The 57671-nt window shown below is 70.3% G+C and carries 51 protein-coding genes and 1 tRNA gene (2 of these 52 only partly in view); 7 read left to right on the top strand and 45 right to left on the bottom strand.

What is annotated here, in order from left to right; genetic code table 11:
* Both moaA and HQN59_RS10675 read left to right on the top strand, forming a co-directional pair.
* Positions 1–257, top strand: partial view of a GTP 3',8-cyclase MoaA gene (moaA, locus tag HQN59_RS10680; RefSeq protein ID WP_176068973.1) — the end only. Its footprint begins 859 nt before the window's first position; the window shows 257 of its 1116 coding nt (coding positions 860–1116); its start codon lies beyond the left edge, outside the window; the stop codon is at positions 255–257.
* Positions 258–265: 8 nt separating this feature from the next.
* A complete protein-coding gene (locus HQN59_RS10675) occupies positions 266–781 on the top strand; it encodes a GNAT family N-acetyltransferase (RefSeq protein ID WP_176068971.1) in 516 nt (171 codons plus the stop codon).
* A 42-nt stretch (positions 782–823) separates the two neighbouring features.
* Here the strand turns inward: HQN59_RS10675 and ppsA are convergent, their stop codons facing one another.
* Positions 824–3232 (bottom strand): phosphoenolpyruvate synthase, encoded by a 2409-nt coding sequence (ppsA, locus tag HQN59_RS10670; protein WP_176068969.1) that lies wholly within the window; start codon positions 3230–3232, stop codon positions 824–826.
* Positions 3233–3571: 339 nt separating this feature from the next.
* Between ppsA and ppsR the strand changes: the two genes are divergently transcribed.
* Positions 3572–4393, top strand: a complete 822-nt coding sequence (gene ppsR / locus HQN59_RS10665) for a posphoenolpyruvate synthetase regulatory kinase/phosphorylase PpsR (protein ID WP_176068967.1) — start codon at positions 3572–3574, stop codon at positions 4391–4393.
* A 60-nt stretch (positions 4394–4453) separates the two neighbouring features.
* Here the strand turns inward: ppsR and HQN59_RS10660 are convergent, their stop codons facing one another.
* From HQN59_RS10660 to rpsB, 16 genes are all read right to left on the bottom strand, one after another.
* Positions 4454–5233 (bottom strand): TrmH family RNA methyltransferase, encoded by a 780-nt coding sequence (locus HQN59_RS10660; RefSeq protein ID WP_176068965.1) that lies wholly within the window; start codon positions 5231–5233, stop codon positions 4454–4456.
* Positions 5230–5844, bottom strand: a complete 615-nt coding sequence (rnhB, locus tag HQN59_RS10655; RefSeq protein WP_176068964.1) for a ribonuclease HII — start codon at positions 5842–5844, stop codon at positions 5230–5232. Before rnhB ends, HQN59_RS10660 begins: the two co-directional genes overlap by 4 nt.
* Entirely contained in the window at positions 5807–6934 is a 1128-nt protein-coding gene (gene lpxB, locus HQN59_RS10650) for a lipid-A-disaccharide synthase (protein ID WP_176069223.1), read from the bottom strand. The genes rnhB and lpxB overlap by 38 nt, the downstream gene beginning before the upstream one ends.
* Before the next feature lie 160 nt (positions 6935–7094).
* Positions 7095–7883, bottom strand: a complete 789-nt coding sequence (lpxA, locus tag HQN59_RS10645) for an acyl-ACP--UDP-N-acetylglucosamine O-acyltransferase (protein ID WP_176068961.1) — start codon at positions 7881–7883, stop codon at positions 7095–7097.
* A 33-nt stretch (positions 7884–7916) separates the two neighbouring features.
* A complete protein-coding gene (gene fabZ, locus HQN59_RS10640; protein ID WP_176068959.1) occupies positions 7917–8360 on the bottom strand; it encodes a 3-hydroxyacyl-ACP dehydratase FabZ in 444 nt (147 codons plus the stop codon).
* Positions 8357–9397, bottom strand: coding sequence for a UDP-3-O-(3-hydroxymyristoyl)glucosamine N-acyltransferase (gene lpxD, locus HQN59_RS10635; protein ID WP_176068958.1), 1041 nt, complete (start codon positions 9395–9397; stop codon positions 8357–8359). Before lpxD ends, fabZ begins: the two co-directional genes overlap by 4 nt.
* A gap of 3 nt (positions 9398–9400) precedes the next feature.
* Positions 9401–9913, bottom strand: a complete 513-nt coding sequence (locus HQN59_RS10630) for an OmpH/Skp family outer membrane protein (RefSeq protein WP_176068956.1) — start codon at positions 9911–9913, stop codon at positions 9401–9403.
* A complete protein-coding gene (gene bamA, locus HQN59_RS10625; RefSeq protein ID WP_176068954.1) occupies positions 9913–12222 on the bottom strand; it encodes an outer membrane protein assembly factor BamA in 2310 nt (769 codons plus the stop codon). The genes HQN59_RS10630 and bamA overlap by 1 nt, the downstream gene beginning before the upstream one ends.
* An 8-nt stretch (positions 12223–12230) precedes the next feature.
* Complete coding sequence (gene rseP / locus HQN59_RS10620; RefSeq protein WP_176068952.1) at positions 12231–13601, bottom strand: RIP metalloprotease RseP; 1371 nt, start codon at positions 13599–13601, stop codon at positions 12231–12233.
* Entirely contained in the window at positions 13598–14782 is a 1185-nt protein-coding gene (ispC, locus tag HQN59_RS10615) for a 1-deoxy-D-xylulose-5-phosphate reductoisomerase (RefSeq protein WP_176068950.1), read from the bottom strand. The genes rseP and ispC overlap by 4 nt, the downstream gene beginning before the upstream one ends.
* A gap of 13 nt (positions 14783–14795) precedes the next feature.
* Complete coding sequence (locus HQN59_RS10610) at positions 14796–15629, bottom strand: phosphatidate cytidylyltransferase (protein WP_176068948.1); 834 nt, start codon at positions 15627–15629, stop codon at positions 14796–14798.
* Positions 15623–16366: a polyprenyl diphosphate synthase gene (gene uppS, locus HQN59_RS10605; RefSeq protein WP_342451173.1), complete on the bottom strand. Its 744-nt coding sequence runs from the start codon at positions 16364–16366 to the stop codon at positions 15623–15625. Before uppS ends, HQN59_RS10610 begins: the two co-directional genes overlap by 7 nt.
* Positions 16367–16411: 45 nt before the next feature.
* Positions 16412–16972, bottom strand: coding sequence for a ribosome recycling factor (gene frr, locus HQN59_RS10600; protein WP_176068946.1), 561 nt, complete (start codon positions 16970–16972; stop codon positions 16412–16414).
* A 79-nt stretch (positions 16973–17051) separates the two neighbouring features.
* Positions 17052–17762, bottom strand: coding sequence for a UMP kinase (gene pyrH / locus HQN59_RS10595; protein WP_176068944.1), 711 nt, complete (start codon positions 17760–17762; stop codon positions 17052–17054).
* Positions 17763–17823: 61 nt separating this feature from the next.
* Positions 17824–18741, bottom strand: a complete 918-nt coding sequence (gene tsf / locus HQN59_RS10590; RefSeq protein WP_176068942.1) for a translation elongation factor Ts — start codon at positions 18739–18741, stop codon at positions 17824–17826.
* 121 nt (positions 18742–18862) lie between these two features.
* The gene (gene rpsB, locus HQN59_RS10585; protein WP_176068940.1) at positions 18863–19606 is read right to left on the bottom strand and encodes a 30S ribosomal protein S2; all 744 of its coding nucleotides are present in this window, start codon (positions 19604–19606) and stop codon (positions 18863–18865) included.
* 343 nt (positions 19607–19949) lie between these two features.
* Between rpsB and HQN59_RS10580 the strand changes: the two genes are divergently transcribed.
* A complete protein-coding gene (locus tag HQN59_RS10580) occupies positions 19950–21482 on the top strand; it encodes an NAD(P)H-hydrate dehydratase (protein WP_342451172.1) in 1533 nt (510 codons plus the stop codon).
* A 38-nt stretch (positions 21483–21520) separates the two neighbouring features.
* Here the strand turns inward: HQN59_RS10580 and HQN59_RS10575 are convergent, their stop codons facing one another.
* Together HQN59_RS10575 and rnr are read right to left on the bottom strand one after the other, a co-directional pair.
* Positions 21521–22432, bottom strand: a complete 912-nt coding sequence (locus HQN59_RS10575; RefSeq protein WP_176068938.1) for an SDR family NAD(P)-dependent oxidoreductase — start codon at positions 22430–22432, stop codon at positions 21521–21523.
* A 174-nt stretch (positions 22433–22606) separates the two neighbouring features.
* The gene (gene rnr, locus HQN59_RS10570) at positions 22607–24850 is read right to left on the bottom strand and encodes a ribonuclease R (RefSeq protein WP_176068936.1); all 2244 of its coding nucleotides are present in this window, start codon (positions 24848–24850) and stop codon (positions 22607–22609) included.
* Between the two features lie 72 nt (positions 24851–24922).
* Here rnr and HQN59_RS10565 point away from each other — a divergent pair.
* Positions 24923–25007: transfer RNA gene (locus tag HQN59_RS10565), tRNA-Leu, on the top strand.
* A 204-nt stretch (positions 25008–25211) separates the two neighbouring features.
* Here HQN59_RS10565 and HQN59_RS10560 read toward each other — a convergent pair.
* The 19 genes from HQN59_RS10560 to HQN59_RS10470 all read right to left on the bottom strand — a co-directional run bounded on the left by HQN59_RS10560 (position 25212) and on the right by HQN59_RS10470 (position 46614).
* A complete protein-coding gene (locus HQN59_RS10560; protein ID WP_176068934.1) occupies positions 25212–25733 on the bottom strand; it encodes a phosphoribosyltransferase in 522 nt (173 codons plus the stop codon).
* Between the two features lie 39 nt (positions 25734–25772).
* Complete coding sequence (locus tag HQN59_RS10555; RefSeq protein WP_176068932.1) at positions 25773–27137, bottom strand: adenylosuccinate synthase; 1365 nt, start codon at positions 27135–27137, stop codon at positions 25773–25775.
* Positions 27138–27186: 49 nt separating this feature from the next.
* The gene (locus tag HQN59_RS10550; protein ID WP_176068930.1) at positions 27187–28347 is read right to left on the bottom strand and encodes an ATP phosphoribosyltransferase regulatory subunit; all 1161 of its coding nucleotides are present in this window, start codon (positions 28345–28347) and stop codon (positions 27187–27189) included.
* Between the two features lie 182 nt (positions 28348–28529).
* Positions 28530–29414: a protease modulator HflC gene (hflC, locus tag HQN59_RS10545; protein ID WP_176068928.1), complete on the bottom strand. Its 885-nt coding sequence runs from the start codon at positions 29412–29414 to the stop codon at positions 28530–28532.
* An 18-nt stretch (positions 29415–29432) separates the two neighbouring features.
* Complete coding sequence (gene hflK, locus HQN59_RS10540) at positions 29433–30788, bottom strand: FtsH protease activity modulator HflK (RefSeq protein WP_176068925.1); 1356 nt, start codon at positions 30786–30788, stop codon at positions 29433–29435.
* Positions 30785–32047, bottom strand: coding sequence for a GTPase HflX (gene hflX, locus HQN59_RS10535; protein ID WP_217704023.1), 1263 nt, complete (start codon positions 32045–32047; stop codon positions 30785–30787). The genes hflK and hflX overlap by 4 nt, the downstream gene beginning before the upstream one ends.
* 61 nt (positions 32048–32108) lie before the next feature.
* Positions 32109–32351: an RNA chaperone Hfq gene (hfq, locus tag HQN59_RS10530; RefSeq protein WP_176068923.1), complete on the bottom strand. Its 243-nt coding sequence runs from the start codon at positions 32349–32351 to the stop codon at positions 32109–32111.
* 72 nt (positions 32352–32423) lie between these two features.
* On the bottom strand, positions 32424–33779 hold the full coding sequence (gene der, locus HQN59_RS10525) for a ribosome biogenesis GTPase Der (RefSeq protein WP_176068922.1): 1356 nt from the start codon (positions 33777–33779) through the stop codon (positions 32424–32426).
* Positions 33780–33795: 16 nt separating this feature from the next.
* Positions 33796–34965 carry an outer membrane protein assembly factor BamB gene (gene bamB, locus HQN59_RS10520; RefSeq protein ID WP_342451171.1) on the bottom strand — a complete coding sequence of 390 codons (1170 nt, stop codon included), beginning with the start codon at positions 34963–34965 and terminating at the stop codon, positions 33796–33798.
* A complete protein-coding gene (locus tag HQN59_RS10515) occupies positions 34962–35633 on the bottom strand; it encodes a YfgM family protein (protein WP_176068920.1) in 672 nt (223 codons plus the stop codon). The genes bamB and HQN59_RS10515 overlap by 4 nt, the downstream gene beginning before the upstream one ends.
* Before the next feature lie 28 nt (positions 35634–35661).
* Positions 35662–36975, bottom strand: a complete 1314-nt coding sequence (hisS, locus tag HQN59_RS10510) for a histidine--tRNA ligase (protein WP_176068918.1) — start codon at positions 36973–36975, stop codon at positions 35662–35664.
* Positions 36976–37028: 53 nt separating this feature from the next.
* Positions 37029–38324, bottom strand: coding sequence for a flavodoxin-dependent (E)-4-hydroxy-3-methylbut-2-enyl-diphosphate synthase (gene ispG / locus HQN59_RS10505; protein ID WP_246294859.1), 1296 nt, complete (start codon positions 38322–38324; stop codon positions 37029–37031).
* 5 nt (positions 38325–38329) lie between these two features.
* Positions 38330–39175 carry a helix-turn-helix domain-containing protein gene (locus HQN59_RS10500; protein WP_176068916.1) on the bottom strand — a complete coding sequence of 282 codons (846 nt, stop codon included), beginning with the start codon at positions 39173–39175 and terminating at the stop codon, positions 38330–38332.
* Positions 39168–39998 (bottom strand): type IV pilus biogenesis/stability protein PilW, encoded by an 831-nt coding sequence (pilW, locus tag HQN59_RS10495; RefSeq protein WP_176069217.1) that lies wholly within the window; start codon positions 39996–39998, stop codon positions 39168–39170. The genes HQN59_RS10500 and pilW overlap by 8 nt, the downstream gene beginning before the upstream one ends.
* Positions 39999–40000: 2 nt before the next feature.
* Complete coding sequence (gene rlmN / locus HQN59_RS10490) at positions 40001–41173, bottom strand: dual-specificity RNA methyltransferase RlmN (RefSeq protein WP_176068914.1); 1173 nt, start codon at positions 41171–41173, stop codon at positions 40001–40003.
* 10 nt (positions 41174–41183) lie between these two features.
* The gene (gene ndk / locus HQN59_RS10485) at positions 41184–41609 is read right to left on the bottom strand and encodes a nucleoside-diphosphate kinase (RefSeq protein WP_176069216.1); all 426 of its coding nucleotides are present in this window, start codon (positions 41607–41609) and stop codon (positions 41184–41186) included.
* Positions 41610–41930: 321 nt separating this feature from the next.
* Positions 41931–44279: a pseudouridine synthase gene (locus tag HQN59_RS10480; protein ID WP_176068912.1), complete on the bottom strand. Its 2349-nt coding sequence runs from the start codon at positions 44277–44279 to the stop codon at positions 41931–41933.
* Positions 44276–45358 carry an SMC-Scp complex subunit ScpB gene (scpB, locus tag HQN59_RS26105; RefSeq protein ID WP_246294832.1) on the bottom strand — a complete coding sequence of 361 codons (1083 nt, stop codon included), beginning with the start codon at positions 45356–45358 and terminating at the stop codon, positions 44276–44278. Before scpB ends, HQN59_RS10480 begins: the two co-directional genes overlap by 4 nt.
* Before the next feature lie 251 nt (positions 45359–45609).
* Positions 45610–46614, bottom strand: a complete 1005-nt coding sequence (locus HQN59_RS10470; protein ID WP_176068910.1) for an RluA family pseudouridine synthase — start codon at positions 46612–46614, stop codon at positions 45610–45612.
* A gap of 51 nt (positions 46615–46665) precedes the next feature.
* Between HQN59_RS10470 and HQN59_RS10465 the strand changes: the two genes are divergently transcribed.
* Positions 46666–47478: an outer membrane protein assembly factor BamD gene (locus HQN59_RS10465; protein WP_176068908.1), complete on the top strand. Its 813-nt coding sequence runs from the start codon at positions 46666–46668 to the stop codon at positions 47476–47478.
* Between the two features lie 73 nt (positions 47479–47551).
* On the opposite strand, the gene yoaA is transcribed toward HQN59_RS10465, so the two are convergent.
* The gene (gene yoaA / locus HQN59_RS10460; protein ID WP_246294858.1) at positions 47552–49555 is read right to left on the bottom strand and encodes a DNA repair helicase YoaA; all 2004 of its coding nucleotides are present in this window, start codon (positions 49553–49555) and stop codon (positions 47552–47554) included.
* A 43-nt stretch (positions 49556–49598) separates the two neighbouring features.
* Positions 49599–49802, bottom strand: coding sequence for a DUF465 domain-containing protein (locus HQN59_RS10455; RefSeq protein WP_176068906.1), 204 nt, complete (start codon positions 49800–49802; stop codon positions 49599–49601).
* Between the two features lie 67 nt (positions 49803–49869).
* Here HQN59_RS10455 and HQN59_RS10450 point away from each other — a divergent pair, with 67 nt between their 5' ends.
* Positions 49870–50631 (top strand): PP2C family protein-serine/threonine phosphatase, encoded by a 762-nt coding sequence (locus tag HQN59_RS10450; protein WP_176068904.1) that lies wholly within the window; start codon positions 49870–49872, stop codon positions 50629–50631.
* Positions 50632–50642: 11 nt separating this feature from the next.
* On the opposite strand, the gene HQN59_RS10445 is transcribed toward HQN59_RS10450, so the two are convergent.
* The 5 genes from HQN59_RS10445 to HQN59_RS10425 all read right to left on the bottom strand — a co-directional run.
* Positions 50643–51320: a hypothetical protein gene (locus tag HQN59_RS10445; protein ID WP_176068902.1), complete on the bottom strand. Its 678-nt coding sequence runs from the start codon at positions 51318–51320 to the stop codon at positions 50643–50645.
* A complete protein-coding gene (zapE, locus tag HQN59_RS10440) occupies positions 51317–52414 on the bottom strand; it encodes a cell division protein ZapE (protein WP_176068900.1) in 1098 nt (365 codons plus the stop codon). The genes HQN59_RS10445 and zapE overlap by 4 nt, the downstream gene beginning before the upstream one ends.
* A 72-nt stretch (positions 52415–52486) precedes the next feature.
* Positions 52487–53914: a dihydrolipoyl dehydrogenase gene (lpdA, locus tag HQN59_RS10435; RefSeq protein ID WP_176068898.1), complete on the bottom strand. Its 1428-nt coding sequence runs from the start codon at positions 53912–53914 to the stop codon at positions 52487–52489.
* An 11-nt stretch (positions 53915–53925) separates the two neighbouring features.
* Positions 53926–55206: a 2-oxoglutarate dehydrogenase complex dihydrolipoyllysine-residue succinyltransferase gene (gene odhB / locus HQN59_RS10430; RefSeq protein ID WP_176068896.1), complete on the bottom strand. Its 1281-nt coding sequence runs from the start codon at positions 55204–55206 to the stop codon at positions 53926–53928.
* 27 nt (positions 55207–55233) lie between these two features.
* Positions 55234–57671: the 3' portion of a 2-oxoglutarate dehydrogenase E1 component gene (locus HQN59_RS10425; protein WP_176069214.1), read on the bottom strand. The gene runs 421 nt beyond the window's last position; only the last 2438 of its 2859 coding nucleotides appear in the window; its start codon lies beyond the right edge, outside the window; its stop codon occupies positions 55234–55236.

Raw genomic sequence — 57671 nt, 5'->3', positions numbered from 1 at the left:
TGACCCAGGCGTTCTGCCACAGCTGCAATCGGGCGCGCCTCTCGACCGAAGGGAAGCTGTTCCTGTGCCTCTTCGCGAGCCGCGGTCACGACCTGCGTGCGCTGCTGCGCGGCGGCGCGAGCGACGCCGAGATCGCCGGCGCCGTCGGTCTCATCTGGGCCGGGCGCAACGACCGCTACTCGGCACTGCGCGGCGAGCGGCCGGCCGTCGCCGACCGCGGCGAGCGCCGCGTCGAGATGCACTACATCGGCGGCTGACCCGTTCCATGGCGGCCGTCATTCGCCGGCTCGGTGCGGCGGACCTGCCGGCCTACAAGGCGCTGCGCGACGAGATGCTCGAGCGCTATCCGCAGGCGTTCACGTCCGACGCCGCGACCGAGCGCGTGAAGAGCCCCGATGCGTACCTGCAGCGGCTCGGCCTCGACCGCAGCGACGGCGGCCACTCCGTGATCGGCGCCTGGGCCGGCGAGCGCCTGCTCGGCGCGATCGGCTGCGAGCGCGACCCGCGCGCCAGCGTTCGGCACATCGGCCACGTGATCGGGATGATGGTGCGCGCCGACGTGCAGCGGCGGGGCGTCGGTCGCGCGCTGCTCGATGCGCTGATCGGCGGTGCGCGCCAGAGCCCGGGCATCGAGATGCTGACGCTCACGGTGACGGCGGGCAATCAGGCCGCAATCGGTCTCTACGAGCGCGTCGGCTTCCGCCGGGTCGGTACGCTCCCGCGCGCGATCAGGGTTGGCGGCCGCTACCACGACAAGCACCAGTACGTGCTGATGCTGTAGCGGCAGCCGGGGTGCGGCGGCGCGAATGCCGCCGCATCGAGGTCAACGCTCGGCGAGCCGCTTCCAGGTCTCGACCACCGAGTCGGGGTTGAGGGAAATCGAGACGATGCCCTCGCACGCCAGCCAGTCGGCGAAGTCGGGGTGGTCGCTGGGGCCCTGGCCGCAGATGCCGATGTACTTCCCGACGCCGCGGCATGCCGCGATCGCGCGCGAGATCAGCGCCTTGACGGCGGGATCGCGCTCGTCGAAATCGCGCGCGAGCAGCTCGAGACCGGAGTCGCGATCGAGGCCGAGCGTGAGCTGGGTCAGGTCGTTCGAGCCGATCGACATGCCGTCGAAGTGCTCGAGGAACTGCTCGGCGAGGATGGCGTTGCTCGGCACCTCGCACATCATGATCACGCGCAGCCCGTCGCGACCGCCGGCGGCGCCGCGCTTCAAGCCACGCTCGGCGAGCATGCCCACGACCGCCTTGGCCTGACCGATGGTGCGCACGAACGGCACCATCACCTCGACATTGGTCAGACCCATGTCCGTGCGCACGCGACGCAGCGCGTCGCACTCCATCGCGAACGCCTCGCCGAAGGGCTCGCTCACGTAGCGCGACGCCCCGCGGAAGCCCAGCATGGGGTTCTCTTCCTCGGGCTCGTAGCGCGAGCCGCCGATGAGCTTGCGGTACTCGTTGCTCTTGAAGTCCGACAGGCGAACGATCACCGGCTTGGGCCAGAACGCCGCCGCGATGGTGGCGATGCCTTCGGCGAGCTTGTCGACGTAGAACGCGCGCGGCGCCGCGTGGCCGCGGGCCACCGACTCGACCGCCTTCTTGAGGTCGCCGTCGACGTTCGGGTAGTCGAGGATCGCGCGCGGGTGCACGCCGATGTTGTTGTTGATGATGAACTCGAGCCGCGCCAGGCCGACGCCGCTGTTGGGCATCTGCGCGAAGTCGAACGCGAGCTGCGGGTTGCCCACGTTCATCATGATCTTCACCGGGCAGTACGGCAGCTCGCCGCGCTGCACCTCGCTGACCTCCGTCTCGAGCAGGCCGTCGTAGACGCGGCCGGTGTCGCCTTCCGAGCACGCGACCGTGACGAGCGCACCGTCCTTGAGCGTGTCGGTCGCGTCGCCGCAGCCGACCACCGCCGGGATGCCGAGCTCGCGCGCGATGATCGCGGCGTGGCAGGTCCGCCCGCCGCGGTTGGTGACGATCGCGCTCGCCCGCTTCATGACCGGTTCCCAGTTCGGGTCGGTCATGTCGGTGACGAGCACGTCGCCCGCCTGCACGCTGTCCATGTCGGCGATGCTGTGGACGATGCGGACCGGCCCGGTGCCGACCTTCTGGCCGATCGCGCGACCTTCGGTGAGCACGGTGCCGCTCTGCTTGAGCTTGTAGCGCTGCTCCGACTTCGCGCTCTCGCGGCTCTTCACCGTCTCGGGCCGCGCCTGCAGGATGTAGAGCCTGCCGTCGACGCCGTCCTTGCCCCACTCGATGTCCATCGGGCGGCCGTAGTGCGCCTCGATGGTGAGCGCATAGCCGGCAAGCTCGCTGACCTCGGCGTCGGTCAGCGAGTAGCGGTTGCGCTGCTCCTGCGCGGTGTCGACGGTGCGCACGAGGCGCCCGCTGGTGCGCCGCTCCTCGGCGCTCGCGAACTCCATGCGGATCAGCTTCGAGCCCAGGCTGCGCCGGATGATCGGGAACTTGCCGTTGCGGAGCGCCGGCTTGTGCACGTAGAACTCGTCGGGGTTCACGGCGCCCTGCACCACCGTCTCGCCGAGGCCGTAGCTCGACGTGATGAACACCACGTCCGGAAAGCCGCTCTCGGTGTCGATGGTGAACATCACGCCGGCCGAGCCGACGTCCGAGCGCACCATGCGCTGCACGCCGGCCGAGAGCGCGACGTCGCTGTTGGCGTAACCCTTGTGGACGCGGTAGCTGATCGCGCGGTCGTTGTAGAGGCTCGCGAACACCTCGCGCATCTTCGCGAGCACGTCCTCGATGCCGACGACGTTGAGGAAGGTCTCCTGCTGTCCGGCGAACGAGGCGTCGGGCATGTCCTCGGCAGTCGCCGACGAACGCACCGCGAACGAGGCCTCGGCGTCGTCGGCGGCGAGCTTGCCGAACTCGGCGCGGATCGCGGCCTCGAGCTCGGGCGGGAACGGCGTCGACTCGATCCAGCCACGGATCTCGGCGCCGGCTTCGGCGAGCGCGCGAACGTCGTCGGTGTCGAGCGTCTTCAGGCGCTCGGCGATGCGGCCGGCGAGGCCCTGGTGCGCGAGGAAGGTGCGGAACGCGTGGGCCGTGGTCGCGAAGCCGCCGGGGACCCGGACCCCGGACGCCGCGAGCTGGCTGATCATTTCGCCGAGGGAGGCATTCTTGCCGCCGACCGACTCGACGTCGGTCATCCTCAGCTGGTCGAGCGGTACGACCAGGGCGGTCGCCAGGTGGGTCGATGACATGGGAAAGCTCCGTGATGACAAGAATCGGTGCTTCCCGGGCGGCGCGCGGCTCGTGCGGCCGGGGCGCGCGGCGGCGCGACGGCTGCGACCCGGGCCGACTCCTCGCGCTCACGGCCGACGCCCGGCGGCACGAGGGCGGCCGAGGCAGTGGCGGGCAGCTGAGGAGCGGGGTTCACGGGGAGCGGTCGCGCGGCGGAAGTCTTTGCGAGGCGGTCGATTCTAGAGGCGCCCGCTGCGCCGCACCGGCCGCGAGGTCGCCGCGGTGCCGCTCCGGTAGAGTGCGGCGCATCGCCGCCGCGCGCGCGTCGGCGCCTCGATCGCCACCCCGGTACCGTCGCCATGCCCAACCGCACCGTCTTCTTCGTCTCGGACGGCACCGGGATCACGGCCGAGACCTTCGGCAACTCGATCCTGTCGCAGTTCGCCGCCAAGCCACGCCACGTGCGCCGGCCATTCATCGACACCGTCGACAAGGCGCACCAGGTGGTGCGCGAGATCGACCACGCAGCGGCGATCGAGGGCAAGAAGCCGATCGTCTTCGCGACCCTCGTCGACGCCGAGATCCTGGGGATCGTGAAGGAGCAGTCGAAGGGCCTCGTGCTCGACATGTTCAACACCTTCATCGAGCCGCTCGAGGCCGAGTTCGGCATGACGTCGAACCACCGCATCGGGCGCTTCTCGGACATCTCGAAGAGCCAGGAATACAACGACCGCATCGAGGCAATCAACTTCTCGCTCGAGCACGACGACGGGCAGTCGGCCAAGAACCTGGCGCAGGCCGACGTGATCCTCGTCGGCGTGAGCCGCAGCGGCAAGACGCCGACCTCGCTCTACCTGGCCATGCAGCACGGCATCAAGGCGGCCAACTACCCGCTGGTGCCCGAGGACTTCGAGCGCGGCCAGCTGCCGTCGACGCTCGCGCCGTTCAAGACCAAGTGCTTCGGCCTGACGATCGACCCCGAGCGCCTCGCGCAGATCCGCAACGAGCGGCGCCCGAACAGCGTCTACGCCTCGCTCGACAATTGCCGCCACGAAGTGCGCGAAGGCGAGTCGATGATGAGGCGACACGGCATCGCCTGGCTGTCGTCGACGCACAAGTCGATCGAGGAGATCGCGACCACGATCCTGCGCGACCTGCGGCCGGACCGGCTGATGTACTGACCACGTCGTGCTGCCGGTCGCCGCGTGGGTGGGGCGGTCCGCCGGCTCCCGCGCGTGCCGCTACGACGCCGAGCGCCGCCGCGTCGACTCGTACATGCAGAGCGCCGCCGCGACCGCCACGTTCAGCGACTCCTGACCGCCCGGCTGCGGGATGCGCACCGCGCGCGAGCGCGCCAGCAGTTCGGGCGCGACGCCCTGCCCTTCGTGGCCGACGATCCAGGCGCACGGCGACGGCAGCTCGGCGGTGTCGATCGCGGCGTCGGCGTGCGAGCTGGTCGCGATCGCCGGCACCTCGAGAGCGTCGAGCGCCGCGAGCGACTCGCCCGCCGCCACCTCGACCAATGCGAGGCCGACGTGCGCACCCATCGCCGCGCGCACCACCTTCGGCGACCAGAGCGCCGCGCTACCGGCGAGCGCGACCACCTGGTGGAAGCCGAATGCGGCGGCGCTGCGCAGGATGCTGCCGACATTGCCTGGGTCCTGCACGCGATCGAGCACGATCGATGCGCGGCCGGGCTGCAGGCTGCCGCGTCCCGGCCAGTCGATCACGAATGCGAGCGGCGGCGCCGACTCGAGCGCGCTCACCTCCGCCAGCAGCGCCGCGGGAACGACAGCCACCGCCGCGGCGCGCGACGCCAGCTCGCGCAGCACCGGCTCGTCCCACGCCTCGCTGCTGACCAGCGCGTGGCGTGGCGTGCCGGCGGCGGCGAACGCCTGGCACAGGTGCTCGCCCTCGATCAGCACCTCGCCGTGCTTGCGGTAGCCGTTGGGGTCGCGGTTGAGCTTGCGCAGCCGCACCAGCAGCGGGTTGTCGCGCGACGTGATCGCGCCGACCTTCACAGGACGCCGCGAACCGGAGCGAAGCTGCGCCGATGGTGCCGGCAGGCGCCGTGCTGGCGCAGCGCGGCCAAGTGCTCCGGTGTGGAGTAGCCCTTGTGGCCGTCGAAGCCGTACATCGGGTGCTCGTCGTGCAGCTGCATGCACAGCCGATCGCGATATACCTTGGCGATGATCGACGCCGCGGCAATCGCACGCACGCGGGCGTCGCCGCCGACCACCGCCCGCACCGGCATCGGCACCGTCGGCAGCTGGTTGCCGTCGACCAGCACCACCTGCGGCCGCTGGGCGAGCCCGGCGACCGCGCGCGTCATCGCGAGCAGCGCCGCACGCAGGATGTTGATCGTGTCGATCTCGTCGACGCTCGCCTCGGCGACGAAGCAGCAGAGCGCCTTGCGGCGGATTTCCTCGTCGAGGCGCTCGCGCTCGAGCGCCGTGAGCTGCTTGGAATCGTTGAGACCGCGGATCGGCCGGGCCTCGTCGAGGATGACGGCCGCGGCGACCACCGGACCGGCGAGCGGCCCGCGACCGACCTCGTCGACCCCGGCCATCAGGCCGTCGATGCCGACGAGCTGACTAAGCTTGGCGGCGCGAAAGAACTTCTTCGATTGCATCGGTCGCCATTCTGGCCGTGTCGCGCCTGAGCTCGGCGTGCAGCGTCGCGAAACGTGCCGCGAGCTGCTCGCACGAAGAGGGGTCGTCGAGCCACTTGAACGCCGCCGCAGCGATCTTGGCGCCGCTGGCCTCGCCCTGCAGCAGCTCCGGCACCGCGAAGTCGCGCAGCAGGATGTTCGGCAGCGCGACCCAGGGCTGGTACTTCATGCGCTTGCTCATCTGGTAGGTGAGCGCGTGCATCGCGTAGACCACGACCATCGGGCGCTTGAAGAGCGCGGCCTCGAGCGTCGCCGTGCCGCTCGCGACCAGCGTCACGTCGCAGGCGGCGAGCGCGTCATAGGCGCGGCCGTCGAGCAGCTCGATCGTGGCGTTCGGCGCGTGCTGGCGACGCAGCGGCTCCACCAGGTGGCGCAGCCCCGGAACCACCGGCACGACGAAGCGCAACGCGGGGCGCTCGCGCTGCATCAGCGCAGCCGCGGCGAAGAGGCGCGGCGCGATGTACTGGATCTCGGCTCGCCGGCTGCCCGGCAGCAGCGCGACCAGCGTCTCGTCGGGAGCGACGCCCAGCGACTCGCGCGCGGCGGTACGCGGCACGTCGACCGGGATCACGCTCGCAAGCGGATGGCCGACATAGGCCGCGGCGATGCCCTGCTTCGCGTAGATCGCCGGCTCGAACGGGAATATGCACAGCACGAGGTCGGTCGCGCGCCGCACCTTGTCGATGCGGCCACCGCGCCAGGCCCAGATCGAGGGGCTCACGAACTGCACCGTCGGGACGCCGTTGGCCTTCAGGCGCGTCTCGAGGTCGAGGTTGAAGTCCGGGGCATCGACGCCGATGAAGGCGTCGGGCTTTTCGGCGAGCAGGCGCTCGGCGAGCTGGTGGCGGATCGACGCGATCTCGCGGTAGTGGCTCAGCACCTCGACGTAGCCCCGCACCGCGAGCTTGTCGTGCGGCCACCAGGCCTCGAAGCCCTGCGCCGCCATCGTCGGGCCGCCGATGCCGACGCTGCGCAGCAGCGGCCAGCGCGCGCGCAGGCCCTCGAGCAGGAGGCCGGCGAGCAGGTCGCCCGACGTCTCGCCGGCGACCATGGCAAGGCGCGGCGCATGAGCCGCGGAAGAACGTGGTTCGAGCGTCATCGACGGGAAGCCCGAGGACAGGCTCGCGACGGCAGCCACCGGCTGCCTTGCAGAAAAAGGGGAATCGTGGCGCCTGCTGGAGGCGCGCTGCCGAAGCCCACCATCGCGCGGCCTAGCGAACGATGCCGCGCGTCACGCCGGCCAGAAATGCCGTCATGACGGCGACGTCGGCGGCGGCCTCGGGCACCGAGTCGGCGAGTTCGGTGATCTCGCGCCGCGCCTCCTCGAAGGTCTTGCCCGAACGATAGAGCAGGCGGTGCATCTGCTTCACCGCCGCGATGCGCCTCGGCCCGAAGCCGCGCCGCCGCAGCCCCTCGACGTTGAAGCCGCGCACCGCGAGCGGGTTGCCGTCGACCGTCATGAACGGTGGCACGTCCTGCGAGACCGCGCTCGCGAAGCCGGCCATCGCGTGGGCGCCGATCTTCACGAACTGGTGGATGCCGGTAAGGCCGCCGATGAACACCCAGTCGCCCAGATGCACGTGGCCGGCGAGCGTCGCGTTGTTGGCGAGGATGGTGTGGTCGCCGACCTGGCAGTCATGCGCGACGTGGACGTACGCCATGATCCAGTTGTCGCTGCCGATCCGCGTGACGCCCGCGTCCTGCGCCGTCCCGACGTTGAACGTGCAGAACTCGCGGATCGTGTTGGCATCGCCGATCACGAGCTCGGTCGGCTCGCCGGCGTACTTCTTGTCCTGCGGCACCGCGCCGAGCGCGCAGAACGGAAAGATGCGGTTGTCGCGACCGATCGTCGTGCGGCCCTCGATCACCGCGTGCGCGCCGATCGTCGTGCCGGCGCCGACCCGCACGTGCGGGCCGATCACCGCGTACGGACCGACGCTCACGCTCTCGTCGAGCGCAGCCGCCGGGTCGACGATGGCGGTCGGGTGGATGCTGGTCATCGGCCCGTCAGAGGCGCCGCGGAGCCGTTTGGTTCAATCGAAGCGGCGGACCGTGCACATCAGCTGCGCTTCGACGGCGAGCTCGGTTCCGACCAGCGCGCGCGCGCTGAACTTGAAGATGCCCGATTTCATGCGGTCGAGCACGACCTCGAGCGTGAGCTGGTCGCCGGGCTCGACCGGCCGCTTGAAGCGCGCGCCGTCGATGCCGGCGAAGTAGTAGACCGCCTTGTCGTCGGGCTCGGCGTCCATCGCGTCGAACGACAGCAGCGCGGCGGCCTGCGCCAGCGCCTCCAGCATCATCACGCCGGGCATCACCGGACGCTGCGGGAAATGACCCTGGAAGTACGGCTCGTTGGCCGTGACGTTCTTGATCGCCTTGATGCGCTTGCCGTGCTCGAGCTCGAGCACGCGATCGACCATCAGGATCGGGTAGCGGTGGGGGAGCCTCTTGAGGATCCCGTGGATGTCCATCGTCATTGTTGGTTCGTCTCCGCGCCGCGCTCGAGGGCCCTCACCCGGTTGCGCAGCGCGTACAGCTGCCGCAACGTCACGGCGTTCTTTTCCCAGCTCGCATTGTCATCGAACGGAAAGACGCCGCTGTAGTGGCCCGGCTTGGTGATCGAATGCGTGATCGACGTGGCGCCCGACACCGTCACGTGATCCGCGAGCGTCACGTGGCCCGCGATGGCGGCGCCGCCGCCGATCATGCAGTGCGCGCCGATGACGGCGCTGCCGGCGATGGCCGCGCAGCCCGCGATGGCGGTGTGCTCGCCGATCCGCACGTTGTGGCCGATCTGGATCAGGTTGTCGAGCTTGACGCCGTCGGCGATGACGGTGTCGTCGAGCGCGCCGCGGTCGATGCAGGTGTTGGCACCGATCTCCACGTCGTTGCCGATGCGCACGGCGCCGAGCTGCTCGATCTTCTGCCAGGCGCCGCGGTCGGGCGCGAAGCCGAAGCCGTCGGCGCCGATCACGACGCCGCTGTGCACGATGCCGCGCTCCCCGATCGAGCAGCCGTCGCCCAGCGTCACGCGCGGCGCGAGGCGCGTGCCGGCGCCGACGCTCGCATCGGTGCCGATGACGCCGTGCGCGCCGATTGCCGCGCCGGCACCGATGCGGGCGCCGGCGCCGACGACGACGAACGGGCCGACCGAGGCGTCGGGAGCGACCTCGGCGGTGACGTCGACCACCGCGCTGGCGTGGATGCCGACGGGCGGGGCCTGCCGCGTGCGCTCGGCCCACCACTGCGTGAGGCGCGCGAACGCGAGATAGGGGTCGTCGATCACGATGGCGGCGCCGCGCACCGCCGCCGCCTCGCGGAACGCCGGCGCCACGATCACGCAAGCCGCACGCGTGGTCGCGAGCTGCGCCTGGTAGCGCGGGTTCGCGAGGAACGCGATTGACGTGGGGCTGGCAGCTTCGAGCGTCGCGATGCGATCGATCGATTGCGCCGGGTCGCCGATGAGTTCGCCGCCTAGTCGCGCCGCGAGCTCGCCGAGCGCGACTTCAGTCACCGGCTACTTGCCGCCCTGCGCGTTGAGCGACTTGATCACCTTGTCGGTGATGTCGACCTTCGGGCTCGCGAAGACCACTTCCTGCACGATGAGGTCGTACTTCTCGGAGTCGAAGATCTGCTTGATGACGCGGTTCGCACGCTCGACGACGGCGGCGAGTTCCTCGTTCTTGCGCATGTTCAGGTCTTCCTGGAACTCGCGGCGCTTGCGCTGGAACTCGCGGTCCTGTTCGACCAGGTCGCGCTGGCGCTTGGTGCGCTCGGCATCGCCGAGCGTCGGCGCATCCTTGTCGAGCCGATCGCTCGCCGCCTTGAGGCGGTTGCCGATGTCGGTCAGCTCCTTCTCGCGCCGCGAGAACTCGGCTTCGAGCTTGGCCTGCGCCGCCTTGGCCGGCAACGCGTCGCGCAGCACGCGATCGCTGTTGACGTAGCCGATCTTGAGTTCCTGGGCGGGAACGGCGGTCGTTGCCACGAGCACGGCCAACGCCGCCACGGACTTCAGTACGACACTTTTCATCAGAACGCGGTCCCGAGCTGGAATTGAAGCCGTTGGATTCTATCTTCCGGCCGTTTGCGCACCGGCGTGCCGTAGCTGATCTTCAATGGTCCGATCGGGGAGATCCAGCTGAGACCGAGGCCGGCCGAAGCGCGCAGGCTCGACACCGTGACCTTCTGCCCCTCGCCCCATACGTTGCCGGCGTCGACGTAGCCGAACATGCGCAGGGTCCGGTCGGCGCCCGCGCCGGGCAACGGCACGTAGAGCTCGTTGTTGATGTTGAAGCGCCGGTTGCCGCCGATGTAGGCGCCGGTCACGTCGACCGGACCGAGCGAGCCCTGGTCGAAGCCACGCACCGTGCCGAGGCCGCCGCCGTAGAAGTTCTTGAAGATCGGATAGCCGCGCCCGCTGAGGCCCTTGCCCCAGCCGACCTCGGCGTTGACGCCGAACGTGAAGCGACGCGACAGCGGGATGTACTGCTGCACCTGCGCGTTCAGGCGCAGGTAGCGCGCGTCGCCGGCGAACGCGTAGTCGACGTTGATGCGCTGGTAGCGGCCCGCCGTCGGCACCAGCGCGCTGTCGCGCTGGTCGCGCGTCCAGCCGAGCGTCAGCGGCACCGAGGTGCTCGACTCCCCGAACGACTTCTTGTAAAGGAAGTAATTGTTCGGCAGCGCGCGCGCGCCCTTGATCTGGGTGCGCTCGGCGCCGACGCCGAAGAACACGGTGTCGTACTCGCTGAACGGCACGCCGAAGCGGATGGCAACGCCCGGCGTCACCAGCTGGTAATCCTCGCCCTGGCTGTTGAGCGGGCGCGTCGTCCGGTAGTAGACATCGATCGCACGCGAGATGCCGTCGATCGTGAAGTACGGGTCGACCGTACTGAGAACCAGCGTACGGTTGTACTTGCTGGTGTTGACCTCGACGCCCAGGTAGTTGCCGGAGCCGAAGATGTTCTCCTGGCGGATCGAGCCGGTGAACGACAGCTTGTCCGACGACGAGAAGCCGGCCCCGAGCGACAGGTTGCCGGTCGGCCGCTCCTTGATGGTGATCGTGAGGTCGACCTGGTCGGCGGTGCCCGGCACCTCGACGCTGTCGACGCTCACCTCGCTGAAGTAGCCGAGGCGGTCGACGCGGTCGCGCGAGAGCTTGATCTTCTGCGCGTCGTACCAGGACGACTCGAACTGGCGGAACTCGCGGCGGATCACCTCGTCGCGCGTGCGCGTGTTGCCGGCGATGTTGATGCGGCGCACGTAGACGCGGCGCTGGGGGTCGGACGCGAGGGTCAGCACCACCTGCCCCTTCTCGCGGTCGATGTCGGTCTGCGCGTCGACCTTCGCAAACGCATAGCCGAACTGGCCGAAGCGCTCGACAAAACGACGCGTCGTCTCGGCGACTTCCTCCGCGCGGTACGGCTCGCCGGGGCGGATCGTCACCAGCGTCTTGAAGTCCTCTTCCTTGCCGAGGTACTCGCCTTCGAGGCGCACGCCCGTCACGGTGTAGAGCTGACCCTCGCTCACGTTCACGGTGATCGTGATGTCGCGCTTGTCGGGCGAGATCGCGACCTGTGTCGACTCGACGTTGAACTCGAGATAGCCGCGGTTCAGGTAGAACGCGCGGAGCTTCTCGATATCGGCGTTCAGCTTGGCGCGCGAATAGCGGTCGTTCTTGAGATACCAGTTGAGCCAGCCGCCCTCGTTGAGGTCGAACAGCCCCTTGAGCGTGCCTTCGGAGAACACGCGATTGCCGGTGATGCGGATCTCGCGGATGCGTGCCGGCGCGCCTTCGGTGACGGTGAACGTCACGTTGACGCGGTTGCGTTCCTGCGGCGTCACGGTGGTGACGATCTCCGCGCCGTAGAGGCTGCGCGTCAGGTACTGGCGCTTCAACTCCTGCTCGGCACGATCAGCGAGCGCACGGTCGAACGGCAGGCCTTCGCCGATGCCGAAGTCCTTGAGCGCGCGGACCATCGCGTCCTTCTCGAACTCGCGCATGCCGACGAAGTCGATGCTCGCGATCACCGCGCGTTCATCGACGATCACTACCGCGACGCCGTTTTCGACCTCGATGCGAACGTCCGAGAAAAGGCCCGTGGCGAACAGCGCGCGCAGCGCGGCCGCGCCCTTGTCGTCGGTGTAGGTGTCGCCGATGCGGAACGGCAGCGCGGCGAACACGGTGCCTGCCTCGGTGCGCTGCAGACCCTCGACGCGGATGTCCTTGAGCACGAACGGCTCGACGGCCCACGCGGCGGCCGCCCCGAACTGCAGGGCGGTGGCGAGGGCGACGGGAAGAAGGGACGAGCGGAAGGTGGGACGGCGCGAAGGAACTTGCATGCAGTCGGTCATTGCAGACCCAGCAGGCGGGCCATGTCGTTGTAGAGAGCCAGGGACATCATCATCAGCATGATGGCGACCCCGCCACGCTGCAAGCCGTCGAGCCAACGCTCAGAGACAGGCCGCCCCGTCACAGCCTCGAAAAGATAATACATCAGGTGCCCCCCGTCCAAGACCGGCAGCGGGAGCAGGTTCAGCACCCCCAGGCTCACGCTGACGATCGCGAGAAACCCGAGGTAGTACGCGAGTCCGAGACGCACCGACTGCCCCGCGTAGTCGGCGATCGTGACCGGGCCGCTCAGGTTCTTCAGCGACGCCTCGCCGATCAGCATCTTGCCAAGCATCTTCAGCGTCAGCGTGGACATCTGCCAGGTCTGCGTCGCTCCGCTCGCGAGGCCTTCCAGCAGCCCGTAGCGCACCGACGTCATCGCCGGACGCGCGCCCATCTGCACCTCGACGCGACCGATGCGCTGGCCGTTGTCGCCGACGACCGCCGGGGTCACCACGAGCTCGAGCATGCTGCCGGCACGCTCGACACGCCAGCGCATCGGCGCCGCGCCGGCAGCGCCTGCATTGGTGCGAATGCGCGCGCGCACGTCGTTGGCGTCGGCGATCCTCGCGCCGTCGATCTCGACCACCCGGTCACCGCTCTTCAAGCCGGCGCGATCGGCCGGGCCGCCCCGCGTGACCGCGCCGACCGTCGGCGCGCTGAACGGCTCGCCGACGCCGACCCGCCGCATCGCCTGCGGATCGAGCTCGCGCGCATCGAGCGACGCCAGCGGCAGCGTCACGTTGCGCTCGGGGCCGCCGGCGCGCGGCGCGACGCGCAGCTCGAGCGTCTCCTTCTGCAGCAGCGCCTGCGCGACCTCCCAGCGCAGATCCGTCATCGAGCGCACCTCGCGCCAGTCGACGCCGTCGCGCGAGGTGGCACGGATCTGGTCGCCGGCCTGGATGCCCGCGGCTTCGGCCAGGCTGCCGGCGGCAGGCCTCGCGACGATCGACTTCGGCTCGTCGACGCCGATCCAGTTCGCGGCGGCGTAGAGCAGCACGGCCAGCAGCAGGTTGGCGATCGGTCCGGCGGCGACGATCGCGGCGCGTTGCGCGAGCGGCTTGCGGTTGAAGGCGAGGTGCTTCTGGTCCGAGGGGACCGGCGCCTCGCGCTCGTCGAGCATGCGCACGTAGCCGCCGAACGGCAGCGCGCAGATCACGAACTCGGTGCCGCCGGGCTTCGGCTGACGGCGCCAGATCACGCGGCCGAAGCCGACCGAGAAACGCAGCACCCGCACGCCGCACGCCACCGCCACCCGGTAGTGGCCGTACTCGTGGATGACGATCAGCACGCCGATCGTCAGCAGGAATGCCAGGATGGTGACGATCATCGGGCGAGCGCGTCGACGAACGCTGCGGCGCGACGCCGCGCCTGCGCGTCGAGGCCAAGGATGCCCTCGAGCGACGCGGTGGCGCCGCTGGCGGGAAGGACGGCCTCGATGGTCCGCATGTTGACCGTGTGAATCTCGTCGAAGCGAATGGTTCCGGCCAGGAACGCCGCGACCGCGACCTCGTTGGCGGCATTCAGCACCGCCGACGATCCGTCGGGGCCGCGCAGCGCCTGCCACGCGAGCGCGAGCCCGGGGAAGATGCGCTCGTCGGCCGCTTCGAACGTGAGCGGCGCGAGGTTCATGAAATCGAGCGCCGCAGCGCCCGACTCGACGCGCTCCGGAAACGCCAGACCGTACGCGATCGGCACGCTCATGTCGGGCGTGCCGAGCTGAGCCAGCACCGAGCAGTCGCGGCAGACGACCATCGAGTGGACGATGCTCTGCGGATGGATCACGACCTTGATCTGCTCGGGTGCGAGGTCGAACAGCCAGCGCGCCTCGATCACCTCGAGCGCCTTGTTCATCATGGTCGCCGAGTCGACCGAGATCTTGCGCCCCATCACCCAGTTCGGGTGCGCGCACGCCTGGTCGGGCGTCACGTCCGCCAGCGTCTCCGGGTCGCGCGTGCGGAACGGCCCGCCCGATGCGGTGAGCACGATGTGGTCGATGCGCTCGCGCCAGACCCGCGGGTCCTCCGGCAGGCACTGGAAGATCGCCGAGTGCTCGCTGTCGATCGGCAGCAGCTGGGCGCCGCCGGCGCGCACCGCCTCGACGAAGAAGGCGCCGCCGAGCACCAGGGCCTCCTTGTTGGCGAGCAGCAGACGCTTGCCGGCGCGCGCGGCGGCCAGGCAGGGTGCCAGGCCCGCGGCACCGACGATCGCCGCCATCACCGTGTCGACCTCGGGATGGGCGGCGAGCTCGCAAAGCGCGCCGGCGCCGCTCAGCACCTCGGTCGCCACGCCGGCGTCGCGCAGCCGGCCGCGCAGCCCGGCAGCCGCCGCGTCGGTCGGCAGCACCGCAAAGCGCGGACGCCAGGCGAGGCATTGCTCGAACAGGAGGTCGACGCGCTGCTGGGCAGTCAGGGCGAACACCTCGAAGCGCTCCGGATGGCGAGCGATGACGCCCAGCGTGCTGGTGCCGATCGACCCCGTCGCGCCGAGGATGCAGACGCGGCGGCGCACTAGGAGACCGCCTTCAAAGCGAGACCAGCGCAAGGCCGATCGGGAACACCGGCAGCAGCGCGTCGACACGGTCGAGCACGCCGCCGTGCCCCGGCAGCAGCGAGCTGCTGTCCTTGGCACCGGCGCTGCGCTTGACGAGCGACTCGACCAGGTCGCCGACCACGCTCATCGCCACCAGCAGGACGACGACGACCGCCATCACGACGATGCCGAAGCGGTTGGCGAGCATGCCGTAGACGCTCGGCGCGATCGCGCCGACGCTGCGCTCGACGAGCAGCCAGACGAAGGCGACGACGAGCGCGCCGACCATGCCGCTCCAGACGCCCTCCCAGCTCTTGCCCGGGCTGATCGAGAGCGCGAGCTTGCGCTTGCCGAACGCCCGTCCCCCGAAGTAGGCGGCGATGTCGGCGGCCCAGACCAGCGCCAGCAGCGACAGCAGGAAGTTGAGGCCGACCGCCTTGGCGTGGGCAAGCGCCAGCCACGCGGTCCAGAGCGCGACCAGGCCGACGACGATGCGCACCGCCTGCGGAATGCGCGGCCACGCCGCCGGCCCGCCGCGCACCGCGGACGCACCGGCGGCGACCCAGAGCACGGTCGCAACCCACCATACGACGGCCGGTGGACGATCGATCCAGCCGGCGGCAAGCGCCGCCGCGCAGGCGAGCGCGAGCAGCACGCCGAGCGGCACCGCGAGCGCCGGCGCGCCGTTGAGACGCCCCCATTCCCACGCGCCGATCGCAAGGCCCACCAGCGCGAACACCGCGAACGGCCAGGCCGACGAGACGATCAGCGCCGGCAGCAGCAGTGCCAGCAGCACGATCGCGGTGATGACGCGCTCTCTCAGCACGTCGCCGCCTCGTCGGCCGATGCGCTCGGCACCGCGCCGAAACGGCGCTCGCGCTGCGCATATTGGGCGAGCGCCGCATCGAGCTCGGCCGTACCGAACTCCGGCCACAGGCACTCGGTGAACACGAGCTCCGAATACGCTGCCTGCCAAAGCAGGAAGTTGCTGATGCGCAGCTCGCCGCCGGTGCGGATGAAGAGATCGGGGTCGGGCGCGTAGCTCAGCGCCATGTAGCTGTTGAGGCGCGCCTCGTCGAGCTCGTCCGGCTGCAGACCGTCGGCGATCGCGCGCCGGCACGCCTGCACGATGTCCCAGCGACCGCCGTAATTGAACGCGACCGAGAGCGTGATGCGCGTGTTGTGGCGGGTGCTCGACTCGGCCTGCTCCCAGGCTTGCCGCAGCTTGTCGGAGACCTGGCCGCGGTCGCCCACGATGCGGATGCGCACGCCGTCGGCCGCGAGCTTGCCCAGATACTTCGAGACCGCGACGAGCACCAGGCCCATCAGCCCCGAAACTTCCTCGGTCGGCCGCTTCCAGTTCTCGGAGGAGAACGCGAACACCGTGAGGTACTCGATGCCGCGGTCGGCGCAGGCGAGCACGGTGCGCACCAGCGCATCGACGCCCTGCTTGTGGCCGAACACGCGCGGCATGAAACGGCGCTTGGCCCAGCGCCCGTTGCCGTCCATCACGATCGCGACGTGGCGCGGGATCGCCGGCGTTGCCGGGGTCGGGTCAGCCACGCCGGGGCGCCTGCTGCAAGATCGAACGGATTCGGCTCATCGAGCTCAGACCGCCATGATCTCGGCTTCCTTGGCCGCGGTCAGCCGGTCGATCTCGGCGATCGTGCGATCGGTAAGGCGCTGCAGCTCGTCGAGCGAGCGACGCTCCTCGTCTTCCGAGATCTGCTTGTCCTTGAGCAGGCGCTTGGCGTGCTCGTTGGCGTCGCGGCGCACCCCGCGCACCGCGATGCGCGCGTCCTCGCTGGCGTTGCGCGCCACCTTGGTCAGGTCGCGGCGACGCTCTTCGGTGAGCGGCGGCATCGGCACGCGCAGCAGGTCGCCCTGAGCCGACGGGTTGAGGCCGAGATCGGATTCGCGGATCGCCTTCTCGATCTTCGGCCCCATGCCCTTCTCCCACGGCTGCACGCTCAGCGTGCGCGCGTCCAGCAGGGTCACGTTGGCGACCTGCCCCACGGGGACCATCGACCCGTAGTACTCGACCTGGACCTGGTCGAGGATGCCTGGGTGGGGCCGCCCCGTGCGGATCTTCTGCAACTCGTTGCGGAACACCTCGAGGGAGCGCGCCATCTTCTGCTCGGCGGTCTTCTTGATGTCTTCGATGCTCATCGATTGCCTCCAATCGCGGCTCGGCGCCGCGGCGGCTGCGGCCGCACACGCGGGCGCCGCGCCGATGCAGGGTTATAGGTCACACGTGAACCAGCGTACCCTCGTCTTCGCCCATCACCACGCGCTCGAGCGCGCCGGCCTTGAAGATGCTGAACACGCGGATCGGCAGGTTCTGGTCCCGACACAGCGCGAACGCGGTAGCGTCGAGCACCTGCAGGTTGCGCGCGATCGCCTCGTCGAAGCTGATCGTGGAGTAGCGTGTCGCACTGCGGTCGGTGCGCGGGTCGGCGGTGTAGACGCCGTCGACCTTGGTCGCCTTCAGCACGATCTCGGCACCGATCTCGGCGCCGCGCAGCGCCGCCGCGGTGTCGGTGGTGAAGAACGGGTTGCCGGTGCCGGCCGCGAAGATCACCGCCTTGCCCTCTTCGAGGTACTGCAGCGCCTTCGGGCGGACGTACGGCTCGACGACCTGCTCGATGGCGATGGCCGACATGACGCGCGCCGTCATGCCTTCCTGGCGCATCGTGTCGGCAAGCGCCAGCGCGTTCATCACCGTCGCCAGCATGCCCATGTAGTCGGCAGTCGCGCGGTCCATGCCGACCGCACCGCCGGCGACGCCGCGGAAGATGTTGCCACCGCCGATGACGACCGCGACCTCACAGCCGAGCCGGGTGACGTCCTGGATCTCGCGCACCATCCGCACGATGGTCGCGCGGTTGATGCCATAGGCGTCGTCGCCCATCAGCGCCTCGCCGGACAGCTTCAGCAGGATGCGCTTGTAGGCGGGCATTGAGGGCTCCTCGATGTCGTGGTCAGGTCCGGCAGTGTGCAAAGCGCGTGCGTCGGCTGGCTCAGCCCTTCGCGGCGGCGACCTGCGCGGCCACCTCGGCGGCAAAGTCGTCGACCTTCTTCTCGATGCCTTCGCCGACGACGTACAGCGTGAACGCCGTGATGCGGGTCGAGCGTTCCTTGAGCATCTGCTCGACGCTCTGCTTGTCGTTCTTGACGAAGGCCTGGTTGAAGAGGCTGACTTCCTTCAGGTACTTGGCCACCGAGCCCTCGATGCGCTTCTGCACGATTTCGGGCGACTGCGGCGTCTTGCCTTCGGCGGTCGCCTTCTCGGCATCCTCGGTGGCCTTCTGCATGGCCACGCGGCGCTCGGTCTCGATGAGCTCGTTCGGCACGTTGGCGGACGTCAGCGCGACCGGCTTCATCGCCGCGATGTGCATCGCGACGTCCTTGGCAGCGACCTCGTCGCCGTCGTAGGCGACCAGCACGCCGATGCGGGTGCCGTGCAGGTAGCTCGCGAGCTTGGTGTCGCCGCCGTACCGGACGAAGCGACGGAACGACATGTTCTCGCCGATCTTGCCGATGAGGCCCTTGCGCACGTCATCGAGCGTCGGGCCGAAGCCGTCCTGGCTGTACGGCAGAGCGGCCAGCGCGTCGACGTCGGTCGGGTCGTTGGCCGCGACCAGGTCGGCGGCGGCCTGCGCGAGCGCGAGAAACGAGTCGTTCTTGGTGACGAAGTCGGTCTCGCAGTTCACCTCGACCATCGCTCCACCGGCCGCGCCGGTCGACACCGCGATCACGCCTTCGGCGGTGATCCGCGACGCAGCCTTGCCGGCCTTGCTGCCGAGCTTGACGCGCAGCAGCTCTTCGGCGCGCGCCATGTCGCCATCGGCTTCGGTCAACGCCTTCTTGCACTCCATCATTGGGGCGTCGGTCTTCGCGCGCAGGGCGCCCACCATGCCGGCTGTGATCGTGGCCATGTGTCTATCTCCGTTCGTTGCTCCGGCCGCCGCGAGGGCTGCAAGCCGCGCGGCCGGGTTGAAAAAAAGGGGCTGTACTCAGCCCCTGGTTCCGCTCGCCGCTGGCGAGCCGGGGCCCCGATCAGGCCGCTTCGTTGACTTCCACGAACTCGTCGCTCTGCGAGCCGGCCTGCACGACCTCGTTGGTCGCGTTCGACTTGCCCTCGAGGACCGCGTCGGCCACCGCGCGCGCGTACAGCGCGACCGCCTTGGCCGAGTCGTCGTTGCCCGGGATCACGTAGTCGATGCCGATCGGCGAGTGGTTCGAGTCGACGACGCCGATGATCGGAATGTTGAGCTTCTGCGCTTCGGCGACGGCGATCTTGTGGTAGCCGACGTCGATGACGAAGATCGCGTCCGGCAGCGCATTCATGTCCTGGATGCCGCCGATGTCCTTCTCGAGCTTGGCGAGCTCGCGCTGGAACATCAGCGCTTCCTTCTTGATGCGGAGTTCGGCGCCCGACTCGACCTGCGCCTTCATCTCCTTCAGGCGCTTGAGCGAGCCCTTGACGGTCTTGAAGTTGGTGAGCATGCCGCCGAGCCAGCGCTGGTCGACGTAGGGCATGCCGGCGCGCTGCGCTTCCTGCGCGATCACCTCGCGCGCCTGGCGCTTGGTGCCGATCATCAAGATGGTGCCGCGGCGGCTCGCCAGCTGGCGGATGAAGCCCATCGCGTCCTGGAAGAGCGGCTGCGTCTTTTCCAGGTTGATGATGTGGATCTTGTTCCGATGGCCGTAGATGTACGGGGCCATCTTGGGGTTCCAGAAGCGCGTCTGGTGTCCGAAGTGGACACCGGCTTCCAGCATTTCACGCATCGTGATCGTCATGGAGGTTCCAAAAAGGTTGGTTCTAGAATCCGGCGTGAATCGCGGTGTGGTAATAACCGCGACACCTTCTGGCAGCCGGTTCGCTGCATCGCTTGCCGAGCGGCACATGAGTGAACCCATGCGCCTGACCCACAGGACCGAGCGGCACGCTCGATAACTCTGAGCCACGGGTACCCAGGCAAACCAGTCGATTGTAGCATGCGCCCGCCTCTTCCCCTGACCTCCGGCGTCCGGCCATGTCGTGCCACGCAACGACCGACGCGCCGCTCGGCGGCGCCGTCCACCCGGGGCGCTCCGAGTGCAGCGCAGACGAGCGGCGACCCGCCGCGGTGACCGACGTCTCGTGATCGAGCGTATCGACCGGGTCGACGGAACGCCCGGCGCGCCGCGGCCGCTGCACGGCGCCGCAGCGACGCGCCGCCTCGAAGCCTCGGCCGCGGCTGCGCTGCCGCCCTTCGAGCTGATGGCGCGTGCCGGGCTCGCCGTCGCGCGCCTCGCGCTCGCGCTCGCGCCGCATGCGCGCTCGATCGACGTGCGCGTCGGTCACGGCAACAACGGCGGCGATGGCCTCGAGGCGGCGGCGTGGCTCCGGCGCTGGGGCAAGGACGTGCGGGTTCGCGCCGTCCCCGGCTTCGATGCCCGGCTCCCGACCGACGCGGCGCGCGCCCTCGCCCGGGCGCGGGACGCCGGGGTGCCGATCGTCGACGCGGCCGATGCCGCCGGTGCGCCAGCGGCGCTCGTCGTCGACGCCCTCCTCGGCATCGGCGCGAACCGCGCGCCCGACGGCGCGCTCGCCGGCGCGATCGAGGCGATCGGGCGTGACGGCGCCGCCGGCGCGATCGTCCTGGCAGTCGACGCGCCGTCAGGGCTCGACGTCACGCGCGGGCATCCACTCGGCGACGGTGCCGTGGTCGCGCAGCACACGCTCTCCCTGCTGACGCTGAAACCCGGGCTCTTCACCGCCGCCGGGCGCGATCACGCCGGCACGGTGTGGCTCGACACCCTGAACTGCGACTGCGGCGCCGAGCCGCCCGACGCGCTGCTCGTCGGCGCGCCGGCGACGCGCCGGGTGCCGCGGCGCCATGCCGGCCACAAGGGCAGCTTCGGCGACGTCGTCGTCGTCGGCGGCGATACCTCGATGAGCGGTGCGGCGCTGCTCGCCGCGCGCGCCGCCCAGGCGGCCGGCGCCGGGCGGGTCTACCTCGATCTGCTCGACCCGGGGGCAGCCGAGGCCGGCCACGACCCGCTCCGGCCGGAACTGATGTGGCGCAGCCGCTGGTGGCACGACGCCACGCCAGGCCAGCTTGCGGCGGCGACGCTCGTCTGCGGTTGCGGCGGCGGCGCGCGCATCACCGAGACGCTGCCACGCCTGCTCGAAGCCGCATGCCGCCTCGTGCTCGACGCCGATGCGCTCAACGCGATCGCGTCCGACCCCGCCCTGCAGCAGGCCCTGGCCGCTCGTGGCGCGCGCGGCTGCCGGACCGTGCTGACGCCGCACCCGCTCGAGGCCGCGCGCCTGCTCGGCCGCACCACGGCCGAGGTGCAGGCCGACCGCGTCGCGGCCGCCACGGAGCTGGTGCGGCGCTTCGATTGCGTCGCGCTGCTGAAGGGGTCGGGAAGCGTCCTCGCCGCCCCCGGTGTCGTGCCGCGCATCAACGCCACCGGCAACGCATCGCTCGCGAGCGCCGGGACCGGCGACGTGCTCGCGGGCTGGATCGGCGGCTGGTGGGCGCAGGACGCGACCGCAGGCGGCGAAGCGCTCCTCGAGATCGTCGCGACAGCGGTCGCGACGCATGGGGCGGCCGCCGGGCCGCGCGCTGCCGGTGCGTGGCGCGCCGCCGACCTGGTCGACCGGCTTGCGCTCGGCGCGCGCTGACCGGCGAGCCGGCTTGCCGTTCGCCAGCTGACGACGACTCAGCGCCGGCTTGCCGCCGTCGCCTTCTCGACCTCGAGGGCGCCCTGCGCCGCGCCGCTCGCCGGCACGGTCTCGCGATCACGGCTCGAAAGCTCGTCGAAGCCGGCGGCGACCCGTTCGGGCGCGTCGTCGGACATGCCGACGAAGATGCCGTGGGTCAGCGTGATGTGTGCGCGCTCGAAGCCGCCGGCACCGGCGCAGAGGATCGCGCGCGTCGGCGCATCTTCGGCGACCAGTGCCAGCAGGCCCGGCGCCACCGTCTCCGGCTTCAGCAGCGACAGCACCGCGTCGGGCAGGATGTTCTCCGTCATCCGCGTCGCCGCGGTCGGCGCCAGGCAGTTGACGCGGATGTCGTACTTCTCGCCCTCGAGCGCAAGCGTCTGCATGAGCCCGACGAGCGCCATCTTGGCAGCGCCATAATTGGACTGACCGAAGTTGCCGTAGAGGCCGCTCGACGACGTCGTCATCACGATGCGGCCGTACTTCTGCTCGCGCATGATCTCCCAGACGGCCTTGCAGCAGTTCACCGCGCCCATCAGGTGAACCTCGACCACCAGGCGGAAATCCTCGAGCGTCATCTTCGCGAAGCTCTTGTCGCGCAGGATCCCGGCGTTGTTGACGAGGATGTCGATGCGGCCCCACTCGTTCATCACCTGTTCGACCATCGCATTGACCGCCGCCGGGTCGGTGACCGACGCGCCGTTGGCGATGGCACGACCGCCGGCGGCACGGATCTCGTCGGCGACGCGCTGAGCGGCGAGCGGCTCGCCGCCGCTGCCGTCGAGCATGCCGCCCAGATCGTTGACGACGACGCTGGCGCCGCGCGCCGCGAGTGCGAGCGCGTGCTCGCGGCCGAGGCCGCCGCCCGCACCCGTGACGATGGCCACGCGGCCGTCAAAGCGAATCGACATAGGAGTCTCCGTGCGTGTACCGGCGCATCGCGCCGTGAAGCGCGAGTGCCGACGGCACCCGCGGATGATTTGGGGCAGGTTCCATGAGTTGTCGAGAACGACCGGTTGCGCCCGCGCCGACTCGGCGGCGTGCCGAGCGACGTGCGATCCCTTCCTGTCCGCCGCTCCTTCGGTTCAGCCGCGACTCTTGCGCGTCGCACTGCCGCGCGCGCTCGCCGACTTGCGTGTCGCGTTCTTGGCGGCGCGCGCGCTGCCCGCCGCGCTGCTGCGGCTCTTCGTCTTGGCGCGCGTGGCCGCCTTGGCGCTGCGGTCGGCACCCTTGATCGCGCTCAGCTCGTCGGCCGCGCTCTGCGACCTCTCGGCATTGCGCTCGCGCCGCGCACGCATCAGCGCGGCTTCCTCCGCGTCATCGTGGACCATGCGGAAGTCGATCTTGCGGCCGTCGAGGTCGACCCGGCTGACCTGCACGCGCACCCGGGTGCCGATCACGTAGCGCAGGCCGCTGCGTTCGCCGCGCAGCTCCTGGCGCACCTCGTCGAAGCGGAAGTACTCGCCGCCGAGTTCGGTGATGTGCACCAGGCCCTCGACGTAGAGCGCATCGAGGGTGACGAAGAGCCCGAAGCTCGTCACCGCGCTCACAGTGCCGCCGTACTCCTCGCCCAGGTGCTCGCGCATGTAGCGGCACTTGAGCCACGCCTCGACGTCGCGCGAGGCCTCGTCGGCGCGCCGCTCGTTCGCGCTGCAGTGCGCGCCCGCGATCTGCCACGGCTCGAGCTCAGGGCTGACCGCCGGCTTCGCCTCGCCCGTGTTGCGGGGTGGCTTGGTGCCTTTGGTGCGCTCGGCCAGCGCGTCGGCGCTCGTCGAGGCACCGAGCACGTAGCGCTTGCCGAGCAGCAGCGCCTTGATCACGCGATGCACCAGCAGGTCGGGGTAGCGCCGGATCGGGCTCGTGAAGTGCGTGTAGGCCTCGTACGCAAGGCCGAAGTGGCCGCTGTTGATGCCGGTGTAGATCGCCTGCTGCATCGAGCGCAGCAGCATCGAGTGGATCTGCGCGGCATCGGGCCGGTCCTTGGTGGCCTCGGCGATGGCCTGGAACTCGGCCGGCTTGGGATCGTCGCCAATGGACAGACCGATGCCGAGCGCGCGCAGGTAGTTCTGCAGCAGCGTCCGCTTCTCGGGCGTCGGGCCCTCGTGGACCCGGTACAGCGCGGGGTGCTTGGCACGCGCGACGAAGTCGGCCGAGCACACGTTGGCGGCAAGCATCGATTCCTCGATCAGCCGGTGCGCCTCGTTGCGCACGCGCGGCACGATCTTCTCGATGCGTCCGTTCTCGTCGGAGACGATCTGTGTCTCGGTGGTCTCGAAGTCGACCGCGCCCCGCACCGCCCGCGACTTCAGCAGCGCGCGGTAGACCTCGTGCAGATCGAGCAGGTGCGGCACCAGGTCGGCGCGCTTGGCGGCTTCGGGCCCGCGCGTGTTGGTGAGGATCGCGGCGACCTCGCCGTAAGTGAGGCGCGCGTGCGACTCGATCAGCGCCGGGTAGAACTGGTAGGCCTCGACCTCGCCCTCCGCGGTGACGAGCATGTCGCAGGCCATCGCGAGGCGCTCGACGTGCGGGTTCAGCGAGCACAGCCCGTTCGAGAGCTTCTCGGGCAGCATCGGGATCACGCGGCGCGGGAAGTAGACCGACGTGGCGCGTTCGTAGGCGTCGGCGTCGAGCGGCTCGCCCGGCCTGACGTAGTGGCTCACGTCGGCGATCGCGACGATCAGGCGCCAGCCCTTGGAGCGCCCCACCTTCGCCGGCTCGCAGTAGACCGCGTCATCGAAGTCGCGCGCGTCCTCGCCGTCGATGGTGACCAGCGGCACGTCGGTGAGGTCGATGCGGCCCTTGCGGTCGGCAGTACGGATCTGGTCCGGCAGCGCCGCAGCCTGGGCAAGCGCCTCGTCCGAGAACTTGTGCGGCACCTCGTACTTGCGCACCGCGATCTCGATCTCCATGCCGGGATCGTCGATCTCGCCGAGCACCTCGGTGACGCGCCCGACCGGCTGCGAGTGCATCGACGGCGGCTCGGTGAGCTCGACCGCGACCACCTGGCCGGGCTCGGCGCTGGCGATCGCGTTGCGCGGAATCAAAATATCGTGGCCGTAGCGCTTGTCCTCGGGAGCGACGAGCCAGACGCCGTTCTCGCTGAGCAGGCGGCCGATGATCGGCGTCTTGCGGCGCTCGAGGATCTCGACGACGCGCCCTTCCGGACGGCCCTTCTTGTCGTAGCGGACGATGCGCGCCTTCACGCGGTCGCGGTGCAGCACACCGCGCATTTCCTGGGGCGACAGGTAGAGGTCGGCGGCCGCGCCCTCGCGGACAACGAAGCCGTGGCCGTCGCGGTGACCTTGCACCGTGCCTTCGACCTCGCTCATGAGCTCGGTCGAAACGTCAGGATTGTTCTTCAATGGCGTCGCTTTGATGGTAAAGTCTTGGTTGTCCTGAATGCCCAGGTGGCGGAATTGGTAGACGCATACGGTTCAGGTCCGTACGCCGCAAGGTGTGAAGGTTCGAGTCCTTTCCTGGGCACCAGCAATGGTTCGAGAAGCGCGCTCCGGCGCGCTTTTTCAATGGTGCGGCTATTTCTCGTCGACCACACGCCCACGCCCACGCCCACGGCAGCCGGCGCGCCCGCGCACGCAGCGTTAGCCGCCGCACGCCGGCGCCCCGGCACCGGCGCCATGAAGAGGCTTCGAACTCGGCGCGGCGCTGCCATGCTCGGTGCGCCGGCACTCGTCAGATGACGAACTTCTTGGCCAGCCCGTCCGGCCGCAAGTGGTCGTATTCCTCGAACGGCTGGTGGATCCACGGGCTCGTGGGCAGCAGCTCGACGTGATAGTCGGGCGTGTACGACGACACGCCCTTGGTCCAGATGACCGCCGAGCGCAGTTCGGTGATCGCCGCCATGCCGCGCAGGCGGTCGACCACCGCGCGCAGCGTGATCCCCGAGTCCGAGAGGTCGTCGACCAGCAGCACGCGGCCGGCGAGCTCGCCCTTGGGCATGGTGATGTACTTGGCCATGTCGAGCCGACCCTGGATCGTGCCCTCCTCGGCCCGGTACGAGCTCGTCGACATGATCGCGAGCGGCTTGTCGAACACGCGCGAGATCACGTCGCCGGGGCGCAGCCCACCGCGCGCGAGGCACAGGATCTGGTCGAACTCCCAGCCCGACGCGTGAATCTTGAGCGCCAGCCGCTCGATGAGCATGTGGTACTCGTCCCACGACACGTACAGGTGTTTGCCGTCCTCGGTCAGCATCGCGGTCTCGTCACTCTTTGAAGGTGGATGCGCTCGCGCTCAGCGCGCGAACGGGTGGCGCAGGACAATCGTGTGATCGCGGTCGGGCCCGGTCGACACCATGTCGATCGGCGCTCCGATGAAGCCTTCGACGCGCTCGAGATAGCGCCGCGCATTGAGCGGCAGGCGATCCCATTCGGTGACGCCGAAGGTGCTCTCGGTCCAGCCCGGGAACGTGTCGTAGATCGGCCGGCAGGCGGCGATGTCGTCCGGGTCGAGCGGCAGGATGTCGATCTGCTCGCCATGGAGGTCGTAGCCGACGCAGACCTGGATCTCGGGCAGTCCGTCGAGCACGTCCAGCTTGGTGATGCACAGGCCCGAGATGCCGTTGATGATGATCGACCGCTTCAGAGCGGCGGCGTCGAGCCAGCCGCAGCGGCGGGCCCGACCGGTGACCGTGCCGCGTTCCTGGCCGACCGTCGAGAGATGATGGCCGACGCTGCCGGCCTCGTCGATGCCGAGCTCGGTCGGGAACGGGCCGCTGCCGACGCGCGTGGTGTACGCCTTCGTGATGCCCAACATGTAGTGCAGCGCCTGCGGTCCGACGCCCGACCCGGCGGCCGCGTTGCCGGCCACGCAGTTGCTCGATGTCACGTACGGATAGGTGCCGTGGTCGATGTCGAGCAGGGTTCCCTGCGCGCCTTCGAACAGGATGTTGGCACCCGCGCCGTTGGCCTTGTGAAGGGCGTAGCCGACGTCGCCGATCATCGGGCGGATCGCCTCCGCGACCGTCATCGCGTGGTCGAAGATCGGCGCGAATTCGAGCGCGCGCGCGTGCAGGTAGCCGGTGAGCGCGAAGTTGTGCAGGTCAAGCAGCTCGCGCAGCTTGGCCGCGAAGCGCTCGGGGTGCTTGAGGTCCTGCACCCGCAGCGCGCGCCGCGCGACCTTGTCTTCGTACGCCGGGCCGATGCCCTTGCCGGTGGTGCCGATCTTGCCGACGCCGCTCGACTCGCGCAGACGCTCGCGCGCGGTGTCGACCTCGACGTGGAACGGCAGGATCAACGGGCACGCCTCGCTGATGAAGAGGCGCGAGCGCACCTCGAGACCGATCGCCTCGAGTCGCCCGATCTCGCTCATCAGGTGCACCGGGTCGACGACCACGCCGTTGCCGATGTAGCACGCCACGCCCTCGCGCATGATTCCCGAGGGAATCAGCTGCAGCGCGGTCTTGACGCCCTTGATGACCAGCGTGTGACCGGCGTTGTGGCCGCCCTGGAAGCGCACCACCGCCTGCGCGTGATCGGTCAGCCAGTCGACGACCTTGCCCTTGCCCTCGTCGCCCCACTGGGTGCCGACGACGACGACGTTGCGAGCGGTCGACGCGGCACCGCGCGCAGGCGGCTCGCTGCTCGGAATCGCGCTCATGCGGGGCGCGCGCAGGCGGCGCAGGTGCCCTCGGGGGCAATCGGTCGGATCAACATTCGCGAAGGCTCCAGCGTCCGGCGTCCGCGACCAGCTCGCGGCGCCAGGCGCCGCGGCCGCTTGCCGCGCCGTTCTCGAAATCGGTGACGATGACCGCGCCGCCGGCACGCAATTCGCGCACCGTGCGGCGCAGCGCGGGGTCGTCGGACCGCGGCGCCCGGATCACGTCGGGTGAGGAAGGCGGCGGGCTCAGCGCCGCCAGTTGCTTGACGTCGAGGCTGAACCCGACCGCTGGGCGGTTGCGGCCGAAGATGGCGCCGACCTCGTCGTAACGCCCACCACGCGCGACGGCGTCGCTCGCACCGGTGGCATAGACCGCGAAGCGCGGGCCGCTGTAGTAGGCGTAGCCGCTCAGGTCGGCGAGGTCGAAGCCAACCGCCACTTCGGGGTGCGTCGCCGCGGCGTGATCGGCGAGCCGGCGCAGGTCGTCGAGGGCGGCACCGATCAGCGGCCGGTCGGGCAGCTCGCGCTGCGCCGCGTCGATGACGTCGACACCCCCGTAGAGGCCGACGAGCGCAAGCAGCGCCCGCCGTGAGTCGGCCGGGAACCCGGCGGTGAGCTCGCGCAGCAGGGCGACGTCCTTGGCCGCGAGCGCCGCATAGACCGCGTCGAGCGCCTTCACATCGACCGGCACGCCGGCGACGATGCCGCGCACGATGCGTGCATCGGCGAGATCGAGCGCGACGTCGTCGAGCTGCGCGATGCGAAGCGACTCGAGGGCGAGATCCTGGATCTCGAGATCGGCTTCCAGACCGGCGTGGCCGTAGATCTCGGCCCCGAACTGCAGCGGCTCGCGGCTCGCGTTGCTGCCCGACGCTCGCGTGTGCAGCACCGGCCCGCAATAGCAGAGCCGGACCACGCCCTCGCGGTTGAGGATGTGGGCATCGATGCGCGCCACCTGGGGCGTGCTGTCGGCGCGCAGGCCCAGCGTGCGGCCGCTCGACTGGTCGACCAGCTTGAAGGTCTTGAGATCGAGCTCGTGGCCGGTCCCCGAGAGCAGCGACTCGATGTGCTCGAGCAGCGGCGGGATCACCAGCTCGAAGCCATAGCGCTCGGCGCCGTCGAGCAGACCGCGGCGCAGCGCCTCGATGTGCCGTGCGCCCGAGGGCAGCACGTCTGCGATGTGCTCCGGCAGCAGCCAGGCAGAGGACATACGGGAGCGGGTGAGTAAAAGGCGGATTGTACGAGTGCCGACTCGGCCGGCTGCGACGCCGCCGTGGGCACGCGCGCATGCCCGCGCCGGGACGGCCGACGCACGGGGCGCCCTACGTCGGCGGCGCAAGCGCCTCCCGCGTGGTGTTCGCGCGGCGCTCTACGCGGCCGACGGCCTGCGCTTCAGCGCGCCGCGCCCGTCGCGGCCGCGCCGCGCATCGCGCGGAAGAACTCCGAAGCCGGGTCGACGACGATCAGGTCCGACTTGTTGCGGAAGCTCGCCCGATATGCCTCGAGGCTGCGATAGAACACCGCGAACTGCGGGTCGCGCCCGAACGCGCCGGCGAACAGCGCCGACGCCTTGGCGTCGCCGTCGCCCTTGACCTTCTGCGCCTCGCGATACGCCTCGGCCAGGATCACCTCGCGCTGGCGGTCGGCATCGGCGCGGATCTTCTCGCCCTCCGCCGCACCGGTCGAACGCAGCTGGTTGGCGACCTGCTTGCGCTCGGCCGCCATGCGGCTGTAGATCGAGTCGGTGATGTTGGCGACGAAGTCGACGCGCTTGATGCGCACGTCGAGGATGCTCACACCGAACGACTTGGCATCGTCCTCGAGGCGGGCGAGCACCGCCTGCACGACCTTGTCGCGCTCGCGCGAGAGCACGCCCCCGACGGTGCGCTTGGTCACCTCGTCATTGAACGCCGCGTGCACCACCGGCGCGAGGCGCGCCTCGAGGTTGCGGATGTCGGTGCCGTTGTTGCGGATGAACTGGCGCGGGTCGCTGACGCGCCACTTGACCAGCCAGTCGATCACCAGACTTTTCTTCTCGGCCGTGAAGATCGGCCGGTTCTCCGGGCTGTCGAGCGTCTGGATGCGGCGGTCGAGGAACACCACGTTCTGCAGCGGCGGCGGCAGCTTGAACTTCAGGCCCGGCTGCTGGATGACTTCCTTGATCTCGCCGAGCGCGTAGATCACGGCAACCTGGCGCTGGTCGACGATGAAGAGCATCGACGACAGCAGCATGAGGGCGAGCAGGACGCCGCCGACGATCAGACCGAGACGATTCATGTTCGTGTTCCCCCCGGCTCAGCGGGTCTCGCGCTCGCGGCCACGCTGGGCGTCGCGCGAGCGGATGTCGACGCCGCCGGCGCTGACCGGCGTCTCCATCGGTGGTGCGGTGGCGGCGGGCGGGGCGACGTTGGGGGCCGCCGCAGCGTTCTGCTGCAGCAGCTTGTCGAGCGGCAGATAGAGCAGGTTCGAGTTGTTGCGGGTCTCCACCATCACCTTGGCGACATTCGAGTAGATCTGCTGCATGGTCTCGATGTAGAGCCGGTCGCGCGTGACGCCGGGCGCCTTCTGGTACTCGGCGAGCACCTGGTTGAAGCGCTGCGCATCACCCTCGGCCTGCGCGATCACGCGGGCCCGATACGCCTCGGCTTCCTCGCGCAGCCGCGCCGCCGAGCCCTGCGCCTTCGGGATCACGTCGCTCGCATAGGCGAGGCCTTCCTTCTTGGCGCGGTCGGCGTCCTGGCCCGCCTTGAGCGTGTCCTCGAACGCGGCCTGCACCTGCTCGGGCGGCTGCACGCTCTGCAGATTCACGTTGACGATCAGGATGCCGGCGCGCAGCCGGTCGAGCTGGCCCTGGATCGACTTCACGAGGTCCGCGGCGATCGCGTCGCGCTGCTCGTAGAGCACGGAGTCGATGTTGGCCTTGGCGACGATCTCGCGCACCGCCGACTCGGCAGCGAGCGTGACCGCCTCCTCCGGGTCGCGGTTCTCGAACAGGAACGCACGTGCGTCGTTCAGCCGGTATTGCACCGTGAAGCGGATGTCGACGATGTTCTCGTCCTGGGTCAGCATCGACGAGTCGCGCAGACCCGTCGCCTGTACCACCACGTTGCGGCCGACCTCCTTCGAGCGCAGCTGCGTCACGTTGACGGTCTCGTGGGCCTGGAACGGATACGGCAGGCGCCACTGGAAACCGGCGTCGACCGTGTGCTTGTATTGGCCGAACGAGGTGACGACCGCCTGCTGGCCTTCCTGCACGATGAAGAAGCCGCTGCCGAGCCAGATCAGGATCAGGATGCCGGCGATGAGCCCGGCACCGACGCCGGCATTGCGCATGTTCGGCTGGAAGCTCGGGCGCTGGTTGCCGGGCTCGGGCGTGTTGTTGCGGTTGCCGCCGCCGCCCTTGTTGCCGAACAGGCCGCTCAGCTTGCGGTTGAAGTCGCGCCACAGCTCGTCGAGGTCGGGCGGGCCGTCGCCGCGGCCACCCGTCGCGAGCAAACGATCGGCACCGGCCGGGCTCGTCGTCGGCGCTGCCGTCACGCGCTGCCATGCCGCGCGGCCGATCCCGCCGAGCAACGCGAGGCCCGCGATGACGAGCGCGAGCACGCGCGCGGCAAGACCATCGGGGCCGGGTTCTGGAAGGCGGATGCTCATGGCTTGGGATCGAAGGTGCCGGTGTTCGGCAGAGCGCCCGCGTCGGCCGCGGGCAGGTCCGGTACGCGCCCGGGCTCGCCCGAAGATGCGCTCTCGGGCAGCGGGTTCAAGGAGGATTCGAGGCGGCCCGCGACCGCGTCGGCGATGAGGCCGCGCAGCACGTCGAGTCCCTCGCCGGTGCGCGCGCTCACGAACACGCGCGGAACCCGGCGGCCGTTCTCGAGCTGGGTGTCGACGCGCAGGCCCCGCGGCCGCTCGGTCTCCGGCAGTGCGTCGAGCTTGTTGTAAACGAGGATCTGCGGGATCTCGGACGCCCCGATCTCGGCCAGCACGCGCTCGACCTCGGCGATCTGGCCGGCGAGCTCGGGGTTGGCGCAGTCGACCACGTGCAACAGCAGATCGGCGTCGCTCGATTCCTGCAGCGTGGCCTCGAACGCCTCGATCAGCTTGTGCGGCAGGTCGCGGATGAAGCCGACGGTGTCGGAGAGCGAGACGCTGCGCGTGACGCCCTCGAGACGCAGCTGGCGCGTCGTGGTGTCGAGCGTCGCGAACAGCTGATTCGCCGCGTAGGCCTCGGCGTCGACGAGTGCATTGAACAGCGTCGACTTGCCGGCGTTGGTGTAGCCGACCAGCGAGACGCCGAAGTTCTGGTTGCGCTCGCGCGAGCGGCGCTGCGTCTGACGCTGCTTCTTCACGCGCTCGAGCTGCTTCTTCACGCTCTTGATGCGCTCGCCGATCATCCGGCGGTCGAGCTCGATCTGCGCTTCGCCCGGGCCGCCGCGCGCGCCGATGCCGCCGCGCTGGCGCTCGAGGTGGCTCCAGCGCCGCACCAGCCGGGTCGACAGGTACTGCAGGCGCGCCAGTTCGACCTGGAGTTTGCCCTCGTGGCTCTGCGCACGGTCGGCGAAGATCTCGAGGATCAGCATGGTGCGGTCAGCGACCGCGACCCCGAGGTGGCGCTCGAGGTTGCGCTGCTGCGCCGGCGAGAGCGGCTGGTCGAACAGCACGACCTCGGCCTCGTTGTCCTTGGCCAGGTCGCGGATCTCGTCGGCCTTGCCGGAACCGACGAACAGCTTGGCGTCGGGCGCCTTGCGACGCGCGACGATGCGGGCGACCGCGACGTCGCCCGCCGATTCGGCGAGCAGCGCGAGCTCGTCGAGGCTCTCGTCGAAGCGCGGATTGTTGCCGAAGTCGACGCCGACGAGGATGGCGCGCGCGGGCTCGCCGGAGCGCTCGGGCGCTGCGTCAGGGGCGCTCAATGCGGGAAAGCCGGTCGAGCGGCAGTCGAGGAGCTCGGGAACGCTGCAGGACGTCGCGCGATCAAGGCTGCTCGGCCGCGTCGGAAGTCTGGAAATTCACCGCGCGACCGGGCACCACGGTCGAGATCGCATGCTTGTAGACCATCTGCGTCACGGTATTGCGAAGCAGGACCACATACTGGTCGAAAGATTCGATATGGCCTTGCAGCTTGATACCGTTGACCAGATAAATCGAAACCGGAACGTGCTCCTTGCGCAGCAGGTTCAGGAAGGGGTCTTGTAGAAGTTGCCCTTTATTGCTCACGTTGACTCCGTGATGTTAGTAGGAAGCGGGAAACGTTAACACAGGCCCCTTAGGGCAATCCCGCGTGAGGACTTAGCCGTCGCGCTCGGTGAACGGGTTCTTCGACGAGCGCATTTCGATGCGCAGCGGCGTTCCGGTGAGCTTGAAATGGGCGCGAAAGCGTCCCTCGAGATATCGCTTGTACGAGTCCGTGACGTGCTCGAGCGAGTTGCCGTGGATCACCACGATCGGCGGGTTGCGTCCGCCCTGGTGCGCGTAGCGCAGCTTCGGGCGGAACGTGCCGACGCGCTTGGGCGCCTGGTGCTCGACCGCCTCGAGCAGCAGCCGGGTCAGCACCGGCGTCGGCATCTTGCAGTGCGCCGATGCGTGGGCGTCGGCGATCGCCTTCCAGAGCGGCCCGAGGCCCTGGCGCTTGAGCGCCGAGACGTTCTTGATCTCGGCATAGCGAAGGAACGGCAGGCGCTGCTCGATCGAGCGCTCGAGCGTCTCTTTCTGGTAGGCGTCGACCGCATCCCACTTGTTGACTGCGAGCACCACCGCGCGCCCGCTCTCGAGGATGTAGCCGGCGATGTGCGCGTCCTGCTCGCTCACGCCCTGGGTGGCATCGAGCAGCAGGAGGACGACGTTCGAGTCGGCGATCGCCTGCAGCGTCTTGACCACCGAGAACTTCTCGACCGCCTCGAACACCTTGCCGCGCCGGCGCAGCCCGGCGGTGTCGATCAGCTCGAACTTCTGCCCGGCGCGCTCGAACGGCACGCTGATCGCGTCGCGCGTGGTGCCCGGCTGGTCGTAGGCGACGAGGCGCTCCTCGCCGAGCCATGTATTGATCAGCGTCGACTTGCCGACGTTCGGGCGACCGGCGACCGCCAAGCGGATCGGCGTATCGTCGCGGTCGCTCTCGGCATCGCCCTCGTCGTTGTCGGGTTCGTCGAAGCTGACGAGGCCCTCGAGCGCGGCCTCGGTGAGGCTGCGAACGCCCTGCCCGTGCGCCGCCGATACCGGGTGCGGCTCGCCCAGGCCGAGCTCGAAGAACTCCGCGAGCAACGGCGACTCGCTCATGCCCTCGGCCTTGTTGACGGCCAGGATCACCTTCTTGCCCGCGACGCGCAGGTACTGCGCGATCTCGTGGTCGTGCCCCGACACGCCGCTGCGGATGTCGGTGACGAAGATGACGGCATCGGCCTCGGCCACGGCCTGGCGCGTCTGCTTGGCCATCTCCTTGACGATGCCGCCGGTGCTGGTGGGTTCGAAGCCGCCGGTGTCGACGACGATGAACTCGTGCTCGCCGAGCCGCCCGTCGCCGTAGTGGCGATCGCGCGTCAGCCCGGCGAAATCGGCCACGATCGCGTCGCGGCTCTTCGTCATGCGATTGAACAGCGTCGACTTGCCGACGTTCGGACGCCCGACCAGGGCGATGACCGGCTTCATCGCTCGCGCGCTCGCGTCAGGGCGAGCGGAACGCGTACACGCCGCCGTTGCGCGTGACGACGATCAGCGTCGACCCGACGACCGCCGGCCGCACCTGGATCGGGCTGCCGTCGGTGGCGAGGCGTTGCTGTGCCTCGCCGTTGTCACGCGCCAGCCAGTGCAGCGTGCCCTGCTCGTCTCCGTAGACCACGGAGCCGCCGATCGCGGCCGGCGCGCCCACGCCGCGGTAGAGCAGCGACTCGCTGGTCCACGCCACGTCGCCCGTCGGCAGGCGCCACGCCGTCATGCGGTCGGACGCGTCGGCGCCGAACAGCAGCGTGGCGTCACCGCCGACCGCGTCGGTGCCGCCGACGTTCCTGGCCCATGCGGTGACGCCTCGATCGGCGTCGACGCAGCCGACAGCGGCCTGGAACGAGCGCGCGCAGACGACGTCGCCGGCGCGCACCACCGGGCCGACCAGATCGGCCAGGCGCTCGACTTCGTTGGCGCCGCGCGGCGAGCCGATCGGCGCCTCCCAGCGCACGCCCCCGTTGCTGGGATCGAGGCCGGCGAGGCGCGGGCCCTGACCGACGACGAGGGTGTCCTTGACCGCGAGCAGCACACCGGCCTGCAGCAGGTTGAGCGGATCGCCGGGGCGCTGCACCGACCAGAGCTTGTGGCCGTCGGAGCCGTCGAACGCGTGCACCGATCGGTCGACGGCGAGCACGAAGACGCGCTCGCCGGCGACCAGCGGCGGCGTCGCGACGCGCGCGCCGACCGCACGCCGCCACTTGACGGAGCCGTTCTCGAGCACGACGAGCTCGCCGGTCTGGGTGACGACGGCGGCGCTGCGGCCGTCGCTGCCGACCCCGGCGCCGAGCTTGGCGCCGACGTTGGCGCGCCAGAGCGCGCGGCCGCTGTCGGCGTCGATCGCATGCACGCTGCCGTCGCTCGCGGCAACGGTCGCGACGTTGCCGTTGACGGCGACGACGAGCGGGAACTGCACCGGACCGATCTGCTGGTTCCACGCCGGCCGCACGTCGACCTTGGCCGCGCCGAGCGGCGCCAGGGGTCGCGGCGCCGGGCGCTGCGGCGACGACCCGCAGCCGGCCACCAGGCCGGCGGCCATGACCAGCGCGGCGGCGAGCGCCGCACCGGCGCTGCCGCGTCGCGCCCCGGGCGCGGCGCTGCTGCGTGCGCGGGTCACTTCGAGGCCCCCGAGGCGGCGGCCGCCGGCGGGGTCACGCCGAGCGCGCCGAGCTTGGCTTCGACGAGGCGGCGGTAGGCGACGCGCTCGTCGATCGCCTGCCAGGCTGCCAGGTACGACGAGCGCGCGCTGTTGTCCTTGCCCTGTGCCCGGAAGACATCACCGCGGCGGTCGGCGACCAGCCCGGCGAAGTTCGGGGCCTTGGCCTCGTCGAGGACGCGCAGCGCCTCGTCGTACTTCTTCTCGTCGAGCAACAGGCCCGCGAGGCGCAGGCGCGCGATCGTGCGGTACTCGGGCTCGGCGGCATTGTCGGCGACCCAGGTCAGCGTGGCACGCGCGGCATCGGGCTGGCCCTTGTCGGCCTGCGCCTGCGCCGCCATCAGCGCCGCCTGCTGCGTGAATACCGTGCCCGGGTAGCGCGACTTCAGGTCCTCGAACACGCGGCTGGCGCGCTCGGCGTCACCGGCCTGTGCGGCACGCGACAGCTCGTCGTACATCGCGCCGGCCTTCACGGCCTGGTCGCGCTGCCAGTAGTTCCAGCCCGACCACGCGGCATAGGCTGCCACGGCGGCGATGACGATCCAGCTGATCAGGTTCCCGTATTGCTTCCAGAACGCCTTCAGCTGGTCGAGTTGCTCTTGTTCTTCGAGGTCGAGATGGGTAGCCATGCGAGAGTCGGTTCCGGTGAACGCGCGATTATGCGGTGCCGAGTTCGGCGCCCCAGCGGGCGATATCGGCAAGCGGCAAGGTGCGCTGCTCGGCATCGGGCTCGCGCAAAGCCTTGAGCGCGACCTCGCCGCGCGCGAGCTCGTCGTCGCCGAAGATCAGCGCGTAGCGCGCGCCGCTCGCGTCGGCGCGACGCAGCTGGCTCTTCATGCTGCCCCAGCCGTCGGCACCGGCTGCGTGCATCACGACCGACACGCCCGCGGCGCGCAGGGTGTCGCAGGCCCGGGTCGCCGCCGCGCTCGCCTCGGCCCGTGGCACCACCGCGTAGACCGTCGGCGCCCGAGCCGGCGCCTCGATCGCGAGCTCCTTCAGCAGCAGCAAGACGCGTTCGATGCCCATGCCCCAGCCCACCGCCGGCGCGGGCTTGCCGCCCAGACGCTCGATCAGCGGGTCGTAGCGGCCGCCCCCGCACACCGTGTTCTGCGAGCCGAGCCGATCGGTGACCCACTCGAACACCGTGAGGTTGTAGTAGTCGAGCCCGCGCACCAGGCGCGGGTTGATGCGGTACTCGAGCCCCGCCGCGTCGAGGATCGCGCGCACGCCCGCCAGGTGGGCGAGCGACTCGTCGCCCAGGTGGTCAATAAGACGCGGCGCGCTCTCGATCACCGCCTGCATCGGCGGGTGCTTGCTGTCCAGCAGGCGCAGCGGGTTGCGGTGCAGACGAGCACGCGCCTCGTCGTCGAGCGCATCGAGGTGGGCCTCGAAGTGGGCGATCAGCGCGCGCCGGTGCGCGCTCCGCTCGTCGGCTTGGCCGAGGCTGTTGATCTCGAGCCGCACGTGGTCGCCGACCACGAGGCCGAGCTCGCGCCATAGCGCCCGCACCATCAGGATCAGCTCGGCATCGACGTCCGGACCCGGATAGCCCATGGCCTCGGCGCCGACCTGGTGGAACTGGCGATAGCGCCCCTTCTGCGGCCGCTCGTGGCGAAACATCGGCCCGATGTAGAAGAGACGCTTGCCGCCGTCGCGCAGGAACGAGTGCTCGGTGACGGCGCGCACAACGCCCGCGGTGTTCTCGGGGCGCAGCGTCAGGCGGTCGCCGTTCATCGCGTCCTCGAACGAGTACATCTCCTTCTCGACGATGTCGGTCACCTCGCCGATGCCGCGCACGAAGAGCGCCGTCGGCTCGACGATCGGTGTGCGCACGTTGGCATAGCCGTGGCGCCGCATCAGCTCGCGCACCACGCCCTCGAACCATTCCCAGCGCTCCGACTCGGGCGGCAGGATGTCGTTCATCCCCTTGATGCCCTGCAGCGGGGCGAGCTTGCGGACGGGTTCGGTCATGGCGAAGCAGGTCGGCGCGAGCGCCTGCTCGCGTGAAGTCGGGGAGTCGGCGCCTAGGCGCCGACGGTCAGCGGCTCGCGCGCGGCGCCGAAGCGCTGTTCGATGTAGCGCTCGACGAGCACCTGGAAGTCGCTGGCGATGGTCTCGCCGCGCAGCGTGAGCGCCTTCTCGCCATCGATGAACACCGGCGCCGCGGGGGCCTCGCCGGTGCCGGGCAGGCTGATGCCGATGTCGGCGTGCTTGCTCTCGCCGGGGCCGTTTACGATGCAGCCCATCACCGCGACCTTGAGGCCCTCGACGCCCGGGTAGCGCGCGGTCCAGATCGGCATCTGCGCCCGCAGGTAGTCGTCGATCTGCTTGGCGAGCTCCTGGAACGTGGTGCTCGTGGTGCGGCCGCAGCCCGGGCACGCGGTCACGCTCGGGTTGAAGGTGCGCAAGCCGAGCGATTGAAGGATCTCGCGCGCGACGACCACCTCCTGCGTGCGCGCCTCGCCCGGCTGCGGCGTCAGCGAGACGCGGATCGTGTCGCCGATGCCCTCCTGCAGCAGGATGGCGAGCGCCGTCGTCGATGCGACCGTGCCCTTGGTGCCCATGCCCGCCTCGGTGAGGCCCAGGTGCAGCGGGTAGTCGCACGACCGCGCCAGCGCGCGGTACACGCTGATCAGGTCCTGCACGCCGGACATCTTGCACGACAGGATGATCTGCTCGGGCGCGAGGCCGAGCGCCTCGGCGCGCCGGGCGGACTGCAGCGCCGACGCGATGATCGCCCGGTACATGATCTGCTGCGGCGGCTGCGGCTCGGCGAGCTGCGCGTTCTCGTCCATCATGGCCGCGAGCAGTTCCTGGTCGAGGCTGCCCCAGTTGACGCCGATTCGCACGACCTTGTTCAGGCGCGCGGCGATCTCGACCATCTGCCCGAACTGACGGTCGTGCTTGTCGCCCTTGCCGACGTTGCCGGGGTTGATGCGGTACTTGCTGAGCGCCTCGGCGCATGCCGGGTAGTCGGCCAGCAGGCGGTGACCGTTGTAATGGAAGTCGCCGACCAGGGGCACGTCGACGCCCATGCGGTCGAGCTGCTCACGCAGGTACGGCACCGCCGCTGCGGCCCCGGGCGTGTTGACGGTGATGCGGACCAGCTCCGAGCCGGCCTGCGCGAGTTCCTTCACCTGGATGGCGGTGCCGATCGCGTCGACGGTGTCGGTGTTGGTCATCGACTGCACGCGCACCGGCGCGTCGCCGCCGATCGTCACGACCCGGCTGCCCCAGCGCACCGTCGCCTGCCGGCTGCGCCGCGGCGCCGGACGCGCCGGCTCGACGAAGCTGCCGATGTCCATCGAGAGGTCGTTCATCTGGCTCACTTCAGTTCGAGCCGCGCCACGTTGTCGCGGGTGTAGGCGGCAAGCGCGAGCGGCTCGCCGCGAAAGCTGAGCTGGGTCGCCGCGGCGTTGCCGATGCGCACGCGCAGCGGCGGCGAGCCGTCGACGCCGAGCGCCTCCCCGGCCTTGAGCGAGCGGCCGAGCAGCACCTGACCCTGTGCGTCGGTGATCTCGACCCACGACGGCGCACTCGCCTGCACGTGCACGATGGGTGTGCCGCCGGCGCCCGACGCGGCGTCGGCCGGCGCATCCGATGCCGCCGCCTCGGGCGCCACCGTCCCCGAGGCGACCGCGTCGGTCCCGGCCGCGGGAATGACCTCGGTCACCGTCGTCGGCGTACTGCTCGCCGCCGGCGACGCGGCAACCGGACGCGGCGTGGTCGACACGCTGAACAGCTTGGACGGCAGCAGCAACACCGCGATCAGCGCGGCCAGGACGAAGACCAGCCCGACCCACAGCTTGGCGCTCGCGAGCACCGCCCACGGCTGCGGAACGAAGTGGCCCGGGCGCTCGCGAAACGGCGTGTTGAGCCCTTCGTCGACCTGCTCGATGCGGTAGCCGCCGGCGGGCGGCAGCAGCCGCAGCACCGGCGACGGGTCGATCCTGAGCGCGCGGCAGACGGTCTGCGCGAGCGCACGCGCGAAGGTGGCGTCGGGCAGCTCGGCGTGGCGATCCTGCTCGAGCAGCTCGAGCTTGTGCGGCGTCACCTTGATCGCCGCGGCGAGCGCCTCGATCTCGATGCCCTGCGCCATGCGCGCCGCGCGCAGCAGTGCGCCCGCGCTCTGCGCTCCGCCGGCGGCGGTCGAAGCGGTCGCCTCATTCATCGAACGAACCTCGGGCATACGCCGCCGCCTCACGCGAGTCGGGGAAACGGTTCTGGAGCTGCGTGCCGAACTGCGTGACGCCCTGCTGGTTGCCGAGCTTCTGCTCGATGCGGGCGGCGAGCCACAGCGTCTGCGCGTTCGAGATGTCGGTCATGCCGTTGACGCGGCGCACGTAGAAGCGCGCGCGCTCGTACTCGCCGCGTTGATAGAGCACCTGCGACAGATTGACCGCGACGAACGGATTGCCGGGGTCGAGTTCGTAGGCGCGACTCAGCGTGTTGTCGGCCTCGGCGAGCTGCCCGGCGTAGGCGTGGCAGATGCCCTGGGTGAGCAGCGTGCGCGCCGTCCCGCGGTACTGCGGAATCGCCATCGCCTGGGTGAAGAACGACTGCGCCTCCGGATAGCGCTTCTGCTGGCACAGGTACCAGCCGTAGTTGTGCATCGTGTCCGGGTCGCGAGGCTTGAGCTGCAGCGAGCGCCGGAAGCTCTCCTCGGCGAGCGCGGTGTCGCCGAGATTCGAGTAGATGAGGCCGCGCAGGTTGTACGCCTCGGCGTAGTTCGGGTCGGCATCGAGCGCGAGCTTGACCTGATCGAGCGCCGTCATCATCTGGTTGCGGCTGAAGTACGCCGACGCCAGGTCGAAGCGCGCCCGCGCGCGCCGCATCGCATCGGGCTCGTCCGACGCCGTGATGCGGTCGCGCGTGTTGGCCGCGGGCAGGTCGGCCTTGGTCGACGTCGTCGACACGCAACCGGCGAGCGCGAACGCGCCGAGCCCCGCCGCGATGCCGGCGGCGAGCGGGCGGGCAAGCCGTGCCGACCGCATGCTCACGCGGGCCTCTCGGCCGCGGCAGCGAGCGCGGCGTCGGTGCGGCGATGGATGCGGATCGAGGCCTCGGCGACGCGCGTCTTCGCGTTGGTGCGGTCCTGCACTTCACCGGCGAGCTGCCCGCACGCTGCCGCGATGTCGTCGCCGCGCGTCTTGCGCACGGTGGTCACGAGGCCGGCGTCCTGCAGCACGCGTGCGAACGCCGCCACGCGCGCATCGGGCGAGCGCTTGAGGCCCGATTCGGAGAACGGGTTGAACGGGATCAGGTTGATCTTGCAGGCGAGGCCCTGGCGGCGTTCGCCGAGCGGACCCGGTGCGCCCAGCACCAGCGCGGCCAGCTCGCGAGCGTCGGCGTCGCGGTCGTTGACGCCGTCGAGCATGCAGTACTCGAGCGTGATGAAGTCGCGCGGCGCACGCGCGAGGTAGCGGTTGCACGCCGCGATCAGCTCGGCGATCGGGTACTTGCGGTTGAGCGGAACCAGGCTGTCGCGCAGCGCATCGTTCGGCGCGTGCAGCGACACCGCGAGGGCCACCGGGCAGTCGTCGCCGAGCCGGTCGATCATCGGCACGACGCCCGAGGTCGAGACTGTCACGCGGCGACGCGACAGGCCATAGCCGTGGTCGTCGAGCATCATGCGCAGCGCGGGCACCAGTGCGGCGTAGTTCTGCAGCGGCTCGCCCATCCCCATCATCACGACGTTGGTGATCGCGCGTTCACCGTCGGCAAGACCGAGGCGCTTGCGCAGAGCGAACTCCGCGTACCAGAGCTGCGCGACGATCTCGGCGGTCGTGAGGTTGCGGCTGAAGCCCTGGTGGCCGGTCGAGCAGAAGCGGCAGCCGACCGCACACCCGGCCTGCGACGAGATGCAGAGCGTGCCGCGGCCGGTCTCGGGGATGAACACGGTCTCGACCGCGTTGCCGGCGCCGACGTCGAACAGCCACTTCACCGTGCCGTCGGCGGCGACCTGCTCGCTCGCGACCGGCAGCGCGCGGATCTCGGCCCGGGCGGCGAGCTTCTCGCGAAACGACTTCGCGAGATCGGTCATCGTCGCGAAGTCGGCGGCGCCTTTCTGATGGATCCAGCGGAACAGCTGGGTGGCGCGAAAGCGCTGCTCGCCGATCTGCGCGCACCACTCGGCGAGCGCGTCACGGTCGGGCTGCAGCAGGTTCATCGCGGCGTCGTCAGCGGCTGTAGAGGTTCATGCCGGCGAAGAAGAACGCGATCTCGACGGCAGCCGTCTCGGCCGCGTCGGAACCGTGCACCGCGTTCGCGTCGATGCTGTCCGCGAAGTCGGCGCGGATCGTGCCGGCGTCCGCCTTCTTCGGGTCGGTCGCGCCCATCAGGCGACGGTTCATCGCGATCGCGTCCTCGCCCTCGAGGACCTGGATCATCACCGGACCCGAGATCATGAACGACACCAGGTCCTTGAAGAACGGACGTTCCTTGTGGACCGCGTAGAACGCCTCCGCTTCGCTCTTCGAGAGATGCGCCATCCGCGACGCGATGATGCGCAGCCCCGCGCCCTCGAAACGCGAGTAGATCTGCCCGATCACGTTCTTGGCGACGGCGTCGGGCTTGATGATCGAAAGGGTGCGCTCGAGCGCCATAGAGTTCTCCGGGTCAGCGTTTGGCAAAGCCTCGGATTGTAGCGTCGCGGCCTCGCCATACCGGGGACTACCCTACGTGCGGGCGTGGACTCGGGGCGAGATGCGGCATGGCCGTCAGCTTACCCATGCGGTGCGCGGCGTGTCGCCACGTGCGCGAGTTGCGGGTCGACGCGGTGCCGGCGCAGCGGATGAGCCCTCTTTGCTGACGACGGCGCCTCGGCGCTCCGAACGGCGGTCGCTGGTCCGACCTGAGCCGGGCCCACCGACCGCTCACGTGCGAAAGGGTGCGAATTGCGTCCCTGCCCGTCGGCCAGGCCCAGATCAGCGACCGCGCCTGCCTCCGAAGCCGCCGCCACCGCCGCCGAATCCGCCCTGCCCGCCGCCGAAGTTGCCGCCGCCGCCGCCGCGCGGACCGCGGTTCTTGTTCTTGCGGTGGAAAGCGTCGGCGCCGATGTAGCCGACGGACGTCTGCAGCGGGTCGGGCTGCTTGGGCCCCGGGCCACCCTTCGGGCCGGGCGCCGGACCGCTGCCGCCGGCACCGAAGCCGCCGCCGCCGCGCGCGAAGCCGCGCCCGCCCGCCGGGCTGCGCGGGTTTTGCACGAATCGCTTGTCGAAGGTCTGCTCGAGCGGGTTCGGGATCGGCCCGTGGTCGAGCTCGAAATCCTCGTCGTGGTCGTCGCCCGGCGGACGATCGTCGACCGGCGGACGCGCCGCGCGTGGCTCGTCGTTGCGCGCGCGCGGGACCTGACCGGCGCCGGGCCCGCCCTGACGCGGACGGTCGTTGCTGCGCGGCGGGCGCTCGTTGCGGTCGCCACGCGGGCGCTCGCCGCGATCGTTGCGCTTGGCACCGGCGCGCTCCTCGCGCGGACCTTGCGGCGGGCGCTCGGCGGCATCGCCGCCGGCCATCCGGCGGATTGCACGCACGTCGGCATCGTCGAGGTCGATCCACTGGCCGCGCTTCAAACCGTGCGGCAGCACCACCGTGCCGTACCGGATGCGGATCAGCCGGCTCACGGTGAGCTCGACCGCCTCGAAGAGCTTGCGCACCTCGCGGTTGCGGCCCTCGGTGATGACGACGCGATACCAGTGGTTGGCGCCTTCGCCGCCGCCGTCGGTGATCGACTTGAACTGCGCGGTTTGGCCGTCGACCTCGACGCCCTCGAGCAGCGCGGCGCGATCGTCCGGCTGCAAGGTGCCGAGCACGCGTGCGGCGTACTCGCGCTCGACGCCGAAGCGCGGGTGCATCAGCTGGTTGGCGAGCGAACCCGAGTTGGTGAACAGCAGCAGGCCTTCGGTGTTGATGTCGAGGCGCCCGACCGACTGCCACTTGCCGTGCGCGAGGCGCGGCAGGCGCCGGAACACGGTCGGCCGCCCCTGCGGATCGTCGTGCGAGACGATCTCGCCCACCGGCTTGTGGTACGCGATGATGCGCGGCGGCGGCGGCACGATGCGCAGCCGCACCAGCTTGCCGTTGACGTGCACCTGGTCGCCGAACGAGACGCGCTGCCCGGTGTGCGCGGGCTCGCCGTTCACGGTGATCAGGCCGTCGGCGATCATCTGCTCCATGTCGCGGCGCGAGCCGACGCCCGACTGCGCGAGCACCTTGTGGAGCTTCGGCGCGTCGGGGTCGGGCGCGAGCACGCGCCGTGCGGGTGCGGGTTCCTCGCCCTCGGGAACGTCGACCGCCGCGTCGAACTCGCCCGACAGCACCTGCGCGAACACCTCGCCCACTTCGGGCTGCGGCGGCTTGACGGTGGGCGGGATGTCGCGCAGCACGCCCGGCGTCGCGTCGGCGGCTCCGTCTGCACCGGCAAGCGGCGCGAGCGGCGCGCCGCCGTCCTCGCGCGCGCCGCGCTTGCGATCGCGGCGGTTGCGGCGGCGCCGCTCGCCACGGGAGGCGTCGGGATCGGAGCCGGCTTCGGTCTGACCCGATGCGTCGGCGTCGGAGGAAGAACCGTCGTCGGCGTCGCTGCGCGCGTCGGCCCTTTGCGGCGCGGCGCTTGCCTCGTCGCCGCTGCGCGGGGCAGCCGGGTCCGCGACGGCCCGCGGCGAGGTGCCGGCTTCCGCGCCGGCCTGGGACGGCGATGCAGCAGCAGCGGAAGGGGCCGACTCGGCAGAGCCGCCGTCGGCATGACTGCCGGCACCTTCAGCGTCGTGGCGTTCCGACGCGCTCGCGGTGCCGACGCTGTGCCGAGGGGCGTCCCGGCCGGTGCGCTCGGCTGCGCCCGCGTCCTGCGCGTCGCCGCTTGCCGCGCTCGTCGCGGCGGCGGTGCCGGCGCTCTCGTCTTGCCCCGCGGCGTCGGCGGCGCCTGCGGCTGCCGCCGAGCGCGTGCGCCGGCGGCGCGGCGCGGGCGCGTCCTCGTCAGCCGCCGCTGGCTCGGCAGCGCCGCCGCTGTCCTCGCCGGCATCGCCGGATGCGCCAACGCCCGGGTCGGCATCCACCGTCGCGGCGCGACGCCGGCGCGGCCTGGCCGCGGGCGCAGTGTCCGATGCCTCGCCGGGCGCACCAACGGCGGCGCTTGCGTCCGCGCTCGCGCCAGCCGACGTCGGGTCGGCTTCGGGGGCAGCCGCTGCCGCACGCTTTCGCCGCGCCGGCTTGGGCGCGTCGGCCGTCGGCGTGTCGTTCGAGGACTCGGGCACCGGCGCTGCCGGATCGATGCTGTCGTTCATTCGCGGGATTCCATGGCGTCGGGCGGGATCGGAAGGACGTCGGTACGTTCTGTCGGCAAGGGGAGTTCGGGCGCGTCGGCTGAGGCGGGGGATTCGGCAGGCGCGCTCGAAGCAGCGGCTTTCACCGGCGCCGGCTGATCGCCGGATGCCGGCTGCTCGAGGGGCGTCGCATGGTCGACCGGCGCAGCCGGCTCGGCCGCTGCGGGTGAGTCGAGCGGAGCGGCCTCGTCGTTCGATGCGGCCCACTCGCCCGGGGCGGCATCGTCCGCGGGCGCTGCATGCTCGACCGCCGCCCCAAGGCCGACTCGGGTCGCGCGGTCGGAGAGCGCCACGTCGCTCGGAACCGTGTCGCCAGCAGCCGATGCGACCGCCGGCGGCTGGGTTCCATCGGCGTCGGACGCGTCGACGGCGGCCGACGCCGGCTGCTCTGGCGGCCCGGCGACCGCGTCACCTCCCGTCGGATCGGCGGCTTCGGGCGGGCCCACGAAGGCCAGGTCGGCCTGCCGTTCGAGCCGCGCGGCGGCTTCGGCGGCAGCGGCGCCGAGGCTCGCCGTGGGATCGAGGCCGTCCGGACCGGCGAGCGCGGGCAGGTCCTCGAGGCTCGCGAGACCCAGATCGTCGAGGAACTGGCGGGTCGTGCCGAGCAGCGCCGGGCGTCCGAGCGCCTCGCGGTAGCCGATCGTCTCGATCCAGCCGCGGTCCTCGAGCTGCTTGACGATCTGGCTCGACACCGCGACGCCGCGAATGTCCTCGATGTCGCCGCGCGTGACCGGCTGGCGGTACGCGATGATCGCGAGCGTCTCCATCAGCGCGCGCGAGTAGCGCGGCGGGCGCTCGGGACGCAGGCGCCCGAGGTACTCGCGCATCTCCGGCCGACTCTGGAAGCGCCAGCCGCTGGCCACCGGAACCAGCTCGATGCCGCGCCCCTCGCAGTCGCGGCCGAGCTCGTCGAGCAGGCTGCGCAGGGTGTCGGGGCCGACCTCGTCGGCGAACAGCACGCGCATGTCGCGCAGCGTCAGCGGGTCGGCCGCGCAGATGAGCGCGGTCTCAAGGACGCGCTTGGCATCCAGCGTGTTCATGATCTTCGTTCACATCCTCGACCGGTCGGACCGGCGGTCTGGGCGCAAGGGTTCGGCAGCCCGGGCGCCTTGGGCGCTCGCGTCACGCACACGTGACTCGGACCGACGGGGTGGCTGCGTTTCGCGAGCCAGGGGATCGCACCCTCAGGTGCGGCGAGATCGGGCTGGGAGCCGGCAACGGGCAAGTGAGGTGCCCAGCGGGTGGTCCGCACGCCAGATTGCGCCGATTGTAGCCGCGCGTTTCGAGGCTTTTACTCAGCCAGGGGCTGGTCGGTCAGTTGCCGCCACGCGGCGGCGAAATCGGCCGGCGCGGGAGCCCGGAAGACGAGCCGCCGGCGGTCGATCGGATGCGCGAAGCCGAGCTCGGCGGCGTGCAGCGCCTGCCGGTCGATGCCGAGCGCCGGCGTGCCACCGTAGAGGCGATCGGCGACGAGCGGATGACCGCGCCACGCCAGGTGGACGCGGATCTGATGCGTGCGGCCGGTGTGCAGCGCGCAGCGGACGGCGCTGAAGCCGTCGTACGTCGCGAGCGGCGTCACGTCGGTGCGCGCCGGCTTGCCCCCCGCGGCGACGGCCATGCGCACGCGCACCTGCGGGTCGCGGCCGACCGGCGCCTCGATGCTGAACGGCGCTGCGGCGAGTGCGCCGTGCGCGATCGCGGCGTAGCGGCGACGCACCTCGCGCGCGGCGATGGCGCGCACGAGCGCGGTCACCGCAGGCAGGCTCCGGCCGACGACCATCAGGCCCGAGGTGTCCTTGTCGAGCCGGTGCACGATGCCCGCGCGCGGCAGCGCCGCCGCCGCGGGGTCGCGCCCGAGCAGCGCGTTGAGCAGCGTGCCCGACCAGTTGCCGGCGGCCGGATGGACGACCATTCCTGCGGGCTTGTCGAGCACCAGCACGTGCTCGTCCTCGTAGACCACCGCGAGCGGCAGCGCCTCGCCGCGATACGCGCGGCTTTCCGCGGTCGGCACCAGCGTGACGTCGATGCGCTGCCCGGCGCGGACCTTGCGCGACGCGCTGGTCGCCGGCGCGCCGTCGACGACGACGTGGCCGGCCTCGATCAGCGACTGCAGGTGGTTGCGCGAGAACTCGGGCGCGATCGCGACCACCGCCTTGTCGAGTCGTTGACCGTGGCTGTCGGCACCGACCGTGGCACTGCGTGTCTCGACGCCGGCCGCGTCGGCCGCGTCGGCCGCGCCGGCCTCCGCCAGCTCGTCGTCGTCGGACGCCGGTCGGGGCCCAAAGGGGTCAACCATATAATTTCGCTTCGTGATCGCGCATCGATCGGCCCCGGCGTTTCCCCGTCCATGACCCTGAAAACCCCCGCTCGCCGCGTCGGCGCGACAGTGTCGGCGATGTTGGCCGCGGCCCTCATCGCCGGCTGCAGCACCGCCACCATCGACGAGACCGCCCGCTGGTCCGCCGAGCGGCTGTACGCCGAGGCACGCGAGGAATCCGCCGCCGGCAACTACGAGCGTGCCGGGCGCCTTTACGAGCGCCTCGAAGGTCGCGCCGCCGGCACGGTGCTCGCCCAGCAGGCCCAGCTCGAGCGCGCCTACATGCTCTACAAGACGGGCGAGAAGGCGCAGGCGCTCGCGGTGCTGGAGCGCTTCATCAAGTTGCATCCGACGAGTCCGGCGCTCGACTACGCGCTTTACCTGCAGGGTCTCGTCAACTTCAACGACAACCTCGGACTGCTCGGCAGCCTGGCGCGCCAGGACCTGTCCGAGCGCGACCAGCAGGCCTCGCGCGATTCGTACCAGGCGTTCAAGCAGCTCGCCGAGCGCTTCCCCGATTCGACGTACGCCGAGGACGCGCGGGTGCGGATGACCTACATCGTGAACTCGCTCGCGGCGTACGAGGTTCACGTCGCGCGCTACTACTACCGGCGCGGCGCCTATGTGGCCGCGGCGAACCGTGCGCAGCAGGCGGTGCAGGAGTTCCAGCACTCGCCGGCCACCGAGGAAGCGCTCTTCATCATGGTGCAGAGCTACGAGAAGCTCGGCCTCAACGAGCTGCGCGACGACGCCGACCGGGTGCTGCATCGCAACTTCCCGAACACCACGCTGTATCGCGACGGCATCGAGGGCCGCCAGCGCTCGTGGTGGCAGGTCTGGTAGTCCGCCGAGCGGCTTGCCGCCAAACGGTTCGGCCGTCCTGACCGGCGGCCGCCGCGCCGGGGCCGCGCGCGACTCAGTCGATGGTCGACCAGGCGCTCTGCGGCTTGGTCAGGGTTTCGAGCCAGGCGAGCGCCTCGCGCTCCTCGGTCAGTACCGTCATCGGCGGCAACGCGCGCTGCAGGCGCCGTCCGTAGCTCATCGTCGCGACCCGCGGATCGCAGACCACCAGCAGCCCGCGGTCGGTCTCGCTGCGGATCAGGCGACCGGCGCCCTGCTTCAGCGACACCGCCGCCTCGGCAACGAAGTAGTCGGCGAACGGGTTGCGGCCCTCGTTCTCGAGCCGCTCGACGCGCGCCTCGACCAGCGGGTCGTTCGGCGGCGGGAACGGCAGCTTGTCGATCAGCACGCACTGCAGCGCGTCGCCGGGGACGTCGACGCCTTCCCAGAAGCTCTGCGAGCCGACCAGGACCGAGCACGGATCGGACAGGAACTGCTGCATCAGCTGCCGCTTGGGCGTCTGGCCCTGCACCAGCACGCGGATGGCGTCGCCCTCTTCCTCGAACAGGTCGCGCAGCTGATCGCCGATCACGGCGAGCGATCGGAGCGTCGTGGTCAGCACGAAGGTGCGGCCGCCGAGCGCGCGCGCGCAACGGGCGGCCAGGCGGGCGACCGCCCCGGGGTGGGCCGGCTCGCTCGGCTTCGGGAAGGCGCGCGGCACGTAGAGGCGTGCATGCCCCGCGTAGTCGAACGGGCTGCCGAGGCGCAGCGTCGGCGCGTCATCGAGGCCGGCCGGCTCGCAGAACCAGCGCAGACGCTCGTCGTCGCCGAGCGTGGCCGACGTAAAGACCCAGGCCTTGGGCGAGCCTGCCATCTGCTCGCGCAGGGCGTCGCGGATGTCCAGCGGCGATTCGACCAGACGCACGTTCTGCGGCGTCACGTCGATCCAGCGCACGTGACCGGCCCGCGCCGGTGTCGCGAAGCGCGCCGCCAGCTCCGCGAGGCGCCGTGCGCGTTCGACGAGGCGGGCGAAATCGGGCGAGGCGTCGGCGACGAGGTCGAGCGCCTCGGCCGCAGCCTTTGCCGCCGCCGCGACCTCGCCGAGCGCCGCGACGAAGTCGGCGCGCTCGCCGCGATCGCTCCAGCGCAGCTTGGTCGCCGCGCGGATCTCGCGCTGCGTGCCGACGCCGCCGATGCGCAGCTCGCGCGCCGCCTGCTCCAGGCGCCCGGCCACGCCCTGCCAGTCGGCGAGCCCGCGCGCCTGCTGCAGCCCGATGCCGAGCAGGTCGCGCGAGAAGTCGAGCAGTTGCGAGCTGCCGAGCGTCGTGCCGAGGAACTGCACGCCGGCCTCGGCGAGCTGGTGTGCCTCGTCGAACACCGCGACGTCGACGCTCGGCAGCAGTTCGGCCACGCCGCTGTCGCGCAGCTGCATGTCGGCGAAGAACAGGTGATGGTTGACGACCACGATGTCGGAGGCCATCGCCTCGCGGCGCGCCTTCATCACGTGGCAGTCGCGAAAGCTCGGGCAGTCGCTGCCGAGGCAGTTCTCGCGCGTCGACGTGACGAGCGGAATCACGCTGCTGCGCTCGTCGAGGCCTTCGAGCTCGGCAAGATCGCCGCTCGCGGTGCGCGTCGACCAGGTCTCGATCTTGGCCAGCGTGCGCGCGGTCCAGCGGTCGGCGCCGGCGTCGTCGTGACGCGCGATCGAGAGGCGGTGCAAACAGAGATAGCTCGCCCGCCCCTTCAACAGCGCGACCGTCACCGGCACCTGCAGCGCACTGCGCAGCCGCGGCAGATCGCGCAGGAACAGCTGGTCCTGCAGGTTCTTGGTCGCGGTGCTGAGCAGCGCACGGGCGCCGCTCAGCAGCATCGGGACCAAGTAGGCGAAAGTCTTGCCGACGCCGGTGGCGGCCTCGACGACCAGCGCCGAGCGATCGTCGATGGCGCCGGCGACCGCCAGCGCCATCTCGACCTGCACCGCGCGCGGCGTGTAGGCGGGATCGGCGATCGCGAGGGCGCCGCTCGGCTCGAACGCGGCGGCGACTTCCTGCTGCAGGGGGCTGATCGAGGGCTCCGTCAGTGCCGCGCGGGCGACATCGCCGGGCGACGCATCGCCGAACGCGTCATGCCGACTCGAGCGGGCCGAGCTCGGCTTCGAGGCGCTGGATCTGGTCGCGCAGCAGCAGGCGCCGCTTCTTCAGGCGCCGCAGCGCGAGATCGTCGTCGGCGACGTGCGTGGCGGCGCGGTCGATGAGTGCGTCGAGGTCCGCGTGTTCGATGCGCATCTCGATCAGCTGGCGCTCCCGCGAATGCAGATCGTTGTCCATCGGAGGCGGGACTTAGTCGCGGTTTCCGCCCCGGTCGTCAGGGGCAAAGCGATTATAGTTTTCGCACATGAGCAACCTGGGCTACCGGCTGTCGGCGACGACTGGCATCCACCGTGGCGACCGGGCCTATCAGCAGGATCAGGTCCAGATCATCCCGCACCAGCGCGTCGCCGGTTGCATGCTCGGCGTCCTGGCCGACGGCATGGGCGGCAAGAGCGGCGGGCGCAAGGCCGCCGACCAGGTGATCCTCACCGCGCAGCAGCTGTTCGAGCGCTACGCGCCCAGCCGGGACTCGCCCTCGGAGACGCTCAAGCAGCTGGTCATCGAGGCGCACCTCATGATCAAGCTGACGGCGATCACCGCCGAGGAGGAGCCGCACAGCACCGTGGCGGCGTTCCTGATCGGCCCGACGCTCGAGTGCGACCACGTGCACGCCGGCGACTCGCGCATCTATCACTTCCGCGGTGCCGAGATGCTGAGCCGCAGCGTCGATCACTCGTACGTGCAGCGCCTCGTCGACGAGCGCCAGATCACCGAGGAAGAGGCCAACAACCACCCGCAGTCGAACCTGCTGACGGGCTGCCTCGGCACGGTGCAGGATCCGCCGATCACCTTGAAGCGCCTCGAGAAGCTGGCGATCGGCGACACGATCCTCAGTTGCAGCGACGGACTCTGGCACTACTTCACGCCGCGCGAGCTGGGTGCGATCGTGCACGCGCTGCCGCCGCGCGAGGCGACCGAAATGCTGGTCGGCAAGGCGCGCCAACGCGCCCGCGGATCGGGCGACAACCTGTCGCTCGCGATGGTGCGCGTCGAGCCGCTCGGCTGATCGGCCGCGCGCTAAGGCGCCGACGCGGCGCCCGGCACCGGCAACGGTGCCGACGGCTTCTTGGTCCGCGCGGCGTTGCGGGCCTCGACCTCGGCACGGTGCTTCGCCGCCTCGGCCTGACGCGCCTCGAAGCGCGCGCGGTTGGCGGCTTCGTCGACCGCCTTCGGCGCCTTTGGCTCGCGCTGGGCGGCGCTCCTGCGGGCGGCGCGCGGCTCGTTGCGATCGAGGCGCGGCAGCGCTCGCGCTCGCGGGTTGCGCGGCTCGCCAACCTCGCGCGGGGCACGCGGCTGGCGCGGCTCGCGGTCGGCGCGCTCGGCGTCGCGTCGCTCGCGCTCGGCATTGCTCGTCGCCTTTTCTGCGATCGCGGCCTCGCGCTCGGCCGCCGCACGCGCCCGCTGCGCATCGTTCAGCTCGATCTCGCGATCGCGCAGCGGCACCAGGGCACCGCGGCGCTCGCGCTTGGCTTCGTCGATGCACGAGGTGACGACGAAGCGGGTGCGGCACTCGCGCTGGCGCTCGAGGAAGCGCTGCTCGATCTCTTGGCGCTGCGTGGCGATGCGTCGGCGCTCGGCCGCTTCCTCGGCCGGCGCGGCAGCCAGCGCGAAGCCGTGCAGCAACGCGACAAGCGCAGGCGCCAGCCCGCGGGCGAGCGTTGCCCAGCCATGTCGATACGCAGCGCGACGGCTCACGTGAGGCCCGTGTCGACGTCGCGGCGCGCCTGCGCCAGGAACTCGGGCGAACGCATTTCGCTGAGGCGAGACACGGTGCGCGGGAACTCGTGGACCATCGGCCCTTCGGTATAGAGCTGCTCGGGCGCGACCTCGGCCGACATGATGAACTTGACGCGGCGGTCGTACAGCACGTCCACCAGCCACGTGAAGCGCCGCGCCTCGGATGCGAGGCGCGGCGACATCTGCGGCACGCCCGACAACATGAGCGTGTGGAACTGGGTCGCGAGCTCGAGGTAGTCGTTCTGCGAGCGCGGCCCGCCGCACAGGACCTTGAAGTCGAACCAGACCACGCCGCCGGCGCGCCGTCGCGCGCGCAGCTCGCGCTGCTCGATGTGCAGCACCGGGTCCTCGTCGCGCGCTTCGGCGAGCCGTTCGAAGGTCGCGTTCATCGCCGCGTCGGCGGCCTCGCCGAGCGGCGTGTAGTAGGTCTCGACGTGCTCCCACGTCGACTGCCGATAGTCGGTGCCGTTGTCGACGCTGACCACCTCGAGGCGATCCTTCAGCAGGTCGATCGCCGGCAGCATGCGCTCGCGGTGCAGCCCGTTCGGGTAGAGCCCGTCAGGCTCGAAGTTGGACGTGGTGACGATGCTGACCCGGTTGTCGAACAGCGACTCGAGCAGCCGGTGCAGGATCATCGCGTCGGTGATGTCGGCGACGTGGAATTCGTCGAGGCAGATCAGGCGGTGCCGGCGTGCGATCTGCTGCCCGAGCTTGTCGAGCGGGTTGACCGTGCCTTGCAGGTCGGCGAGCTCGCGATGCACCTCGCGCATGAACTCGTGGAAGTGCAGGCGCGTCTTGCGGCGCAGCGGGACTGCGTTGAAGAAGCAGTCCATCAGGAAGCTCTTGCCGCGACCGACCCCGCCCCACATGTAGACCCCGCGCGGGATCGGCGGGTGCGTGATCAGCTTGGTGAGCGCGTTACCGCGCCGGGCCTTGTAGGCGATCCACTCGCGCTCGCAGCGCTCGAGCGAGTCGATCGCGCGCAGCTGCGCCGGGTCGGCGGCGTAGCCGCGCTCGGCCAGGGTCTGCTGATAGAGCTCGCGAACGGGCACGGGTGAAGCCTTGCAAGCGCCGGCACGCGTGCCGCGCCGGAGCCGCTGGCACGCGCGCTCGGCGACCCGGCGCTAGAAGTTGAGGGCCCGCTTGTCGACCGCGAGCGCCGCTTCGCGGGTCGCTTCCGACAGGCTCGGGTGGGCGTGGCAGATGCGCGCGAGGTCTTCCGACGAGGCGCGGAACTCCATCGCGACCACGGCCTCCGAGATCAGCTCGGACGCCATCGGCCCGACGATGTGAACGCCGAGAATCTCGTCGGTCTTCTCGTCGGCCAGCATCTTCACCATGCCGGTCGTGTCGCCAAGCGCGCGCGCGCGGCCGTTCGCCATGAACGGGAAGGTGCCAGCACGGTACGCGCGGCCCTCGGCCTTGAGCTGCTGTTCGGTCTGACCAACCCAGGCGATCTCCGGGCTGGTGTAGATCACCCACGGAATGGTGTTGAAGTTGACGTGCCCGTGCTGGCCCGCGATGCGCTCGGCGACCGCGACGGCCTCTTCCTCGGCCTTGTGCGCGAGCATCGGCCCGCGCACCACGTCGCCGACTGCCCAGACGTTCGGCAGGTTGGTCTTGCACTCGCCGTCGACCGCGATGAAGCCACGCTCGTCGAGCTTGAGCCCGACCGCGTCGGCACCGAGCCCGTCGGTGTTCGGAACGCGGCCGATCGAGACGATCAGCTTCTCGCAGGCGAGCGTCTGCGCCGCACCCTTGGCATCGGTGTAACGAATGACCACACCGGCCTCGCCGGTGTCGACGCCTTCGATCCTGACGCCCAGGTTGATCCTGAGCCCCTGCTTCGTGAACGCCTTCAGCGCCTCGCCCGCGATCTGCTTGTCGACCGCGCCGAGGAAGTCGGGCAAGGCCTCGAGGATCGTCACGTCGGCACCGAGGCGGCGCCACACAGAGCCCATCTCGAGCCCGATCACGCCAGAGCCGATGATGCCCAGCGTCTTCGGAACCCCGCCGATGCGCAGGGCGCCGTCGTTCGAGAGGATCAGAGATTCGTCGAACGCGGCACCCGGCAGCGCACGGGCGTTCGAGCCGGTCGCGACGATCACGTGCTTGCCGCTGATGGTCTCGCTCTTGGCGCCGCCGACGGCGATCTCGTAACCGCCGTCGGCGGCCTTGGCGAACGAGCCGCGGCCGTGGAAGAACGCGACCTTGTTCTTGCGGAACAGGTAGAGGATGCCGTCGTTGTTCTGCTTGACCACCGCATCCTTGCGCGACAGCATTTTCGCGACGTCGAGGGTGAGGCCTTCGACGCCGATGCCATGCGTTGCGAAATGATGCGCGGCGTGATCGAAGTTCTCCGACGACTGCAGGAGCGCCTTCGACGGAATGCAGCCGACGTTGGTGCAGGTGCCGCCGGGTGCCGGACCGCCTTGCCGGCCCTTCCACTCGTCGATGCAGGCCACGCTGAAGCCGAGCTGGGCGGCACGGATCGCGGCGGTGTATCCGCCGGGCCCGCCACCGATGACGATGACGTCGAAAGACTGAGCCACGGCGCCGCCTTTCAGATGTCGAACAGCAGGCGCGCCGGATCCTCGAGCGCGTCCTTCATCGCGACGAGGCCGAGCACCGCTTCACGACCGTCGATGATGCGGTGGTCGTACGAGAGCGCGAGGTAGTTCATCGGGCGGATCACGATCTGCCCGTTCTCGACCACCGCGCGTTCCTTGGTCGCGTGCACGCCGAGAATCGCCGATTGCGGCGGGTTGATGATCGGCGTGGACAGCATCGAGCCGAACACGCCGCCGTTCGAGATGGAGAAGGTGCCGCCCGTCAGGTCGTCGAGACCGATCTTGCCGTCCTTGGCCTTCTGGCCGAACTCGGCGATCTTCTTCTCGATGTCCGCAAAGCTCATCTGGTCGGCGTTGCGCAGGATCGGCACCACCAGGCCGCGCGGCGAGCCGACCGCGATGCCGATGTCGAAGTAGCCGTGGTAGACGATGTCGTTGCCGTCGACCGACGCGTTGATGACCGGGTACTTCTTGAGCGCCGCGACCGCGGCCTTCACGAAGAAGCTCATGAAGCCGATCTTGACGCCGTGCTCCTTTTCGAACTTCTCCTGGAAGCGCTTCCTCATCTCCATGACCGGCGCCATGTTGACCTCGTTGAAGGTCGTCAGGATCGCGTTGGTCTGCTGCGACTGCAGCAGGCGCTCGGCCACGCGGGCGCGCAGGCGGCTCATCGGCACGCGCTGCTCCGGGCGCTCGCCCAGGTTCGCGGGCGCCGGGGCGGCAACCGGCGGCAGCGGCTTGGGCGCCGGCGCGGGTGCGGCCTGCGGCGCCGGCGCGGCCTTGCCGGTTTCCTGCGCCGCGATCACGTCGCCCTTGAGCACGCGGCCGTCGCGGCCGGTGCCGGCGACCGAGCCCGGTGCCATGCCGGCATCGGCCATCATCTTCTGGGCCGCCGGCATGGCGACGCCGGCGCTCACGCCGCTCGGAGCCGGTGCCAGCGCAGCGGGTGCCGGAGCCGGCTGAGCCGCAGGTGCCGGTGCGGGCGCCGACTCGGGCGCCGGCTTGATCGGCAGCGGGCTCACCGCCGCGGCGGCGTCGGTATCGATCTTGGCGATCACCTCGTCGGCGACGCACGTCTCGCCGTCGTTCTTGACGAGCTGCGCGAGCACGCCCGCCGACGGCGCCGGCACCTCGAGGACGACCTTGTCGGTCTCGATCTCGACGAGGATCTCGTCGGCCTCGACCGCCTCACCCGTCTTCTTGCGCCAGTGCAGCAGGGTGGCTTCGGCGACCGACTCCGACAGCTGCGGAACCTTGACTTCAACGATTGACATTGCTTGTTCTTTCTGTGGCCGTGCGGGTCACTTGGTCAGCACGAAGCCCTTGAGCTTGGAGAACGCCTGTTCGAGCAGCGCCTTCTGCTGCTCCTGGTGCAGGTGCACGTAGCCGACCGCAGGCGACGCCGACGCGGGGCGGCCGGCGTAGCCGAGACGCTGACCATCGGCCATGTTCTCGTGCAGATAGTGCTGCACGAAGAACCAGGCACCCTGGTTCTGCGGCTCGTCCTGGCACCACACGATCTCCGTGGCGTTCGGGTACTTGCGCAGCTCGGCGGCGAACGCCTTGTGCGGGAACGGATAGAGCTGCTCAACGCGCAGGATCACGGCGTCGACGTTCTTGCGCTCGGTACGCGCCTTGACGAGGTCGTAGTAGACCTTGCCGGAGCAGACGATCACGCGACGCACCTTCTCGGCGTTCACCTCGGTGCTTTGCTCTCCGATGACGGTCTTGAACTCGCCCTTGGTGAACTCGCTGAGCGGCGACGACGCGTCCTTGTGACGCAGCAGCGACTTCGGCGACATGATGATCAGGGGCTTCCTGAACATGCGCACCATCTGGCGCCGCAGCACGTGGAAGATCTGGCTCGCCGAGGTCGGCTGCACGATCTGCATGTTGTTGTCGGCCGCGAGCTGCATGAAGCGTTCGAGGCGTGCCGACGAGTGCTCCGGTCCCTGCCCTTCGTAGCCGTGCGGCAGCATCAGCACGATGCCGTTGGCGCGGCCCCACTTCACCTCGCCCGATGCGATGAACTGGTCGATCACGACCTGCGCGCCGTTGACGAAGTCGCCGAACTGCGCTTCCCAGATGACGAGGGTGTTCGGCTCGGCCGACGCGTAGCCGTACTCGAAGCCGAGCACCGCCTCCTCGGAGAGGAGCGAGTCGATGACGACGAACGGCGCCTGCCCTTCGGTCACGTGCTGCAGCGGCGTGTAGGTGCCTTCGTCCCACTTCTCGCGGTTCTGGTCGTGCAGCACCGCGTGCCGGTGCGTGAACGTGCCGCGGCCGGAGTCCTCGCCCGACAGGCGCACCGCGTAGCCGCTCGCCACCAGCGAGGCGTAGGCGAGGTGCTCGCCCATGCCCCAATCGACCCGCGCCTCGCCGCGGCCCATCGCCGCGCGATCGGCGAGTACCTTCTCGACCAGCGGATGGACCTTGAAGTTGTCGGGGACCGTGGTGATGCGCTCGGCCAGACGCTTGATCTCGGCCATCGGAAGCGCCGTGTCCGCCGCATCGGTCCACTTCTTGCCGAGAAACGGCGCCCAGTCGACCGCGAACTTGCTCTTGTAGTTCGTGAGCACCGGGTCGTAGCTGCTCTTGCCGGCGTCCATGGCCGCGCGGAACGCCTTGACCATCTCGTCGGGGCCTTCCGGCGGCAGCACGCCCTGCGCGACCAGCTTGTCGCCGTAGAGCTTGCGCGTGCCGGGGTGCTGGGCGATCTTCTTGTACATCAGCGGCTGCGTCAGCGCCGGCGTGTCCTGCTCGTTGTGGCCGAGCTTGCGGAAGCACACGATGTCGACCACCACGTCCTTGTTGAACTGCTGGCGGTAGTCGAGCGCCATCTGCGACGCCAGCACCACGGCCTCGGCGTCGTCGCCGTTCACGTGCAGCACCGGCGCCTCGATCATCTTGACGACGTCGGTGCAGTACAGCGTCGAGCGCGTGTCGCGCGGGTCCGAGGTCGTGAAGCCGATCTGGTTGTTGATGACCACGTGCACCGTGCCGCCGGTGTAGTAGCCGCGCGTCTGCGCCAGCGCCAGCGTCTCCATCACGACGCCCTGCCCCGCGAACGCGGCATCGCCGTGCACCAGGATCGGCAGCACGGTGTCGCCTTCCTTGTCGCCGCGCCGGTCGAGACGAGCCTTGACCGAGCCCTCGACGACCGGGTTCACGATCTCGAGGTGCGACGGGTTGAAGGCGAGGCTCAGGTGGACGGGCCCGCCTTCGGTGGTGATGTCGCTCGAGAAGCCCTGGTGGTATTTGACGTCGCCGGACGGCAGCTCTTCGGGCGCGGTGTGGTCGAACTCGGCGAACAGCTGCTTGGGCACCTTGCCCAGTGTATTGACGAGCACGTTGAGGCGCCCGCGGTGCGCCATGCCGATCACGATCTCCTGCACGCCGGCCTTGCCGGCGCGCTGGATCAGCTCGTCCATGCAGGCGATGAAGCTCTCGCCGCCTTCGAGCGAGAAGCGCTTCTGGCCGACATACTTGGTATGCAGGTAGCGCTCGAGGCCTTCCGCGGCAGTGAGGCGCTCGAGGATGTGCACCTTCTTCTGCGCCTCGAAGTTCGGCTTGGCGCGCACGCTCTCGAGACGTTCCTGCCACCAGCGCTTCTCGGCCGGGTCGGTGATGTGCATGTACTCGGAACCGATGGTTCCGCAGTAGGTCTCGCGCAGCGCCTGCACGATCTCGCGCAGCGTCGACTGCTCGGCCTTCGAGAAGTACGTGTTGGTCGCACTGA

The organism is Rhizobacter koreensis (assembly GCF_013366375.1).
Lineage (GTDB): Bacteria > Pseudomonadota > Gammaproteobacteria > Burkholderiales > Burkholderiaceae_C > Schlegelella_A > Schlegelella_A koreensis.
Note: the sequence above shows the minus strand (reverse complement) of the source record. Positions and strands in the feature narration are given on the sequence as shown.

Excerpts from the sequence above, each read along its gene's own strand:
- HQN59_RS10675 (WP_176068971.1), top strand. The coding sequence starts at position 266 with ATGGCGGCCGTCATTCGCCGGCTCGGTGCGGCGGACCTGCCGGCCTAC.
- ppsA (WP_176068969.1), bottom strand. The coding sequence starts at position 3,232 with ATGTCATCGACCCACCTGGCGACCGCCCTGGTCGTACCGCTCGACCAG.
- ppsR (WP_176068967.1), top strand. The coding sequence starts at position 3,572 with ATGCCCAACCGCACCGTCTTCTTCGTCTCGGACGGCACCGGGATCACG.
- rnhB (WP_176068964.1), bottom strand. The coding sequence starts at position 5,844 with ATGCAATCGAAGAAGTTCTTTCGCGCCGCCAAGCTTAGTCAGCTCGTC.
- lpxB (WP_176069223.1), bottom strand. The coding sequence starts at position 6,934 with ATGGTCGCCGGCGAGACGTCGGGCGACCTGCTCGCCGGCCTCCTGCTC.
- lpxA (WP_176068961.1), bottom strand. The coding sequence starts at position 7,883 with ATGACCAGCATCCACCCGACCGCCATCGTCGACCCGGCGGCTGCGCTC.
- fabZ (WP_176068959.1), bottom strand. The coding sequence starts at position 8,360 with ATGACGATGGACATCCACGGGATCCTCAAGAGGCTCCCCCACCGCTAC.
- HQN59_RS10630 (WP_176068956.1), bottom strand. The coding sequence starts at position 9,913 with ATGAAAAGTGTCGTACTGAAGTCCGTGGCGGCGTTGGCCGTGCTCGTG.
- bamA (WP_176068954.1), bottom strand. The coding sequence starts at position 12,222 with ATGCAAGTTCCTTCGCGCCGTCCCACCTTCCGCTCGTCCCTTCTTCCC.
- rseP (WP_176068952.1), bottom strand. The coding sequence starts at position 13,601 with ATGATCGTCACCATCCTGGCATTCCTGCTGACGATCGGCGTGCTGATC.
- frr (WP_176068946.1), bottom strand. The coding sequence starts at position 16,972 with ATGAGCATCGAAGACATCAAGAAGACCGCCGAGCAGAAGATGGCGCGC.
- pyrH (WP_176068944.1), bottom strand. The coding sequence starts at position 17,762 with ATGCCCGCCTACAAGCGCATCCTGCTGAAGCTGTCCGGCGAGGCGCTG.
- tsf (WP_176068942.1), bottom strand. The coding sequence starts at position 18,741 with ATGGCCACGATCACAGCCGGCATGGTGGGCGCCCTGCGCGCGAAGACC.
- rpsB (WP_176068940.1), bottom strand. The coding sequence starts at position 19,606 with ATGACGATCACGATGCGTGAAATGCTGGAAGCCGGTGTCCACTTCGGA.
- HQN59_RS10575 (WP_176068938.1), bottom strand. The coding sequence starts at position 22,432 with ATGTCGATTCGCTTTGACGGCCGCGTGGCCATCGTCACGGGTGCGGGC.
- rnr (WP_176068936.1), bottom strand. The coding sequence starts at position 24,850 with ATGAGCGAGGTCGAAGGCACGGTGCAAGGTCACCGCGACGGCCACGGC.
- HQN59_RS10560 (WP_176068934.1), bottom strand. The coding sequence starts at position 25,733 with ATGCTGACCGAGGACGGCAAACACCTGTACGTGTCGTGGGACGAGTAC.
- HQN59_RS10555 (WP_176068932.1), bottom strand. The coding sequence starts at position 27,137 with ATGAGCGCGATTCCGAGCAGCGAGCCGCCTGCGCGCGGTGCCGCGTCG.
- HQN59_RS10550 (WP_176068930.1), bottom strand. The coding sequence starts at position 28,347 with ATGTCCTCTGCCTGGCTGCTGCCGGAGCACATCGCAGACGTGCTGCCC.
- hflC (WP_176068928.1), bottom strand. The coding sequence starts at position 29,414 with ATGAATCGTCTCGGTCTGATCGTCGGCGGCGTCCTGCTCGCCCTCATG.
- hflK (WP_176068925.1), bottom strand. The coding sequence starts at position 30,788 with ATGAGCATCCGCCTTCCAGAACCCGGCCCCGATGGTCTTGCCGCGCGC.
- der (WP_176068922.1), bottom strand. The coding sequence starts at position 33,779 with ATGAAGCCGGTCATCGCCCTGGTCGGGCGTCCGAACGTCGGCAAGTCG.
- HQN59_RS10515 (WP_176068920.1), bottom strand. The coding sequence starts at position 35,633 with ATGGCTACCCATCTCGACCTCGAAGAACAAGAGCAACTCGACCAGCTG.
- hisS (WP_176068918.1), bottom strand. The coding sequence starts at position 36,975 with ATGACCGAACCCGTCCGCAAGCTCGCCCCGCTGCAGGGCATCAAGGGG.
- ispG (WP_246294859.1), bottom strand. The coding sequence starts at position 38,324 with ATGAACGACCTCTCGATGGACATCGGCAGCTTCGTCGAGCCGGCGCGT.
- HQN59_RS10500 (WP_176068916.1), bottom strand. The coding sequence starts at position 39,175 with ATGAATGAGGCGACCGCTTCGACCGCCGCCGGCGGAGCGCAGAGCGCG.
- pilW (WP_176069217.1), bottom strand. The coding sequence starts at position 39,998 with ATGCGGTCGGCACGGCTTGCCCGCCCGCTCGCCGCCGGCATCGCGGCG.
- rlmN (WP_176068914.1), bottom strand. The coding sequence starts at position 41,173 with ATGAACCTGCTGCAGCCCGACCGTGACGCGCTCGCCGAGTGGTGCGCG.
- ndk (WP_176069216.1), bottom strand. The coding sequence starts at position 41,609 with ATGGCGCTCGAGCGCACCCTTTCGATCATCAAGCCCGACGCCGTCGCC.
- HQN59_RS10480 (WP_176068912.1), bottom strand. The coding sequence starts at position 44,279 with ATGAACGACAGCATCGATCCGGCAGCGCCGGTGCCCGAGTCCTCGAAC.
- scpB (WP_246294832.1), bottom strand. The coding sequence starts at position 45,358 with ATGAACACGCTGGATGCCAAGCGCGTCCTTGAGACCGCGCTCATCTGC.
- HQN59_RS10470 (WP_176068910.1), bottom strand. The coding sequence starts at position 46,614 with ATGGTTGACCCCTTTGGGCCCCGACCGGCGTCCGACGACGACGAGCTG.
- HQN59_RS10465 (WP_176068908.1), top strand. The coding sequence starts at position 46,666 with ATGACCCTGAAAACCCCCGCTCGCCGCGTCGGCGCGACAGTGTCGGCG.
- HQN59_RS10455 (WP_176068906.1), bottom strand. The coding sequence starts at position 49,802 with ATGGACAACGATCTGCATTCGCGGGAGCGCCAGCTGATCGAGATGCGC.
- HQN59_RS10450 (WP_176068904.1), top strand. The coding sequence starts at position 49,870 with ATGAGCAACCTGGGCTACCGGCTGTCGGCGACGACTGGCATCCACCGT.
- odhB (WP_176068896.1), bottom strand. The coding sequence starts at position 55,206 with ATGTCAATCGTTGAAGTCAAGGTTCCGCAGCTGTCGGAGTCGGTCGCC.